At 65.5% G+C, this 57,671-nt stretch carries 49 protein-coding genes and 2 tRNA genes (1 of these 51 running past the window's edge); 27 read left to right on the forward strand and 24 right to left on the reverse strand.

Annotation, left to right across the window (positions count from 1 at the left end; all coding sequences use genetic code 11):
* Positions 1-23: 23 nt before the first annotated feature.
* On the reverse strand, positions 24-1,142 hold the full coding sequence (locus tag CH283_RS17235) for an endo-1,4-beta-xylanase (RefSeq protein WP_094640354.1): 1,119 nt from the start codon (positions 1,140-1,142) through the stop codon (positions 24-26).
* Positions 1,143-1,312: 170 nt separating this feature from the next.
* Between CH283_RS17235 and CH283_RS17240 the strand changes: the two genes are divergently transcribed.
* From CH283_RS17240 to CH283_RS17300, 13 genes are all read left to right on the forward strand, one after another.
* The gene (locus CH283_RS17240; protein WP_068049997.1) at positions 1,313-2,020 is read left to right on the forward strand and encodes a GAF domain-containing protein; all 708 of its coding nucleotides are present in this window, start codon (positions 1,313-1,315) and stop codon (positions 2,018-2,020) included.
* Positions 2,021-2,172: 152 nt separating this feature from the next.
* On the forward strand, positions 2,173-3,651 hold the full coding sequence (locus tag CH283_RS17245) for a sugar transferase (RefSeq protein WP_255183242.1): 1,479 nt from the start codon (positions 2,173-2,175) through the stop codon (positions 3,649-3,651).
* A 40-nt stretch (positions 3,652-3,691) separates the two neighbouring features.
* Positions 3,692-5,065 (forward strand): O-antigen ligase family protein, encoded by a 1,374-nt coding sequence (locus CH283_RS17250; protein WP_094640355.1) that lies wholly within the window; start codon positions 3,692-3,694, stop codon positions 5,063-5,065.
* Positions 4,975-6,027, forward strand: coding sequence for a glycosyltransferase family 4 protein (locus tag CH283_RS17255; RefSeq protein ID WP_094640356.1), 1,053 nt, complete (start codon positions 4,975-4,977; stop codon positions 6,025-6,027). The genes CH283_RS17250 and CH283_RS17255 overlap by 91 nt, the downstream gene beginning before the upstream one ends.
* Positions 6,027-7,553: a flippase gene (locus CH283_RS17260; protein ID WP_094640357.1), complete on the forward strand. Its 1,527-nt coding sequence runs from the start codon at positions 6,027-6,029 to the stop codon at positions 7,551-7,553. The genes CH283_RS17255 and CH283_RS17260 overlap by 1 nt, the downstream gene beginning before the upstream one ends.
* Before the next feature lie 240 nt (positions 7,554-7,793).
* Positions 7,794-9,059 (forward strand): hypothetical protein, encoded by a 1,266-nt coding sequence (locus CH283_RS17265; RefSeq protein ID WP_231893813.1) that lies wholly within the window; start codon positions 7,794-7,796, stop codon positions 9,057-9,059.
* Positions 9,049-10,158: a glycosyltransferase gene (locus CH283_RS17270; RefSeq protein WP_094640439.1), complete on the forward strand. Its 1,110-nt coding sequence runs from the start codon at positions 9,049-9,051 to the stop codon at positions 10,156-10,158. The genes CH283_RS17265 and CH283_RS17270 overlap by 11 nt, the downstream gene beginning before the upstream one ends.
* A complete protein-coding gene (locus CH283_RS17275; protein ID WP_255183243.1) occupies positions 10,145-11,407 on the forward strand; it encodes a hypothetical protein in 1,263 nt (420 codons plus the stop codon). Before CH283_RS17270 ends, CH283_RS17275 begins: the two co-directional genes overlap by 14 nt.
* Positions 11,408-11,427: 20 nt before the next feature.
* A complete protein-coding gene (locus CH283_RS17280) occupies positions 11,428-12,513 on the forward strand; it encodes a glycosyltransferase family 4 protein (protein ID WP_068049989.1) in 1,086 nt (361 codons plus the stop codon).
* Positions 12,514-12,673: 160 nt separating this feature from the next.
* Positions 12,674-13,204, forward strand: a complete 531-nt coding sequence (locus CH283_RS17285) for a giguanylate cyclase (protein WP_231893815.1) — start codon at positions 12,674-12,676, stop codon at positions 13,202-13,204.
* 5 nt (positions 13,205-13,209) lie between these two features.
* Entirely contained in the window at positions 13,210-14,139 is a 930-nt protein-coding gene (locus CH283_RS17290; RefSeq protein ID WP_068049985.1) for an aldo/keto reductase, read from the forward strand.
* A 193-nt stretch (positions 14,140-14,332) separates the two neighbouring features.
* Positions 14,333-14,695, forward strand: a complete 363-nt coding sequence (locus CH283_RS17295; protein WP_094640358.1) for an STAS domain-containing protein — start codon at positions 14,333-14,335, stop codon at positions 14,693-14,695.
* A 154-nt stretch (positions 14,696-14,849) separates the two neighbouring features.
* Positions 14,850-15,746: a glucose 1-dehydrogenase gene (locus CH283_RS17300; RefSeq protein WP_094640359.1), complete on the forward strand. Its 897-nt coding sequence runs from the start codon at positions 14,850-14,852 to the stop codon at positions 15,744-15,746.
* On the opposite strand, the gene CH283_RS17305 is transcribed toward CH283_RS17300, so the two are convergent.
* Complete coding sequence (locus tag CH283_RS17305; protein ID WP_094640360.1) at positions 15,739-17,358, reverse strand: MFS transporter; 1,620 nt, start codon at positions 17,356-17,358, stop codon at positions 15,739-15,741. The two genes, CH283_RS17300 and CH283_RS17305, sit on opposite strands and share 8 nt — an antisense overlap.
* Positions 17,359-17,456: 98 nt before the next feature.
* On the reverse strand, positions 17,457-18,044 hold the full coding sequence (locus CH283_RS17310) for a TetR/AcrR family transcriptional regulator (protein ID WP_255183244.1): 588 nt from the start codon (positions 18,042-18,044) through the stop codon (positions 17,457-17,459).
* A gap of 118 nt (positions 18,045-18,162) precedes the next feature.
* On the opposite strand from CH283_RS17310, the gene CH283_RS17315 reads away from it, so the two are divergent.
* From CH283_RS17315 to CH283_RS17325, 3 genes are read left to right on the forward strand one after another with little or no spacing between them, the layout of a single operon-like run.
* The gene (locus tag CH283_RS17315) at positions 18,163-19,851 is read left to right on the forward strand and encodes a nitroreductase family deazaflavin-dependent oxidoreductase (protein WP_094640441.1); all 1,689 of its coding nucleotides are present in this window, start codon (positions 18,163-18,165) and stop codon (positions 19,849-19,851) included.
* A gap of 41 nt (positions 19,852-19,892) precedes the next feature.
* Complete coding sequence (locus tag CH283_RS17320; RefSeq protein WP_255183245.1) at positions 19,893-20,843, forward strand: ABC transporter substrate-binding protein; 951 nt, start codon at positions 19,893-19,895, stop codon at positions 20,841-20,843.
* A 20-nt stretch (positions 20,844-20,863) separates the two neighbouring features.
* The gene (locus CH283_RS17325) at positions 20,864-21,352 is read left to right on the forward strand and encodes an SRPBCC domain-containing protein (RefSeq protein ID WP_094640362.1); all 489 of its coding nucleotides are present in this window, start codon (positions 20,864-20,866) and stop codon (positions 21,350-21,352) included.
* Position 21,353: 1 nt separating this feature from the next.
* On the opposite strand, the gene CH283_RS17330 is transcribed toward CH283_RS17325, so the two are convergent.
* Positions 21,354-21,635: a Rho termination factor N-terminal domain-containing protein gene (locus CH283_RS17330; protein WP_068049973.1), complete on the reverse strand. Its 282-nt coding sequence runs from the start codon at positions 21,633-21,635 to the stop codon at positions 21,354-21,356.
* Between the two features lie 116 nt (positions 21,636-21,751).
* Here CH283_RS17330 and CH283_RS17335 point away from each other — a divergent pair, with 116 nt between their 5' ends.
* A complete protein-coding gene (locus CH283_RS17335) occupies positions 21,752-22,870 on the forward strand; it encodes a hypothetical protein (protein WP_255183246.1) in 1,119 nt (372 codons plus the stop codon).
* Between the two features lie 137 nt (positions 22,871-23,007).
* A complete protein-coding gene (locus CH283_RS17340) occupies positions 23,008-23,637 on the forward strand; it encodes an enoyl-CoA hydratase/isomerase family protein (RefSeq protein ID WP_231893818.1) in 630 nt (209 codons plus the stop codon).
* Between the two features lie 9 nt (positions 23,638-23,646).
* Here CH283_RS17340 and CH283_RS17345 read toward each other — a convergent pair whose 3' ends face one another.
* The 6 genes from CH283_RS17345 to CH283_RS17365 form a co-directional block, all read right to left on the reverse strand.
* Positions 23,647-24,543 carry a universal stress protein gene (locus CH283_RS17345; protein ID WP_068049969.1) on the reverse strand — a complete coding sequence of 299 codons (897 nt, stop codon included), beginning with the start codon at positions 24,541-24,543 and terminating at the stop codon, positions 23,647-23,649.
* A 114-nt stretch (positions 24,544-24,657) separates the two neighbouring features.
* Complete coding sequence (locus CH283_RS17350; protein ID WP_068049968.1) at positions 24,658-25,686, reverse strand: LLM class flavin-dependent oxidoreductase; 1,029 nt, start codon at positions 25,684-25,686, stop codon at positions 24,658-24,660.
* Positions 25,687-25,768: 82 nt separating this feature from the next.
* On the reverse strand, positions 25,769-25,939 hold the full coding sequence (locus CH283_RS28360) for a hypothetical protein (protein WP_156516187.1): 171 nt from the start codon (positions 25,937-25,939) through the stop codon (positions 25,769-25,771).
* A gap of 340 nt (positions 25,940-26,279) precedes the next feature.
* Positions 26,280-27,461: a lipase family protein gene (locus CH283_RS17355; protein ID WP_176460291.1), complete on the reverse strand. Its 1,182-nt coding sequence runs from the start codon at positions 27,459-27,461 to the stop codon at positions 26,280-26,282.
* Positions 27,462-27,595: 134 nt separating this feature from the next.
* Positions 27,596-27,669: transfer RNA gene (locus CH283_RS17360), tRNA-Lys, on the reverse strand.
* Positions 27,670-27,761: 92 nt separating this feature from the next.
* Positions 27,762-27,983 (reverse strand): DUF3618 domain-containing protein, encoded by a 222-nt coding sequence (locus CH283_RS17365; RefSeq protein ID WP_032375974.1) that lies wholly within the window; start codon positions 27,981-27,983, stop codon positions 27,762-27,764.
* 77 nt (positions 27,984-28,060) lie between these two features.
* Here CH283_RS17365 and bcp point away from each other — a divergent pair, with 77 nt between their 5' ends.
* A complete protein-coding gene (gene bcp, locus CH283_RS17370) occupies positions 28,061-28,534 on the forward strand; it encodes a thioredoxin-dependent thiol peroxidase (RefSeq protein ID WP_094640364.1) in 474 nt (157 codons plus the stop codon).
* On the opposite strand, the gene CH283_RS17375 is transcribed toward bcp, so the two are convergent.
* Positions 28,523-29,887, reverse strand: coding sequence for a dipeptidase (locus CH283_RS17375; protein ID WP_094640365.1), 1,365 nt, complete (start codon positions 29,885-29,887; stop codon positions 28,523-28,525). The genes bcp and CH283_RS17375 overlap by 12 nt on opposite strands.
* A gap of 74 nt (positions 29,888-29,961) precedes the next feature.
* Positions 29,962-31,299 carry a hypothetical protein gene (locus tag CH283_RS17380; RefSeq protein ID WP_094640366.1) on the reverse strand — a complete coding sequence of 446 codons (1,338 nt, stop codon included), beginning with the start codon at positions 31,297-31,299 and terminating at the stop codon, positions 29,962-29,964.
* Positions 31,300-31,716: 417 nt separating this feature from the next.
* On the opposite strand from CH283_RS17380, the gene CH283_RS17385 reads away from it, so the two are divergent.
* Positions 31,717-32,358 carry a TetR/AcrR family transcriptional regulator gene (locus CH283_RS17385; protein WP_149406378.1) on the forward strand — a complete coding sequence of 214 codons (642 nt, stop codon included), beginning with the start codon at positions 31,717-31,719 and terminating at the stop codon, positions 32,356-32,358.
* A 77-nt stretch (positions 32,359-32,435) separates the two neighbouring features.
* Here the strand turns inward: CH283_RS17385 and acpS are convergent, their stop codons facing one another.
* Positions 32,436-32,828, reverse strand: coding sequence for a holo-ACP synthase AcpS (acpS, locus tag CH283_RS17390; protein ID WP_008715184.1), 393 nt, complete (start codon positions 32,826-32,828; stop codon positions 32,436-32,438).
* Positions 32,828-42,127 (reverse strand): type I polyketide synthase, encoded by a 9,300-nt coding sequence (locus CH283_RS17395; RefSeq protein WP_094640367.1) that lies wholly within the window; start codon positions 42,125-42,127, stop codon positions 32,828-32,830. The genes acpS and CH283_RS17395 overlap by 1 nt, the downstream gene beginning before the upstream one ends.
* A gap of 435 nt (positions 42,128-42,562) precedes the next feature.
* On the opposite strand from CH283_RS17395, the gene CH283_RS17400 reads away from it, so the two are divergent.
* Positions 42,563-43,294, forward strand: coding sequence for a hypothetical protein (locus CH283_RS17400; protein ID WP_094640368.1), 732 nt, complete (start codon positions 42,563-42,565; stop codon positions 43,292-43,294).
* Here the strand turns inward: CH283_RS17400 and CH283_RS17405 are convergent.
* The gene (locus CH283_RS17405; protein WP_094640443.1) at positions 43,261-44,052 is read right to left on the reverse strand and encodes a TetR/AcrR family transcriptional regulator; all 792 of its coding nucleotides are present in this window, start codon (positions 44,050-44,052) and stop codon (positions 43,261-43,263) included. The two genes, CH283_RS17400 and CH283_RS17405, sit on opposite strands and share 34 nt — an antisense overlap.
* Positions 44,053-44,160: 108 nt before the next feature.
* On the opposite strand from CH283_RS17405, the gene CH283_RS17410 reads away from it, so the two are divergent.
* From CH283_RS17410 to CH283_RS17425, 4 genes are all read left to right on the forward strand, one after another.
* Positions 44,161-44,245: transfer RNA gene (locus CH283_RS17410), tRNA-Leu, on the forward strand.
* A gap of 62 nt (positions 44,246-44,307) precedes the next feature.
* Positions 44,308-44,964, forward strand: a complete 657-nt coding sequence (locus tag CH283_RS17415) for a maleylpyruvate isomerase family mycothiol-dependent enzyme (protein ID WP_094640444.1) — start codon at positions 44,308-44,310, stop codon at positions 44,962-44,964.
* Between the two features lie 89 nt (positions 44,965-45,053).
* The gene (locus CH283_RS17420; protein ID WP_068050413.1) at positions 45,054-45,455 is read left to right on the forward strand and encodes a transcriptional regulator; all 402 of its coding nucleotides are present in this window, start codon (positions 45,054-45,056) and stop codon (positions 45,453-45,455) included.
* Positions 45,452-45,805, forward strand: coding sequence for a DUF3817 domain-containing protein (locus CH283_RS17425; RefSeq protein WP_068050412.1), 354 nt, complete (start codon positions 45,452-45,454; stop codon positions 45,803-45,805). The genes CH283_RS17420 and CH283_RS17425 overlap by 4 nt, the downstream gene beginning before the upstream one ends.
* 2 nt (positions 45,806-45,807) lie before the next feature.
* Here the strand turns inward: CH283_RS17425 and CH283_RS17430 are convergent, their stop codons facing one another.
* The 8 genes from CH283_RS17430 to clpS all read right to left on the reverse strand — a co-directional run bounded on the left by CH283_RS17430 (position 45,808) and on the right by clpS (position 51,662).
* The gene (locus CH283_RS17430) at positions 45,808-46,611 is read right to left on the reverse strand and encodes an esterase/lipase family protein (protein WP_094640445.1); all 804 of its coding nucleotides are present in this window, start codon (positions 46,609-46,611) and stop codon (positions 45,808-45,810) included.
* Between the two features lie 9 nt (positions 46,612-46,620).
* Positions 46,621-47,235: an RdgB/HAM1 family non-canonical purine NTP pyrophosphatase gene (gene rdgB / locus CH283_RS17435; RefSeq protein WP_094640369.1), complete on the reverse strand. Its 615-nt coding sequence runs from the start codon at positions 47,233-47,235 to the stop codon at positions 46,621-46,623.
* Complete coding sequence (gene rph, locus CH283_RS17440; RefSeq protein WP_068050410.1) at positions 47,228-48,013, reverse strand: ribonuclease PH; 786 nt, start codon at positions 48,011-48,013, stop codon at positions 47,228-47,230. The genes rdgB and rph overlap by 8 nt, the downstream gene beginning before the upstream one ends.
* A gap of 21 nt (positions 48,014-48,034) precedes the next feature.
* Positions 48,035-48,793: a cyclic nucleotide-degrading phosphodiesterase gene (locus CH283_RS17445; protein WP_176460292.1), complete on the reverse strand. Its 759-nt coding sequence runs from the start codon at positions 48,791-48,793 to the stop codon at positions 48,035-48,037.
* 111 nt (positions 48,794-48,904) lie between these two features.
* The gene (locus tag CH283_RS17450) at positions 48,905-49,534 is read right to left on the reverse strand and encodes a rhomboid family intramembrane serine protease (RefSeq protein WP_094640447.1); all 630 of its coding nucleotides are present in this window, start codon (positions 49,532-49,534) and stop codon (positions 48,905-48,907) included.
* 59 nt (positions 49,535-49,593) lie between these two features.
* Positions 49,594-50,679, reverse strand: a complete 1,086-nt coding sequence (locus CH283_RS17455) for a P1 family peptidase (protein WP_094640370.1) — start codon at positions 50,677-50,679, stop codon at positions 49,594-49,596.
* Positions 50,680-50,688: 9 nt separating this feature from the next.
* Positions 50,689-51,258, reverse strand: coding sequence for an oxidative stress transcriptional regulator AosR (gene aosR / locus CH283_RS17460; protein ID WP_068050408.1), 570 nt, complete (start codon positions 51,256-51,258; stop codon positions 50,689-50,691).
* A 44-nt stretch (positions 51,259-51,302) separates the two neighbouring features.
* Complete coding sequence (clpS, locus tag CH283_RS17465; protein WP_176460293.1) at positions 51,303-51,662, reverse strand: ATP-dependent Clp protease adapter ClpS; 360 nt, start codon at positions 51,660-51,662, stop codon at positions 51,303-51,305.
* Between the two features lie 58 nt (positions 51,663-51,720).
* Here clpS and CH283_RS17470 point away from each other — a divergent pair, with 58 nt between their 5' ends.
* Complete coding sequence (locus CH283_RS17470) at positions 51,721-53,070, forward strand: nicotinate phosphoribosyltransferase (RefSeq protein WP_094640371.1); 1,350 nt, start codon at positions 51,721-51,723, stop codon at positions 53,068-53,070.
* 50 nt (positions 53,071-53,120) lie between these two features.
* Positions 53,121-55,169, forward strand: a complete 2,049-nt coding sequence (locus tag CH283_RS17475; RefSeq protein WP_094640372.1) for an ATP-dependent DNA helicase — start codon at positions 53,121-53,123, stop codon at positions 55,167-55,169.
* Positions 55,170-55,176: 7 nt separating this feature from the next.
* On the opposite strand, the gene glgP is transcribed toward CH283_RS17475, so the two are convergent.
* Positions 55,177-57,671 carry the 3' portion of an alpha-glucan family phosphorylase gene (gene glgP, locus CH283_RS17480; RefSeq protein WP_094640373.1) on the reverse strand. Its footprint extends 28 nt past the window's final position, so the window shows 2,495 of its 2,523 coding nt (coding positions 29-2,523); the start codon falls outside the window, past its right edge; its stop codon occupies positions 55,177-55,179.

Consider the following 57,671-nt stretch of genomic DNA (forward strand, 5'->3'; position numbering starts at 1 on the left):
AGACGAAACGTGCCATCGGTCGATCAACGGCCGGAATGCTCCGCGGCGTAGGCGTCGACGCGTCCGTAGGCGATCTTGGGCGACCAATCTCTGTGCACCAAGCCGAAGTTCTGTTCGGTGTCGGCGGTGTCGGAACCGGCGTCCCGGAGGCTGTAGACATAGGCCGGCCCCAGCCAGTCGTTACCGAGAACCGCGTCGAGGACAATCCCGATGCTGTCCGCCTGCGTCTGCTCGCTGACACTGTTGGGATTGGTGCCGGTGGGGGCTCCGAACTCGGTGATCCAGATCTGTTTGCCGCTGTCACCGCCGGCGATCATCGTGTCGCGCATGGACCACATCTTCATGGCGGTGTTCCACGACGCCGTGCTGGGGTCGTTGGGTAGGTAGGGCCACGTGTACGGGTGAACGTTGAAGGCGTCGAAGTACTTGTTCGATCCCTGCGCGTACATCTTCGACAGGAACGTCGTACCCGCGATGTTGCCGTTCGTGTCCTCGGCGGGTGCCATCCCGCCCGCGAGCACGGTGGAATCGGCTTGCACCTGCTTGATCGCCGTATAGGTCGCCTTGATCAGCGCCGAGTACGCCGTCACGTCGGGGGCAGGCTTGAAGAACGTCACGATGTTCGGCTCGTTCCACACCTCCCATATCTCGATCCGGCTCTGGTAGCGCTGAACCACAGTCTTGGCGAACGCCGCGAAGGTGGCGGGGTTCGCAGGACGGGAGTGCGAATCGTTGACGGCGGCGGCTACTCGCGCCCACCTCGGGGTGTACGCGATGATGCCGTGCACGCACATCCCGTGGGCCACAACAGCGTCGATCACCCGGTCGGTTCGGCTCCAATCGAATCTGCCCCGGGTCGACTCGATGGCAGACCAGTCGATGTCGAGACGAACCGCGAAAGCTCCGGCGTCACGAGCGAGCGTGAGTTCCCGATCGAGATCCGCAGGAGACAGCCCACCTATGGTTGCTCCGGGTGATACTCCGATCCGGACCGCGTCCGATTGCCGCGCACATCCTGAATCTCCTGCGGGTGCTTGCTGCGTTCGCAGAGCAGATGCAGCTGCGGGTACCGCCCCGGCCGCGAACGACAACAGCATGACCATCAGTGCTGCACTCGCTCGTCGCGTCGCATTCCTTCTCATCGGCAGATGCTAGCAACGACCAGGAACGGAATATCGCGGTATCGATATTGCTCTGTTGTTTCGTGCTTTGTCTCACTCCTCGGCAGCACAAACACACCGGAAATTCGAATAGTGGAATACACCGACGCGAGCGTCGGTATGACAACCCGGCCTGTACTACTATCTGGACAATGACGACAGGATTTCCCGGTTTCGACGACCGTCTGAACGATCTGCTCGCCCGGCAGGCAGAGAAATCCGGTCTTTCCACCGACGAATTCGTTCGAGGAGCGGTGGTCGACCGACTCGTGCGGGAACTGTCCGAAGATCAGGATTCCGACGTCGGCGCATTGCTTCGTGCGCTGCAGGAGGGCTCGGAGAGAGGCGTCGGCCCAGCCGAGGTCACGCGAGTGTTCGGCACCCCGATCGACGACCCCGACAGGTTGGCCGCTGTAGCTCGAACCGGACTGATGGACACCGGATCCGACGCGGGTTACGACCGGGTCGTCAGCATGGTCGCCGATGCTCTGAGTGCCCCGTCGGCCGCATTCTCGCTTCTCGACGACAAGCGTCAGTACTTCAAGAGCGCCCTTGGACTTCCAGCGGAACTCGGTGGCGCACAGGAGGTCCCCATGGACGGGTCGATCTGCCGCTACGCGATCGATCTCGGGCAACCATTGGTGGTCGAGGACGCACGATTGAACGACATCCTCAAGGACCACCCCTCCGTTCAGAGCAACCTTCTCGTGTCCTACCTCGGAGTTCCGCTCACCGACGACGCCGGCAACTCGGTGGGCACCCTGTGCGTGTGGGATCAGCAGCCGCGACAGTGGACTACGGGTCATGTGCAGATACTGCAGGATCTGGCGTGGATAATTCGCGAGCGCGTTTTCGAATAAGTAGGCTTTTACCCGACGAAAATAAGCATTCTCGGCCTACAACCGACTTCAGGTCTTTTTCGATAAGTCGACCAGGTAGCCGCTTTCGCGCCGGTATACATTGAATGGGATATATGGGACCAACCGATCCGAACTAGCCACCGGAAGTAGCTGTGCCTGAGACACTGGATTCACCGCGCACTCGCCCGAATGCTGCCGAGGCCGACACCGTTGCAGTTGGTCGCCCCCTTGTCGATCGGCTCAGAGTCGATCCACTCAATACCGCGATCAGCGTCGCAGTGGATCTGCTCGCTGCAGCCGTCGCTCTGATCGGAGCATTGCTCTGGCACTCGGGCAGTCTCACCGACCCCGGTTGGCTCCCATGGCTGTTCCTGCCGCTGCTGATCGGAATCCTCGCCGGAAAGTCGATGTACCGACGCAGTCTCCGGCGCAACTTCCTCGACGAGATCGGTCCTGCCGAAACCGCTGTCGCGTTCGCGTCGCTCGCCCTGTTGGTCCTGATGTTTCTGGCGGACACCGACTACCGGCCCAGCGAGGTCGTGTTGCGACTGTGGTTGCTGAGCGCATTCACGATCGCAGTCGCCCGCTTGATACGTGTCGTCGTCCAGCGCACGCTGCGCATCAAGTTCGGATCGGCAGCGCCGACCATCGTGCTGGGCAACGATCCGATCGCGCATCAACTCGTCTCGCGCACAAGGCAGTTCCCCGAGTACGGTCTCGAACCCATCGGTTATGTGGGTGAGGCACCGGTCGCCGACATCCCTTCGAGCAACGAGGTGCCCCACCTACCGCACCTCGGACTTCCCCGCAATTTCGAAACGGTTGCCCGCGGGACCGGTGCCGAGGAGTTGATCGTCGCGTTCGCACCGACCGAGGATCGAGAGTTGATCGCCGCCATCAGGACTGCGCACCGCCTCGGTATGCGAGTGTGGGTGGTGCCCAGGCTATACGACGCCGTGGGCGTCAACACTCGCGTCGAGCACATCGGCGGTCTGCCGCTGATGGTGCTTCCGCACGTGAACCCCAAGGGGTGGCAATTCGCCATCAAGGGACTTCTCGATCGAGTCCTGACCGCATTCGGACTCCTGCTGCTCTCCCCCGTCTTTCTCACACTCATGCTGCTCGTACGCCTGAGCTCACCTGGCCCGATCTTCTTCAAGCAAGAGAGAATCGGCCGCGACGGATTGCCGTTCGATTGTCTGAAGTTCCGCTCCATGCGGCCTCCACGTGCGTCCGACGCCGAGTTCGAGCGAAAGGCCGGGGACGCACCCGGCGGTGTCGAAGGTGTCGACCGACGAACGCGGATCGGAAAGATCATGCGACAGACCTCGATGGACGAACTTCCACAGCTGCTCAACGTACTTCGCGGCGACATGAGTCTGGTCGGTCCGCGCCCGGAACGCCCCGAATACGTCGACCTGTTCGAGATGCAGATCCGTAGGTACGGGGAGCGGCACCGCGTCAAGGCAGGCGTGACGGGATGGGCTCAGGTGCACGGCCTCCGCGGCCAGACGTCCATCGCGGACCGCGCCGAGTGGGACAACTACTACATCGAGAACTGGTCGGTGTGGCTCGACGTCAAGATCCTGTTCCTCACCGTCCTGGCCGTGCTGAAGCGCGCCGAGGACTGATCGTGGTTTCCGCCGAACACGGCCACGTTCGGGTCACCCCGTGATCACGTACGTTGCGCTCGCTTTCGGCGCAGCGGTCGTCCTCGCGCTCGGCTGCGCGGTGGCATCGGCGATCTACCGCCGCCCGCAGCGCGGCGTGCTGTTGCTCGCAGCATTCGTTCCGCTGCACGGCCTTCTGGTTCTGGTGCCCCTGCCAGGGGTGGTGTCCGGCTGGAAGGAAGGCCTGGTTGTCTTCACGGTTCTGTGCGCGTGGTTACGCCGACCGCGACACGTCCGTGGCTCGATGCCTCGGGTCTTCATGCCGTGGTGGCCCGCCGCTGCTGTCTTCGTCGTGTTCGGCAGCGTGTCTGCGTTCGCCACCTTCGGAATCGTCGGCGTGTTCGGCATCAAGGTGACCTTCTTCTACATTCTGCTGGTGGTCGTCATGTGGCTCGCGCCGTTCGACGCCACGGACCGAGACCACCTCGTCTCCGTTCTCATGGGCATGGGCGTGTTCACGTCGGCGGTCGGTATCGCGCAACTTCTGGCCGGGCCCGCCGCACTGGTGTCGCTGGGTTACGAATACGGCACTCAGGTCCGCACATCGGGCGGGCTACTGCGCACGTTCAGTACGTTCAACCTCCCGTTCCCGTTCGGGCTGTACGTGATGTTGGCGTTGCTGGTCGGCGGTGCGGTGGCGCTGGCCGATCCGCGCCGACGGCGAAACATGTTGTTTCTGTTCGCGTCTCCGATGATGGTGGTCGCGATGTCCAGTTCGATCGTGCGAGGGGCCATCCTGGGACTCGCGGTCGGGGTCGTCTACCTGATCGCTGTGCGGTTTCGGTACCTCGCTGCGCCGCTGGCTCTGGCGGCGCTGGCCGTGGCGGTCACCGTTCCCTTCGTTCCCAGGATCACGTCGGTCTTCTTCTCGTCGAGCAGTCTGGGTCAACGCGGTGACGGCTGGGCCAACATCATCGCCAGCATCCTGGTTCATCCCGTCGGGACGGGGCTGGGATCGAGTGGGTCTGCGGCAGACCGCATTTCCACCGCCGAGGGTGTCGCATTCACGCAGTCCGGGCTCTCGACCAATTACCAACCCGACAACTACTACGTCAAGGCACTGCTCGAACTCGGACCGATCGGCCTGTGGGCGGTGGTCGCATTGCTCGTGACGTCGCTGCTGTGGTGCACGCGCCTGTCCCGAGCACTACCGGGCAACGACGGTGCGCTCGCCCTGGGCGTCGGTGCTTCCATCGTCGCAGCGATGTTCGCCAGTCTCGTCTCGACGTATTTCGAGATCTTTCCGATCGATGTCTATTTCTGGCTCTTGTTAGGAGTGGTGGGATGCGCAGCAGCGCAACACGAATCATCTTCGGGGCGCTCGCCCTCAGACCGGGAGGAAGCGGAGTACAGACCTACATTCGCGAGCTCCTGAACGAGCTCCCCCAGTGCCTACCCGCTGCCGATCTCGCCGCGACCGTCCAGCGCGACGCCGTCGGTGAGCTCCCACCCTCGGTCACGGCGTTGGAACGGCCTGTCACCAGCGGTGCCGCTCGTGCAGTGCTCGGTGCCCTCCCCGTCGGTCGTTGCGATGTAATGCACGGCCTGGACGTCGACCTGCCGTTTCTGACCAAGGCCTTCACGGTGGCCACGGTGCACGACCTGTCGGTCATTGACATGCCGTCGGCCTCCAGTCGATTTCGCGCGTTCGGCGAACAGAGACTGGTACGGCGCGCACTGCGCCGCGCAGATCTGCTCATTGCGGTCTCACAGTTCACCGCCGATCGAATCAAGGCGGTCAGCGGACGCGACGCCACGGTGGTCGGTTTGGCACCCGCAGCGTGGGCCGCTGTCCCCACCGACAGCCGGATAGATCTGGTTCGGCGCAAGTACGACTTGCCGGACCGTTTCGTGATGCAGGTCGGAACGGTGGAGCCCCGCAAGAACGTTCAGCTCGTGGCCGACGCAGCGGAGAGTCTCGGAATACCGTGTCTGCTGGCCGGGGCCGGCTCCACCGGTCCCCACGCCCCTCGCAATTCGCGGGGGCTCGGGTACGTCGATGTCGAGGATCTGCCCGGCCTCTACGCTGCCGCGACAGTCACTGCGTACGCCTCTCGGTACGAGGGCTACGGGCTTCCGCCGGTGGAGGCGATGGCGTCGGGCGGCGCGGTCGTCGCCAGTGCCGTCGGTGCCCTCCCCGACGTCGTCGGCGACGGTGCCGTTCTCGTCGAGTCCGAGAACGTGGACGACTGGGTACAGGCGATGAAACCACTCGCTTTCGACGGGGACGCGCGCGCAGCTCTTCTCGACGCGGCAGCCGTAGCCACCCGCGAGATCAGCTGGCGTAGAACGGCGGAGCTCACCGCCGACGCGTATCGAGCCGCGGGCATCGTCTGATGGCCGAGGAGCTCGCGCTCGACGGCACCGAGCAGCCACCGGACTACCGCGCCATCGCAGCGGATCCGAAAGCCGCGGCCAGAGCGACGATTGCCGTTCTGATCAGCAGAGTGATCATCGCGACGCTGGGGTGGGTGGGCAGCGTCGTCGTCGCGAGGTCCCTCGGACCGGACGAGTGGGGCCAGTTCAGCTTCGTCTTCGCGCTGCTGGGCTTGATGTCCGTCGTGACCGATCTGGGGGTCGGACGCGTCGTGCTGGCGAAATTGATGGACGACGATTCCGAGGAAATCGGTCGAACGGCGTCGGCGTTCCTGGCGCTCCGAACCGTGCTCGGTTTGGTGGGGTACGTACTGGCCGTCGCATACGTTCTGCTGCTGCAATATCCGAGCGAGGTGGTCCTCGCGACGGTGGTCGGCGGACTGGTGGTCGTGTTCGCAACCCCGGGTCACGCCCTGAGTGTGCTCTTTCAGAGCCGTCACCGCCTGGTACTCGTGGCCGTTGCCGAAAGCGCCGGGCAAGCAATCCAATTGGCGTTGACCGTGCTGGCCGCCGTGCTGGCCCCCACCCTGCTGATCTTCGTTCTCCCGGCCGTGGCCAACGAAGTGTTCAAGTTGGTGACCAAGGGTTTCGGCATCGGCAACCGTTCCATGGGCCTGCGACCGTCGCGGCACATCGACATTCGGCGCTGGGGGCCCTACCTGAAAGAGGCCGTACCACTCGCGATCGGCTTCGCCCTCACCATCGCGATGCTCAAGATCGACATGCTGATGCTCAGCCTGCTCGACACGTTCGAGGCCGTGGGACTGTATTCCATCGGCTACAAATTCTCGGACATGATCGACACCTTCGTGTTGGCGGCAGTCGCACCGATCAGCACCTTGCTCGTCGCGTCGTGGCCCCACGACGCCACCGCATTTCGCGCACGCTCGCGTTCGGCCGCACTGCTGTTCGCACTCTTCGGCGCAATGGCTGTCGCGGCGTTCGTACCGTCGGCCGAGCCGTTGATCGGGCTGCTGTACGGGGAACGGTTCGTCGACGGAGCCGACGCAGCCCGATTACTCGTCATCGGCGCGGCACTGATGTCGTTGGTGATGCTGGGAATCTTCCTGCTCGCGTCGGCCGGAATGCAGCGACACTACCCCGTGGTGGCACTGGTCGGTCTGGCCCTGAACGTCGGGTTGAACCTGTTCCTGATCCCGCGGATGTCGTACGACGGAGCCGCCATCTCCACCGTCGTGACGATCGGCACCACTCTCGTTCTGCTGTGGATCGTGATCGCGCGAAGCATGCCCATATCCGGACTGCTTCCCGTGCAATCCATTTCGGTGATACTGGTGGTCACCGCAGCCACTACGGTCGGCGGCTGGTTCCTGGTGCAACACTATCCGGGCCTGTGGCTGCTCGTCTCGGTTGCGGCAGCGTTGCTGGTCGCAATCGTGCTCTACGTGTTCGTCGCCATCGGACTCGTCGAGTCACCACTGCCGGGACCGGCCGAGAAAGGACGTCACCGTGCGCGTTCCGAATGACCATCGACACAACGGACACATCGCCCGATTCGGACCCCGCCCTGCGGAGTCGAAGTCGGGTTTCGCGAAGGTAGAAGACCGTTGCGCCCGTTCTTCGAATGTTGTTGATGTGCAGTTCCATTCACGAGCGGCACGGCAACGCGAACGGCATACGAGCCCGGCTATCATCGAGCCTGTCGGCTCCACGAATCTCCGAAGCGGTACGTCCGCTCGCATCGACGACGGAAGGGTACACGGTTGATGGCCGTCCACGATGCCGTACACCGGGGCGACGTGCCCCCACCTATCGACCTCGCGGGACACATGCGGGAACTCGGCCGGGCATTGCTGCCCGCCGTGATCGTTGCTGTGCTGGTGGGTGCGGGCGTGTTCTACCTCAGGAGCGAACTCACCGACAAGCAGTACGCCGCGTCGGTCGTGGCCGAGATCGAACCGGCCCAAAGCCTCGTTCCCGGTGACGCGTTCATCGAGCAGATGCGCGCACCGTTCGTCGAGTTGGCGACCGACCGCAGTGTGCTCGATCAGGTCCTCACACAGGTCGACTCCGGACTGAACGCTGCCGAGTTGGCGTCGAGCGTCGAACTCTCCCCCGGTACTTCACCTGCACTGCTGACCGTCACGGTGACGACCCGTTCTCCTGAGCTCGCCGCAGATCTGGCTCGCGCGATGGTGTCGACGATGGCAAGTACCAGCACTGCCAACGCGATCCGCGACTCGCGGGAGCGAACGGACGAAGCGCAGTCCGCGATCGACGCGCAACAGGCGCGAGTGGACGCTCTGCCCGCCGACGACCCGAGCCGGCCCGCATCCGTGTCGGAACTGGCCGAACTACGCACCCGCCTGAGCGAGCTGCAGGCCACTGCGGGCGGAGACCGACTGGTCGTGCTGTCGAACCCCGAACAGAGCACCACAGCGGTGTCACCGAAACCGGTCTCGGAGGCACTCGTCGCTGCGCTCGCTGCACTGATCGTTGCCGCCGAACTGATCGTGTTGCTGCGAGGACGTCTCGGACGCAAGCCCTCTCGGTCCTGGGCTCGTCGGGTGTCTCGCAAATACGGAGCGAAATTCGACCCGACAGCGGGCGACACCATGCCGCCCGCCGTGGCCGCGCGGATCGCAGCGCTCGAACGCGGCGATCGACCCGTCTCCAGGGGTGCTCGGCACGCTGCGCCCAAGGGCGACAACGTGATCGTCCTGTTGGTCGGCGAGGGCGCCGTGACGGCCTCGACTCAGGATCCGGACCGGACAGGCGAACGTCCTCGGGTCACCGAAGAATTCGGGTTGTCGGAGCAGTGGTGGCAGCACACCGACGTGGGCGACGTCGAGACCGTCGTGGTGCTGGTGTCGACACGTGGACGCGACAAGAAGGCGGCAACCGCCGCGCTTCGGCGGCTCGACGACTTCGACATTCCCGTGCACGTGGTCCTGCAGAACAAGAACTCGACCCGACGGGTGGAACAGACCGCGCAGACCATTGCGCCGGAAGGCCAACGCCATGCCAGCTGACAGAATTGCCGTCGTACACGAAAGATTCACCGAGATCGCCGGATCCGAGCACGTCATCGAACAGCTCGCGCTGCACTGGCCTGCGGCCGAGGTGTTCGCGGCGATCTCTCGGCCGGCCGGGGTTCCGTCGGGAATCGGCCGGGAGCCGCACACGACCGCCCTCAATCGTGTGTACAACGCCTTGGGCCAACGGTCGTACGCACCCGTTCTGCCGATGATGCCGCTCGCCTTTCGGCGCATGCCGCTCGACGGTTTCGATGCAGTCGTGGTGAGTCACCACGCATTCGCCACTCAAGCCGTGTTCGCCACCGACTCCCCGGTGATCGCCTACGTACACAGCCCGGCACGATGGGCCTGGGACCCCGAACTACGGGCAGGTGAAGGTGGCGGACGAGCAGGAGCAGCGATACTGACGGCACTGTCGGCCGTTGCCCGTCGATGCGAGATCGCTGCCGCCCCGAAATTGAACACAGTGGTGGCCAACTCGACTGCAGTTGCACGTCGTATCGAGGATTGGTGGGGCCGTGACGACGCAGTGGTGGTCCATCCGCCCGTCGACACCGAGGGCTTCGTTCCCGATCCGTCCGTCGAGCGGGAGAACTTCTTCCTCCTCGCCGGTCGCCTCGTTCCCTACAAGCGGCCCGACATCGCAGTCCGGGCCGCTGCCGAGGCCGACGTTCCGCTCGTGGTGGCCGGAGACGGACGAGCAATGGATGCCTGCCGGGCGCTCGCCGGTCCGAAAACGACCTTTCTGGGCCGAGTTTCACACGAGAAGCTCCTCGAGCTGCACCGAACGACGCGGGCCCTGTTGATGCCGGGAGTGGAGGACTTCGGCATCGTCCCCGTCGAATCCATGGCCTGCGGGACTCCCGTGATTGCGCTGGGCGACGGCGGTGCCATGGACTCGGTCGTACCGGGAAAGACCGGAATGCATGTGCCACCGGGGTCGGACGAGGCAGTCGTCGCCGGATTCGCCGACGCCATGCGTTCGTTCGCCCCCGGAGACTTCGACCGCAGGGAGATTCGCACGTGGGCAGAGGGTTTCTCGAGGGCCCAGTTCCGCAGTCGTATGCAGGAGGTAGTCGATGCGGTCCGCTGAACGCCGATATCGTTCGACCGCACTGGACCGAGTCTTCGCCGACACCCGGATAGTGACTGCCGTCGGTCCCGTTCGTGGCCTGGACATCGAGCGCACACGCGCAACGCTGCGCGCCGCCGAACGAGTCGCCCGGACACCTCACGTTGCGCTCGAACCGCGGTCGGATACACGACAGTGGCGCTACCGCAGCGACATCGCCGGAGACAACGTCACTGCCGGCACCGGAGCCACCGAGGATCTGGGCCGTATGCTCACCGACATACGACGGCGAGACGGTGCGAGAGGACCGCTCGAGGTGATCGTGTTCGAGGACCATCTCGCTGTCGACTACTCGCACGGAATCGGCGACGGCCAGATCGGCGTCATGATGCTGGCGGCTTTCTCCGACGACGCCGATGGAACCCTGGTTCCCGCGCTCGCGACAGGATTACCGGCCAGCGCAACGTGGAAAGCGCTGTGGCGTCACTATTCTCGAAAACCGAAGACATTGGCGGACTTCTGGAAGTTGCGCGGTCGCCATCGAGCCGAGGCCGACGGCGATTCTGCTCCACGTCGAAGAATCGAGAACTGGGAGTCCGCGAAAGTCAGCCGCGCCGGGTACATGAACCGAACCCGAGTGGACGAACTCAAGCACTGGACGGCCGAGTACATGCCGGGAGCGACCGCCGCGTCGATCTCGACAGCGCTGTGGAGCGCAGCGCTGCGGGCCGAGGGCGTCGACGTCGACGATCACATCATGGTGTTGTTCAACAGCAGGCGTTATCTCGATCCGGCGCAGCAGAGTTCGCACGGGAACTTTGCCGTCGGCATTCCGCTTCACCTCCCTTCGGGCACGACACCCGTCGGTATCACTGCGGCAATGCGCGAGGTGATCGAATCGGGATGGCCGATAGCGGTGTTGGGAATGTCGCTACTGCGCGATGCTGCGACGCGATTTCGGTCTTCCGCTCGCGCGCAGACCGATTCGGTCGTCGAGGTTCCCAAGACCTTGAGGTTGGCCGTCAGCGACCTCGGGCGACTGCGCGTCTTCGACCACCTCGATTGGGCCGACGACGGCAGGCCGCCGCAGATGGCAGCATCACTCGAGCCCGACGGCCCGGATGGCTGCACGATGCTCATTGCCGAGATTGCGGGTGGGCGGACCTACACGGCATCGTTCTGCAGCAAGATGATCGACGCCGCTGTGGTGGACGCAGCATTGCGGCGCATGTGCGACGACCCCGTCGCGCTACTCCGAGATGCTTTCTGACACAGGAACGAGGCTCGATCATGACCGCCGGATCGACTGTGTTGTTCCTTGCCCACACCGGGCAGGTTTCCGGTGCCGAAAAGGTGCTTCTGGATCTGATCGACGAGGCCGAGCGCCGCGGCTACGACACTGTGATCGCCTGTCCCTCCGGCCCCCTGACCGACCGAGTGCCCACGGCGACGCGACACATCCCCATCGGGGAGCTCGGGCTCGGTGGTGAACGAGGAGCCGCCCGAGGCGTCGCAGCGGCACGCATGTCGGCGCGTTGGGTCACCGCAGCCCGCGCGGTGCGTACCGTTGCCCGCGCGCCGGGCACCGTTACCGTCGTGAACTCACTCTTCGCGCTCCCGGTCGCACGTTTGGCCCGTCCTCCTCGCGGTGCGTCGTGGCTCGTCCACGACACCATGACCTCTGCCAAACAGCGCGTGGTGGTGCGGTTCGCACGGTCGGCCGTTCGTGTCGCAGTCTCGGTATCGGAAGCCACCGCTGTACCCCTGCGAGCGGCCGGACTCCCGGTCGTGGTGTCGCACAACGGAGTTCCATGGCCGGTTCCGCGTTTCGGCGGTGAGCTGCACGCCCCTCCTGTCGTCGGCATACTTGCCCTCCTCACGCCGTGGAAGGGCCATCGAGTTCTGCTCGACGCCGTGGCCACACTCCCCGAGATTCGTGTCGAACTCGCAGGCGGCAGCTTCCCCGGTGATCGTGACTACGTCGCAGAACTTCACGAGCGAGCATCTCGATCGGACCTCGCGGGTCGGGTCGAATTCCTCGGGCACACCGACGCGAAATCGGCGCTTCAGAGGTGGGACGTGGTCGTTTCCTCGAGCACGTCGCCGGAGGCGGGCCCGTTGTCGGTGCTCGAAGCGATGTCACACGGGCTGCCGGTGATCGGAACCGACCACGGCGGCACCCACGAGTTCCTCGCCGACGGTGCAGGGATTCTCGTCGAACCCGGCAACGTAGCAGCCCTCGCCGCAGCCATTTCCACGGTCATCGGCGATTCGAACCGACGACGCGCACTCGGGGACACTGCGAGAGACCGTGTTGCCAGCTGCCACGACATCGGCCGGACACTGCCCGAACTTCTGCACCGTCTCACCGACTGACAGACCGCCCGACCGCGCGTATTCGGTTAGGAAATCGAACGAAGCCGACCCCCGGCACAGACGGCTGTGTTTCAATCGGGGCCCGATGGGAACGATGGGGGCTGATATGACTCGCGCCGTGACGAGATCCAACGAGCATTATCAATGGTGTATCGGCGTGATGACCAGCCTCGCGTTGACCACCGCCGTCAAACGCATCGTCTCTGCTGCAGCCCTGGCCATGGCTGTGGTCGTGACCCTCGAGCTCGCATTCGGCTACGGAGCCACGACGGCGATCCCGTCGATCGTGCAGTGGACGTGCATGATCGCCGCGTACATCATGGGCGCGTTCTGGTGGTTCGGTCCATGGCCGACGCTCGGGCAGGCGTTCGCTTTCGTCGTCATCGCCAACTTCGCAATCTTCGGTGCCACCATCACGGCAGATTTCGCACCCGAGGTCACGCTCGGCAAATGCGCGTTCCTCATCCCGATCGGCATGCTGGTCGGCTTCTTCTTCGACAAGTGGCGGCTGGCCACCCACATTGCTCTCTGCCTGCTCGGCACCACGGTCGTCGCGGTCTACATCGTCGTCGAGCGCGGTGTGGATACGTTCGTGGCAGTGGTTCTGTGGGCTCCGATCGTCATCTCCTTCACCGGCTTCGCCCTGCTGCTGCAGGCAACCACCCAATCCATGCGTCTGGAGTTCGAGTAACCGACATGCGAACCTTCTCCCTCCCCCACACCGGGACCGAAGTCTCGAGCATCGTGCTGGGGTTCATGCGCATCACCGATCTGGACGACGACCGGATCAGGAGATTGGTGGCCACCGCGCTCGATGTGGGCGTGACGGTGTTCGACCACGCCGACATCTACGGCGGGTCACCGCACACGTGCGAGAAACGATTCGGCGATGCGGTGACGTTGACCCCGTCGCAACGCGAGCGCATCAGCATTCAGAGCAAGGTGGGTATTCGCGAGGGCTGGTTCGACTTCTCCAGGGATCACATCGTCACCACGGTCGAGGCGTCACTCGAAGCCCTCGGCGTCGATCACCTGGACACCCTTCTGTTGCATCGCCCGGACACCCTCGTCGAGCCGGAGGAGGTCGCAGCAGCGTTCGACCACCTGCACGCGTCGGGCAAGGTCCTCGGCTTCGGCGTCTCCAATCACACGCCCGGCCAGATCGAGTTGCTGAAAACTGCAGTGAATCAACCGATTCTGTTCGATCAAATACAGCTGAGCATCGTGCACTCGCCGTTGATCGCGGCGGGCCTGACCGCCAACATGAGCACCGAGGACCAGTCGATCGACCGCGACAACGGTCTACTGGACTACGCGAGAACGCGCGGCATCACCCTGCAGGCGTGGTCTCCGTTCCAGAGCGGGACGCCGTCCGGCGTGTTCGTGGGCGACCGCGAGAACTACCCGGATCTGAACGTGGCATTGGACGAGATCGCCGACGTCTACGGGTCGACGCCGTCGGCGGTGGCAACGGCCTGGATCACCAGGCACCCGGCCGATATCCAGGTCGTGCTCGGAACCACGAATCCCGATCGAGTCGTCGAAGCCGCCGCCGGTTCGGACCTACGCCTGACCAGGCAGGAGTGGTACCGCCTGTTCCGGACGGCAGGCCACACATTGCCCTGAACGAGGCTCAGCGGCGTCACATCTGCCGTTACCTTTTCGTTACCGACTAGCTATCGGTCCGTGATGATCAGGCCTCGGTTCGGTGACGTTGCGCTGTCAGGATTACCGCACGGCATGCACCGGAACCTGTAGCCCTCGGGTTCCACCCCGTGCACGTCGGTCGTTAGGCCATCCGAACTGAGAGGTTCGCACCGTGACTGTCACCGACCACTTCGATTCTCGCCTCGCACCCGTCGAACGCGGCAATGCTAGTTACTCCATCCGCACCGAGTTCTACTCCCCTCGCCTGACTGTCGTCCGCGCGACGGGCGATGTCGATCTGCGGGCTCGTACCGATCTGGCACAGGCGCTCGACGACGCTCTGCGCGGCGAAACGGTTGTGCTGCTGGACTTGTCTGCGGTCACCTTCATGTACTCGGGGTCTGCGTGCGTGGTCCTCGACGCTGTCGCCCGCAGCGCTGGCCGCCTCGAGGTCTTTGCTCCGACGCGGCCCGCGCGCATCGTTCTCGACGCACTGGGCGCGGCGACGATCGGGGCGGATCCGCGCGCTGCCTGACCGGTGGAGGTTTGCGGTCCGGCCGATTCGGCAAACCCGAGGAGGACAGCGACTCCGGACGGCACATGTGCCGCGAGTCGTCTCCACGGAATCGAAGCGGCTCGTTCGACTTGCCGCGTGGAGCATTTCACGCACACCGAGGCAAGGATCGACAATGTCCGACCAGTTCAGCAAATCCGACCCGACCAGCGCGTTTCCGATGCCCGATCGGGCCGAACAGAGTCGTCTCGAGCATCCCGGTCTGACCCGCGACATGGTCACCGCTCCCGATCACGGCGAGGATTCCTACCGTGGATCGGATCGCCTGCACGGCCGTAAAGCATTGATCACCGGCGGCGACTCGGGTATCGGCCGTGCCGTTGCACTGGCATTCGCGCGCGAGGGTGCCGATGTCGTCATTGCACACCTCGAATCCGAAGGTCCGGACGCGCAGACCACTGTCGACCTGATCGAGGGATCAGGCAGCGCAGGTAGAGCCATCGCCTGTGATCTCACCGACGAGTTGCAGTGCGTGCAATTGGTCGACACCGCGTCCGAGGTTCTCGGCGGGCTCGACATCGTCGTCAACAATGCCGCGTTTCAGATGGCGCAGATGGGCGGGATCGCAGACATCACCACCGAGCAGTTCGATCGCGTACTCAAGACCAACTTGTACGCCCTGTTCTGGATCTCGAAACGCGCCGCCGAAATCATGGACGCGGGTTCCACCATCATCAACACCACCTCGATCCAGGCATCGAATCCCTCTCCCGAGTTGATGGACTACGCCACCACCAAGGCTGGAATCGTGGCGTTCACCAAGGGTCTCGCCGGTGATCTCGCCGAACGCGGAATTCGCGTCAATGCCGTTGCACCCGGGCCTATTTGGACGCCGCTGATCCCGGCCACGATGCCGTCGGAGAAGTACGAGAAGTTCGGCGAGACCGTCCCGCTGGGACGACCGGGTCAACCCGCAGAGCTGGCACCGGCATATGTCTTCCTGGCATCGAACGAGTCGAGCTACATCACCGGCGAGACCATCGCGGTCACCGGCGGCACGCCGTTCAACTGATCTTGTCGCCCTCTGCGGTGTCGCGCCACGCAAGCAGCACACCGTTTCCCTCCGGTCGTCGCCACGGTAGGAACAATGCGACGGCAAGCGCACATGCCACAGCGGCACCGACGGTCACGAACGACGCGAGCTGAAAGCCCTCCAGCGAGGCCGCTTTCATCGCGTGGATCAGCTCGGCCTTCTGCGTCGCGAAGATCGGGTTGGTGGGCGCTTTCACGATTTCGATGACGCTGACGACCGTTTCGCGAGCGAACGCCTTCTGGTAAGGCTCCATGATCGCGTCGGGTATCGCGTCGATCTTCGGACTCACCTGTGAGGTGTAGATCGACGCGACGATCGATCCGAGCACGGCAACTCCGAGCGTTCCACCGACCTCTCGGGTGGTGTCGTTCACCGCGGAGCCCGCACCTGCTTCGTCGAGCGTCACCGAGGACATGATCGACTCGGTGGCAGGGCCCTGCACGATCGCCAAGCCGAGGCCCATCAGCACCATCGAGACGAGAACCGGCCCCAGATAGGGCGTTTGGACCTCCACCTGACCGGCGACGAACATCCCGATGCTCATCACCATCAGCCCGAAAACGATCACCGCCGTGGTTCCGATGCGTTGCGCAATGATGGTCGCCAGCGGCGCGCCGATGGCGATGGATACTGCGAAGGGCAGTGAGTGAACGCCGAACTGCAGTGGGGTCAGCTCCACCACACCCTGGAAGTACTGGGTGATCATGAACAGGAAGCCGAACATGCCGAAGTACGCCACGGCAATGGCCAAGGCGGGCAGTGAGAATCGTCGATTCCGGAACAGGTTCAAGTCCAGTACCGGAGACGGCGTCCGCAGCTCCCACCAGACGAACGCGACGATGGCTGCCGATCCTGCCAGGTAGGCTCCGATGCTCGTTGCAGACAACCAACCATTGTGTGGCGCTTCGATGATCGCCCAGACCAGCACGGTGATGCCGGCCAACGACAGCGCGATACCCAGGGGGTCGTACTTGCCGACGTGCTCTGCTCTGGATTCCGGTACGCAGGCCAGCGCGGCCACCAGAACGAGCAGTGCCACAGGAACATTGATCCAGAACACCGAGTGCCACGAGAAGTGCTCGAGCAGAAACCCACCGGCAGTCGGGCCGATTGCGATGGCGAACCCGGCCATCGCCGTCCAGGCCGCGATGGCCAGTGCGCGCTCCTTGGCATCGGTGAAGATGTTGATGATCAGGGCAAGGGTCGCCGGAAACACTGCGGCCGCACAGACTCCCATGGCCGCGCGCGCCGCGATCACCTGTCCCAGATCGGCGGCGACAGCGCCGCCGATCGACATCACAGCGATGCCCGCCAGTCCGAAAATCATGACCTTCTTGCGGCCGTAGCGATCGCCGAGATGACCGAACGCCAACAGCAGTCCGGCGAACGTCAGTGTGTATGCGTCGACCACCCACTGCAGGCCGCTCATATCGGCACGTAGCTGCAGTCCCATCGAAGGCAGCGCGACGTTGACGACGGTGTTGTCCAAAACGACGAGCAGCTCGGCTGCGCAGATCACGATCAGCGCGAGGTATCGCCGACGGAACTGCGGCAAGTTCACCGGTTGACTGGAGGTGGTGGGTGACGACATCGGAATCCCTTCGACTATGACGGTCGGCATAGTTCCTGAAGGGAAGTTAGCTGTAACTGATAGTTATAGCAACATCGCCCGGCTCTTTCTGGTCGACGTCAGCGGCCCGCCGAAGCCTCCAGAACCGCCTCGAGCAGGGCCGACAACTCCCCCTCGGTCCGATCCAGAGCCGTGGTCGAGCGCTGCGCCTTGGCCATGATCAGCGCACCTTCGATGGCGGCGATCGCGAATGTTGCCAACGTGTACGACCGCTCGCGAGTCAATCCGCGCTGCCACAGGGATGCCGCTATGACGTCCTCCCAGGACGAGAAGGACTCACCTGCCGCGGCCACCGCCTGCGGCGCATGCAGCCCCTCGAGCGCGGCCGGCGCGACAGGGCAGCCCGCCACGAAATCCGTGGCCAGCAGTTCGCTGCGGAATCCCTCGAGAATGGCCCGTACGGTCGCCGACGGACCGGCCGACGCCAGGCCGGCCGAGATCATCGCGCTCATGTCGGCTCCCGCAGTACGCGTCGCCTCTTCCACCAGCTGAGGCTTGCCGCGGGGAAAGTGGTGATAGATCGAGCCGCGGGGAGCGCCCGCGTGATCGATGACGTCGGCCAGCGAGGTGGCGTCGACGCCGCGTCGACGAAACAGCTGGGCAGCGCTGCGCAGCATGTCGTCCCGAGCACTGCTTCGATTCGTCATCCGAACCCCTCCCGTGGACGCCACAATGATTGACGTGACGTTCCGTTACACCTACAGTCGCTCTGTAGCTATGTTGTCCATCATAGCTGGAACCGCAGTCCCGGAACCGGAGCAACGCATGTCCCCTGACACCGATGTGATCGACCTGAGCAGCCCGCTCACCCTTGCCTGCGGGCAGATCCTGCCGAATCGCGTGATGAAGGCAGCGCTCAGCGAAGGACTGTCCACCGCCGAGCACGGCCCGGACTCCCGCCTCGAAACGCTGTACCGCCAGTGGGGCGCGGGCGGCTACGGCCTGGTGGTGACCGGCAACGTGATGGTCGATCGGTCCCATCTCGGCGAACCGGGCAATGTCGTCATCGAGGACGACCGAGACCGTGATGCGCTGGCCCGCTGGGCGAAAGCGACGTCCGACGGCGGTGCCCCCATCTGGATGCAGCTCAATCACCCCGGTCGGCAGGCCAACCCGATCGTCACTCGCACCAAGCCCGTTGCACCCTCCGCCATCGCCCCCAACATCCCGGGCATTCCGGCACCGCGGGCGTTGAGCGAGAACGAGATTCACGACATCATCGGCCGATTCGCCACCGCGGCGGCCGTGGCCGAGACGGCCGGTTTCGACGGCGTCCAGATCCACGGCGCGCACGGCTACCTGGTGTCGCAGTTCCTCTCCCCTCTGTCGAACAGGCGCGACGACGCCTGGGGCGGCGACCTCGACGGACGCATGCGGTTCGTGATCGAAGTCGTCCGCGCAATCAGAGCGGCGGTGTCGCCGAGTTTCGCGGTGGGAATCAAGCTGAACTCGGCGGACTTCCAACGCGGCGGCTTCAGCGAGGAAGAATCGCGCATCACCGTCGAGCATCTCGTTCGGGAATCGATAGATCTGATCGAAATCAGCGGTGGCAGTTACGAATCACCCGCAATGATGGGCACCGCGAGCACGCGCGATCGGGAGGCGTACTTCCTGGAGTACGCGCGGACGGTGCGCGACGCGGCCGGAACAGTGCCATTGGCGGTCACCGGCGGCTTCCGTACCCGCTCGGTCATGAGCGCGGCAGTGCAATCGGGTGAGTGCGACATGGTCGGTCTCGGCCGTCCGACTGCCCTCGCCCCGGCCGTCGCGACATCACTGGTCGACGGCACAGTGGATCGGGTCGAATCGCCGCGCGTGGCTCTGCGCGTCCCGTCGAAGTCCAGCGCGTTCAAGCAGATCAACGGCGCTCTCGATCTGCAGTGGCACACCGACCAATTGCAGCTCATCGGCGCTGGGCAACAGCCGAATTCGAGCCGTCCGGCATGGAAGACTGCGGCCACGATGCTGCAGCGCAACGGCTGGGACGCGTTCCGTAATCGTCGAGGCTCCGCTCGGGTGGACACCTCTGCTGCCGTGACGAAGTTCCGCCGCGAGCGCTTGATCGGGAAGTATGTCGCCAATCCCATCGTGAACGGATTGACGTCGCTGGGAGTGACGACCTCCCTGGTGACCGACCTCGAGACCGTAGGACGCAAGACCGGGCTCGCCCGTCGCGTGCCGGTGTCGGCGACATTCGACGATTCCGGTGCGTGGCTGGTGTCGCAGCACGGCACCAGGTCCGGTTGGGGCGCAAACATCACCGACGAGCCCAGAATCCGAATTCGCGTGGGCAACCGATGGCGCACCGGCACAGCCACATTCGTTCCCGATGACGATGTCGTCGTCAGAGCGCGGTCGTTCTCCGGCAATCCCGTCCTCGGACGCATCATCGGAGCCGGCTTCCGAGCTCTCCAGACCGATCCGATCTCGGTCCGCATCGAGTTCGACGACTGACCGGTTCTTCACTTACGACTTAGGTTTGCTTTACTTAACTAGTGAAGACTCTCCCCCTCGCGCCCGTTACCGTTGCCGCATTTGTTGCCGTATCGCTGATCACGTCGTGCAGTTCCGCTGCCGAACCGGCGGACGACGCGGCAGGCCGACCGGTCACCACACAGTTCGGGACGATCGTGGTGCCGGAACGGATCGACTCGGTGGTCGTGATCGACGGCCGACGCGATCTCGACATCGCGCTGGCCTTCGACCTCCCCATAGTCGGGATGCCGGTGGAAACCGAGGCTCCGCCGGAGATGGCCGGGCCGCTGACCGAACCGACTCGGATGCTGCTCGCCGACGGCGTGCCGGAGCTGTATCCCCGCAACACGGTCGACCTCGAGGCGGTCGCGCGAGTCGCGCCGGATCTGATCATCGGGCGCGACGAAGTGGTCGAGGAGATATACGGCCGGCTCAGCGACATCGCACCGGTGCTGCCGGTGGGGTCCACCGGCAGCGGTGTCAGCTGGCAACAGGACGTGACCACGGTGGGTGATGCACTGAACCTGCAGGACCGAGCGGCAACGATCGTGGCCGAGTACGACTCTCGCGTCGACGAGCTCATCGTGCGGCATGCCGACGCGATCGCGAACACCGCGGTTCTGCCGATCAGTACGTCCGAGGAAGGTGGAATTTCGGTGGGCAGGCAACGAGTGCCGTCCATCGTGCTCGAAGACGTGGGAGCCCGGTTCGCCTCCGCTTGGAACGACGCCGATCCCGAAATCGAGTACGGCCCCGAGAACGTCACTGCCGCATCCGACGCGGTGGCCATGATTGCCGCCATCACGTCCGAGCAGGATCTGCAGGCGATGAACGCCAACCCGCTCTGGACCGGATTGCCGGCGGTGCGCACCGACCGCATCGTCCGGACCGACAAGTTCACCAACGACGGCGGCCCGCTGACCGCGCTGTGGACCCTCGACCTGGTGGAGAAGCTCTACGCCACGAGCTGACCGCGATGCATAATCGGTCGATGGCACCGACCCCCACAGGCACGTTGCGCAGCACCGACACCGGCGTCGCTCTCGAGCTGACCAGAACCATCTCGGCTCCGCGTGAGGACGTGTGGGCACGCCTCACCGAATCGACCCGGACGGCACAGTGGTTCGGTCCATGGGAGCGGATCTCGCACAACATCATTCGCGTCACGATGGCATTCGAGGAGAATGCGCCCGCGTCGGACATGATCATCGACGCGTGTGAGCCGCCGGGCCTCCTGGCAGTGCGGTTGACCGGCGAAGTCGAATGGCCACTCGAGGTCCGTCTGACCGAGGCAGGCCCTGCGACCGTTCTCGTGCTTGCACACAGATGCACGAGCACGGACGGTCTGGGCGACATCGGACCGGGGTGGGAGTACTACCTGGACATGTTCATCGCCGCCGGAAACGGCGACCCACACCCGAGTTTCGACGATTACTACCCATCACAGCAGGAGTACTACTCATCTCTTCGCCCGCGGTGAATCAGTGCTTACGTAACGCGTCGATCAGTTCTTCCTTGTTCAGCTTGGAATAGCCTTCGAGACCCAGTTCCTTGGCTCGCTCGGTCAGTTCGTCGACCGTCCAGTCCTCGTAGGATCCGGATTCTCCACCCTTCCTACCGATCTGATCTCGCCCCTTCTTCGCGGCGGCGTTCGAGATGCGGGCGGCCTTCTCCTTCGAGTTGCCCTCCTCGCGGAGCTTGTCGTACAGGCCCTGGTCCTTCAGCTGTGGTTGGTCTTCGGTGTCGCTCTTCTTCGCCGGCATCGGAACTTCCTTTCATTGGTTCGTGTCGAAGCGCTACCCGGTCTGCACGGCGACAAACCTCGCACGACGTCGCGGATCGGGTGTGTGTTTCGAGTTCCATCGGGTAAGCGATCGGGATGCATTCGGATCGACCGCAATCGGCAAGCCGAGACACCACCGGCAACGACGACACCACCGACGCAGACGACGCGCCGCTCTCGGTGGGGGTGGTCAGCGACGACGGCTTCGCGGCGACGGTGGCGTCTGCCATTGTCGCCAAGTTGCCCGATCACGCGAGAATCGACGGGCAGCGGCGAGAGATCCGCGTGTCCCGAGCATCGGTGCCGCTCCCGCCCACCGCGACCGGAGCGGCCCCGCTGGGACAGTGGCTCGCGTCGGTGAAGGCCGACGCCGACTACGACATCGTGTTGTGTGTGTCGGAGGTTCCTCGCCGTCTCGGGTCGCGTCCGGTGATCGCCGAGACCCGTGACGGTACGACCGGCGCGCTGTACGTGCCCTCCTTCGGAACGCTGGCGGTTCGACGACGTGCCGTCGCGGCTGCACTGGCCGTGTTGCACGAGTTGATCGAAGCCGACGATTCGTCTCGACCACCGCGGAGGTACTTCAAGTCTCGCTGGGCTTCCAGTGACTCCGAGGAGGGCGACGAGGTGCTGCTGACGTCGAGCATCTTCGGTCGAATCAGGTTGGTGTCGGGGATGATTCGATGCAATCGTCCGTGGCGATTGGTTCCGACGTTGTCGAGCGCACTCGCTGCCGCGAGCGCCGCGTCCGCCTTCGGCGTGTTCTATGCCAGCATCTGGCAGATGGCAGCGTCGATGAGCCTCGGCCGACTGGCCATGATCGGGCTCACCGCAGTGATCGCCATGACCGTCTGGGTCATCTTTCCCAACGGCCTGTGGGAGAGGCGATCGTTCCGAAGTGCCACGATCGACCGCTGGATGTACAACGCAGCCACCGTCGGAACCGTTCTGACCGGCGCTCTCTGTATGTACGCGCTGTTGTTCGCCGTGGTGCTGGGCTCGGCGGCGGTCGTGATCTCACCGGAATTCCTGGCAATGCAGATCGGTCGTACCGCGACTCTGGGCGACTACTTTTCTCTAGCGTGGCTCGCTGCGTCGCTGGGCACGGTGGCCGGTGCAGTCGGGTCGTCGGTGGCAGATCGCGAGGACATTCTCGGTGCCACCTACGGTCATCGCGAGTTGATTCGTCGTCGGTCGGCCACCTCCTCGTCCTGAAAATCGCCACGTGGTTCGCGTTGTGAGCTAGAACAAGAAAAACTGGGTACGTTCGGGATATGCCATACCTGGATCGTGTTGACGGTGTATTCGTGCTCAACCTCGGCAATCGAGGTGTGGACGACAGCGAAAATCGCATGAGCCCCGACTGGGTTGCCGAGATCAATGCACTGCTCGACGAGGTGGAGTCCTCCTCCGGCCCGGCCGCCCTGGTCACGACGGCAACCGGCAAGTTCTTCTCCACCGGCGTGGATCTGTCGTGGGGTGCCGACAACCTCGATCAGATCAATCGGTTCATCGGCACCGTGCAGGAGATGCTGGTGCGCTTCCTGACGTTCCCGATGCAGACCGTCGCCGCTATGCAGGGTCACACCTACGGCGGTGCCGCGTTCTTCGTGATGGCACACGACCACCGCATCATGCGTTCCGATCGAGGCTTCCTGTGCTTCCCCGGCGTCAACATCGGTGCGACCTACAGCCCCGGAACCGTCGACATGGTGCGGGCGAGGTTGGTTCCGCACGCCTTTCACGAGGCGCTGACCACCGGACGCCGCTACGGCGGTGGCGACGCCATGGCGCTCGGTCTGGTCGACGCCGTCTCGACGCAGGAGCGTGTGCGCGACGACGCCATCGCCCGCGCAGCCGCGTTGGCCAGCACCCGCGGTGAGGTACTGGGCGAGATCAAACGCACCATGTACGCCGGTGAGGTCCGTTCCCTACTGACGCCTGTCGCAGGCGTCGACGAAATGGAATGGGTCTCGAACTAGGCGGCGTTGTCAGTGCACCACCAGAACCGGGCATTCGGAGTGATGCACCAAGTTCTGGCTCACTGATCCCAATATCGCTGCGGTGAAACGATTTCGGCCGCGGCTTCCCACTACCAACACCTGGGACGTAGCGGAGATCGACCGAAGTTCGTGTGCCGCCGAGGCACCGACGGACACGGCCCGAACCGGCACCGTCGGATACTTGTCCCGGTAGGTGTCGACGTTGGCCTGCAACCACTTTCGTTCTGCCTCACGAAGGTGCTGCCAGTCGACCGAGGGACCGTAGTCGAGTTGATCGGTTTCGTGCACCGCGCCCACGTGGACGGCGAGCAGCTCCGCACCCAGGATGCTCGCCATCTCGAACGCTGCCGACAGTGCGCGCTTCGACGGCTCGGATCCATCGACCCCCACCGCGACAGGGGCCGGTTCGGCCCCGGAGTCGTCGCGACGCTCGTGCCATACCAGCACCGGACAGGTCGCGGCGTTGACGATTGCCGTCGTCGAGTACCCGAAGACGATGTCGCGCAACGGCCCCGACTCGCACGCGCCCACGACGAGCATCGCCGCGTCCGCGGAGAGTGCCTTCGCCATACGTGCAGCCGACAGCTCGGACACCTCCGATTTCACCGTCACCTGGGGATCGACTCCGTGCACTACGTCGACGGCGCGGGCGAGTACGCCTTCACCCTCCTGCCGCAGCCGAGTCGGGAAGTCGGTGGTGTTCAGCTCGGCGGCGACGGCCGCACTCCACTCGTCCTTCGGTGCACCGTGGACGAGGTGCACCGATGTCGATGCCGCCCGAGCGAAATGCGCCGCCCATTCGGCCACCCCCTTGTCCGTGGGCGAGCCGTCGACAACGACCGCGAGCGGTCCGTCGAATGTTGTTGCTGCGATCGTGTGGTCCATCGTTCCTCCGTTGGCCGAAGACGGTTTCTACGTCGTCTCCCACGATCGCTGCCCTGGCGACGCGCCACTAGGGCATTTGGCCACCGGTGTGCCGGGTATTTCGGGTCGAGGCCGCTAGGCCCCGGCAACCAGGGGCGCCACTTCGGTGCCGAGTAGCTCGATGCCGCGCAGCAGGTCGCTGTGTGCCAGCCGCGGATTGGTCATCTGCAACGACAGTCGATCCACTCCGCCCAGTTGTTCGCTCACTCGCTGAATCTTGTCGGCCACCGTCTTCGGATCTCCCATGAAGAACGCACCGTTTGGTCCGGCGGTGGCGTCGAATTGCTGCCGACTGGGCCGCGCGAATCCGCGCTCCCGAGAGATCTTGGTGAACATCTCGTTCCAGCCGGGGTAGATGGTGTCTGCTGCGGCCGTCGTGGTCTCGGCAACGAAGCCGAACACGTGCAGTCCCACCTTCAGCTGCTCCGGCGGATGGCCCGCCTGCGCTCCGGCGCGACGGTAGAGGTCGACGAGCGGGGCGAATTGTCGTGGTTCTCCGCCGATGATGGCGATCATCAGCGGGAGCCCCAGAAGCCCTGCGCGAGCGAAGGACTCGGGCGTCCCACCGACCCCGACCCAGATCGGCAACGGTTCCTGCAGCGGACGTGGGTAGATGCCCTGACGGTTCAGCGCCGGGCGGTGCCGACCGGACCAGGTCACCTCGACGTTGTCCCGGATCTGCAGCAAGAGGTCGAGCTTCTCGGCGAACAGCGAGTCGTAATCTGCCAGGTCGAGGCCGAACAGCGGGAACGATTCGGTGAAGGATCCGCGTCCCACGACGAGATCGATCCGGCCCTTGGAGATCAGATCGAGGGTGGCGAACTCCTGGAAGACCCGGACCGGATCGTCGGCGCTCAGCACTTTGACTGCGCTGCCGAGCCGGATGTTCTCGGTCCGCGCGGCTGCTGCGGCGAGAATGATCGACGGAGCCGAGTCGTAGTACTCGCTGCGGTGGTGCTCGCCGATACCGAACGAGTAGAGCCCGACCTGATCTGCGAGGGCGATCTCTTCCAGCAGGTGACCCATTCGCTCCTCGGGAGCGATCACCCGACCGTCGGTCGGGTCGGTCACGGAAGAGACGAAACTGTCTACGCCCAGATGCATGGTGGGGCCTTTCGGTTCGGGGTGGTCGACTCCAACAGCATCGGTGAAGATTCAATTATTCCGATGGGTGTCGAGCTGGCAGCTACTCGCCCCATCGTTTCAGCTCGTCCGCCGCGTAGTACATCTGCTGTGATGCGCCGAAACGAACGAGCAACTGCTGCTTGTCCTCGTAGAACCAGACCACGGTTCCGTACATACCTGCCATGGGCCCACTCAGCGGTGTGACTCCGTCGCCCACCTCGAATCCGTACATACGTGCACCGTACCGATCGAGGGTGCCGAAATCGGACGCCCAGCGTTCGGCTTACCGGCGTCCGCGTTTGCGTGCGCGACGCTCGTCGAGCTTCCGCTTGCCGTAGCCCCACGTGACGCGGCCCAGACCCTCGAAGAGTCGGCTGGAGAGACTTCTGCGGCCACTCATACGGCGGCCCCGTTTCCGATGACGGTCATTCTCGGTCCCTTTCTCTGAAGCGGTAGAACCCTGCGAATAGCCGGTGAAATGACCCGGCACGATCGATAAGTCGAATCGGAACGGAGCAAACACACATCAGTTTGACGTGACCTACATCACGTACGACGGCTAGAGCGTCGAGCTACGCCGGTGTGACGAGTCGATCCATCCACCCGATCAGCTCGGGGTAGGCAGCGACGTTCGCGGCCGTGTGGTCGACTGCGGGCACCCAACCGGTTCCGAAGTCGAACTCCCGGACGGTGATGTCGGTGGCGCCTGCGGCGCGCCAACGCTGCACCAGGATTCGGCTCTGCTCGATCTCGACGGAGGCGTCGTGAACGCCGTGCACGATCATCACGGGTGCGACGGGCGCGGTGAACCCGATGGTGTTCTCCTGCGTCATCGGACCCAGCACGGGCCCGGTCATGAGCGTTCCCAGGGAAGAGCCGTCAGCAGTGAGATCCTCGGATCGCAACGGTCCGTAGGTGAGAGCGTCGACCGTGCAGAAATCCTGCGCCGCATCGAGGGCTGCCCGTCCGCGATCGTTGAACAGAGCCCGGATCTGTTCGGCCCGGTCGGGGTGAGCGCCGATCAGGCCCCCGATCGTGTACAGCATCGTCGCGGCGGACTCGGATCCGTCCTGGCCCTCGACGCGCAACACAGGATCGGTCGGTGCGGCACCGACGAATGCACCGACCACAGAGACGTCGGGCGCGTAGGTGGACGCGAGCTCTGCAGCAGCGGCCGACGCGACGCCGCCCGCCGAGTATCCGTAAAGCACGACAGGCGCGTCGGTCTCCCCTGCCGCAGCCCGTGCCGAGTCCAGCACGGCGCGGGCACTGGCGACCCGACCCAGAAACTCGTATTCGCCGGGGGTTCCCAGCCCCTGATAGTCCGTCGTGACCACCTGGTACCCCCGCGCCAGTAGTGGCAGCAGTGCCGGCATCGTGGTTGTCAGTCCCAGCTCCGAGGAGCCCGAGCAACGATCGGCAACCCCGTAACTGCCTGGCGCATAAGCGATCACGGGCCGGGGCCCGGGACCGGACCACGCACGCGTCGGCGTGACCAGCAGCCTCGACACAGCCACCGCACGATCGCGAGGATCGGCCGACCGGTACAGAATGCGCTCGGTGTGCGATCCCAGAACGTCGAGCTGTGGCACGGATTCTCGGCGCAGGATGGACCCGGGTGCGTATGCCCCCAGGCCTACGACGGGCTCACTGTAGAAATCGGCACCACCGGGAGCCGCCGAGGCGGGTGCGGCCGAGAGAGCGAGGCACCCGACAAGAACGGACAGGGCGAGGGTGACGAAAGGCAGTCTCATGTCGCGAGCCAGTATGCGGTCCGAAGTGCGGGTCCGCATTCTGTATTCGCGGATTTGCGACACCCATGTCTTGGTCGATGATGTACCACAAAAAATGCCCCTGCCAGCGTTTTCACTGGCAAGGGCATTCGTTGTGCGCCATCAGGGATTCGAACCCCGGACCCGCTGATTAAGAGTCAGCTGCTCTAACCAACTGAGCTAATGGCGCCGGTCCGCACCGCGTGTTCTCTGCGGTGCGGGAGAAACATTAACAGCAGATGCCGCCAGATGTGAAATCGGCTGGTCGGAGAGCCTGTCGCGTCAGTTGAAGATCCTGCGAACCACGAGAACTGCCACCACTGCGCCCACTCCGAGGAGGGTGAACTTCACTGCCGGCTCGTTGAGCTTGGCCACCACGGACTGCTTGGTGTTGGCGACGATGTTCTTGGGGCTGGCACGGACGCTCAGCTCGTCCAGGGTGCTGGCGAGCTGATTGCGAGCGGCCTCGATCTCGCGCTCGATTCGGTCGGTGTCCTTGGCCACGTGTCCTCCAACTTGTTGCAAATAGTCTCGGTCGCAGTCGAGCCTAGAGCACGGCGATATTTCGATACTCTCGTGCGGTGACCGAATACAGCAAGCTCGAGCCGGGCGACACCGCTCCGGCGTTCACCCTGCCCGATGCCGACGGCAACGACGTCTCTCTCGCCGACTACGCAGGCAAGAAGGTGATCGTGTACTTCTACCCCGCCGCGAGCACCCCGGGCTGCACCAAGCAGGCCTGCGATTTCCGAGACAGTCTCGCCGAGCTCAACGGCGAAGGCCTCGAGGTCATCGGCATCTCCCCCGACAAGCCGGCCAAGCTCGCCAAGTTCCGCGACAAGGAAGAGCTGACGTTCCCGCTGCTCTCCGACGAGGAGAAGACGACCCTGCAGGCGTGGGGCGCATTCGGGGAGAAGAAGAACTACGGCAAGGTCTACGAGGGCGTCATTCGCTCCACGTTCCTCGTCGATGAGGAAGCCAAGATCGAGGTGGCGCAGTACAACGTCCGCGCCACCGGCCACGTCGCCAAGCTCCGCCGCGATCTAGCTGTCTGACCCTGCGAGCCGCTGCAGGAACAACGCCTCGGCGACGGCCATCTTCTGGATTTCCGTCGGGTCCACGCTCTCGTTGGGAGCGTGGATCCGGCACCGAGGTTCCTCGACGCCCATCAGCACGATCTCGGCGTCCGGCAGCACCTGAGCCAACGCGTTGCACAGCGGAATCGACCCGCCCTGACCTGCCGTCCCCATGGGATGCCCGAAGGCCTCCGCCAACGCTTCGGACAGCGCCGCGTAACCCGGCCCATCGGTTCTGGCCCGAAACGGCGACCCGATGGCCTCACGCTCGACGGTGACGCGCGCATTCCATGGCGTACGCGCCTCCAGATGAGCCACCAACGCATCCTGAGCCCGCTGCGGATCCATCCCCGGCGGCACCCGCAAATTCAGCCGTGCCGACGCACGAGGCGAGATCGCCGCAGCCGACCCCACGACCGGTGGGCAGTCGATCCCCAGGATCGTCAGAGCAGGCCGCGCCCACACCGCCTCGGCCACCGAACCCGAACCCGCCAGCCCGACGCCATCGAGCACGCCGGCATCGGCACGGAACTGCTCGGCGTCGTACTCGACCCCGTCCCAGGTCTGCGTTCCGTCCAGTCCGTCGACCACGGTGTCGCCCTGCTCGTTCCGCAACGTCGAGAGCACGTACACCAACGCGGCGAGAGCATCGGGCGCAGGCCCGCCGTACATGCCCGAGTGCACCTCTCCGGCAAGGGTTTCCACATGCACCACCACGTTGGCGATACCGCGGAGCGTGGTGGTGACCGTCGGCAAACCCACCTTCGCGTTGCCGGTATCGGCGATGACCACCATGTCTGCCGAAAACAGTTCGGGGCGCTGCTCCACGAGCGCTTCCAACCCGCCGGTGCCCATCTCCTCCGAACCCTCGCAGACGATCCGCACGCCGACCTCGAGCGACTCCCCCAGCGCCCGTAGCGCCAGCAGATGCATGATCACGTTGCCCTTGCAGTCCGCCGAACCCCGCCCGTACCAACGACCGTCCCGTTCAGTCAGATCGAAAGGCTCACTGTCCCAAAGTTTTCCGTCACCCGGAGGTTGAACGTCGTAGTGCGAGTACAGCAGAACGGTGGGCGCTCCTGCCCGAGCCGGCCGTGAACCGACGACGGCCAGTGAGCCGTCGATCGTCTCGATCAGCTGGACGTCGGGAATGCCTGCGTCGACGAAGGCCCGTTGCACCCACTGCGCCGCACCGGTGCATTCCTCGGCCGGAAACTGCCGTGGATCGTGCACCGAGGTGAAGCGGACCAACTCTGACAACTCGGATTTCGCTCGGGGCATCTGCGATGCGATCGCAGATCGAACGTCGACGGGTCGCGGATCGGCGGGCATGAGTCCTCCAAACGAGAAAATGACAGACGGGCCGTAGCCAGTCTGTCATCACTCGTCTCGAGAACGATTCACCGTCAGCGGCCGGAGAACTCCTGATGAATCCACTCACCGGTCTGCTGCCAGTGCCGATCCCACGCTTCCTGCTCGAGCTGTTCGGGCGACTTGCCCGGCTCCGGAACGGGAACAGGAACGGTGAACTGCGGAGGGGCCACCGTGGTCGGTGACAGTACCGGCTGCGGGGCCGCCACAGCCTGACGCGGCGGTTCCTGCGTCGCCCACGCCTCGGTCGTCGGTGCCGGCTCGACAACTGTCGATGGGTCCATCGTCGGAGGAATCGTCTCGGGCGGCGGCGCAATCGCCGGCACCGGCGCAACCACAACAGCACCCGGATCGGACGTCGTCGGATCCACCTGCCTGGTTGCCCCCACCAGATCCGCACCGGCATCGCGTCGATCGACGACCTGCTCGGCGGTCGACTCGGAATCACCCGGCAACGTCGCAGCGACCGCGACACCTGCGGAGAGCACTCCGGCCAGCAGCACTGCGGCGAACACGAGTTTGCGCCCGGAGCCTCCCGACCGGGCCGGCTTCGTGCCGATAGCCGAGGGCGCTGCAGGCACCGGAAGCGGCACTACCACCGTGTCGAGATCCGTATCCTTCGCTACCTCGACGGTCTCCTCGGGCTCGGAGTCGGCAATGTCGGCGTCGAACTGGTCGGCCTGGTCGACTGCCCCGACCTCGGTGTCGGCGGCCCCGTCCGGCTCCGAATCATCGGTCGCCGCCTGCGCGGTGGCAACCGCAGCCGGCTCGTCCTGGTGTGCCAGCAGCGCAGCTCCTCGCGCCGCGACCTGGTCCGCGTCACCGACGCGCACCACGGGTACACCGAGTCCGAGAGACAGGATGTCCACCAGGTCTCGATTGCTCGAAGAATCGCCGAAGAGGGCCACGAACTCTGGCTTCTTTCCGGACTGATCCACCACTTCCCACGCCAGTGGGATGGTGCTGCCGATGCGCTCGGGCGACATCGAGTCCAGCGCAGCGGTCTTGGCCGGGGTGATGGAGGCGTGCGCTGCGTCGGCGAGAGAGATGGAGACGCCCGTGTCGCCCATGTAGTAGAGAAGGACGGTGTTCGCGTCGGCGAATTCCTTCGACGTCGCGAGCCAGCCGAGGAATGCCTCGGACGCGGACGACAGCACTGCGGGTTCGTCGCCCAAGGCGGCTGCGAACTCGGCGCGCTCGTCCTCGGTTCGGTACACCACGCCTACTACGTCCACCTGTGTGTCGAGTGTCGCCGCCTCGGCGCGCATCGTCTCGATCGCCTTGGGCAGAACCGAGGCCGCGTCGGGGTCGAGCGGGGTCGTACGGTCGGCGAGTACCTCGCCTGAGGTGGGCTCGACAAGAATTGCCTGCATCGAGCCAGATTCGATCGCTATACCAATAGTTGCCATGGCAGTCTCCCTGTGCTCAGGGTGGAGGCACCCGACCATGAACGTCATCCAGCGGATCCGAACGACGATCACCCTGCACGGAATTTGATTCTGTTACCTGAACCATACCTGTTGACGGTTAAATTGGTCCGAATCGGCCTTGGAGTTTGTCACAGTATGGGGAACCAGCATTTGTCGTCGACCCCAGGTTTCTTCCATACCTCCAGCTGAAACACGCGTGTCCGACCCCGAAACCGGAACCGGTGGGAGTGACCTACCGGACCGTTGTGGATAACGAACACCCGCGCCGGATAGCCTGACCGGGTGGAATCCTCTGCTCGTGCCCAGTCCTCGCGCCGTCTCGACGCCGCGCTCGAGTCGACGGCACAGACACAGGAACTGATGCCACGACGACGACCCACCCAGGAACGCAGCCAACGGAAGTTCGACGCACTGCTGCAGGCCTCACGCGAGTTGCTCAGCGATGTGGGTTTCGAGTCGTTCACCTGCGAGGAAGTCGCGTCACGCGCCGAACTGCCGATCGGCACGCTGTACCAGTTCTTCGCCAACAAGTACGTCATCGTCTGCGAGCTCAACCGCCAGGACCTCGTGGGGGTCCAACAGGAACTCGCCGAGTTCGACGGCGAGGTCCCGTCCCTGGACTGGGTGCGGTTCCTGAACAACTTCGTCGACCACATGGCCGGCATGTGGATGACCGATCCGTCGCGCCGTGAAGTGTGGCTCGCCATGCAATCGACACCGTCGACGCGCGCAACCGGGGTGATTCACGAGCGGGAGTTCGCCGAGCAGGTCTCGCGCATGCTCGGACCGCTCACTCCGCGCACGCCACGGCATCGCCGCAACCTCATGGCTCAGGTGTTGGTGCACATCGTCTACTCGATGCTCAACTTCTCCGTGCAGGACGGCCAGAGCCACGAGGACGCCGTCGCCGAGCTCAAACGCATCATGATGGCGTATCTGCTCGTCGCCGAGAAGGAGAGCAGGCGTTCCGGCGGCTCGACGAACGAGAGCGAACCAGCCTGAGCAACCCGAGCCCGCACAGACGAAAGGCCCGCCCGATCACCTGGATCGGACGGGCCTGACTCGTTCTCGGAGCGAGTTCACTCCTCCAGAATCGCCACCGCGGCGGCGATGTCGCCGTCATGTGTCAGCGACAGATGAATCTTCACCGTCGGCAGGAACTCCTGTGCCATCCCGTGCAACTTGATCGACGGCCGACCCCACGCATCGTTGACGACCTCGATCAACGGATACGGGTTGTCGCCGATCTGCGGCGGACGCGCGAATCGCGATGTCGCCCATGCCTTCAGCACCGCTTCCTTGGCGGCCCACCGAGCCGCGTAGTGGCGGGTCGGGTCGGAACTCTTCGTTGCTGCATGACGCCGCTCGCCCGCGGTGAAGCTGTCGCGGATCATCGTCGTGCCGACCTTCTCCATCTGCTCGGCGAAGTCGGACACCGTCACCAGGTCGAAACCCACTCCCAGGATCGCCATCAGATGGCACCCGGCAGACCGGAGGAGTAGACATCGTCCGCGCCGAGGCGAGCGGACTCGTTGAGCAACACGTTTGCCTCCAGTTCGCGTGACGCCTTGGCCGGCGTCCCGTCATGTCCGAGCCGTCGATCGTCCGGCCGCTCGTAGAGGGAGTCTCCTCCCACCATCGCGGAGATCAGCCTGCGCTGACCGGCGATGCGACGCTCGTTCGCCTTCGCGATGTACTGCGCACGTCGGTCCGCCGGAACGGCCTCGAGGAACGCCTGCGGGTGCACCAGAGCGATGAGTCCGGACACGTGGCCGAATCCGAGCGAGGTGAGCAGACCTGCCTTGAGCGGCACCGAGTCACCGAAGCGCAGCGGCTCCCGTGCCCACACCAGATGCTCGAAGCCGGTCATCTTGTCGTCGACGCAGTCGAGGCTGCGGTTCGGCGGAATGACACCGTTGGCCAGCACCTGGCACAGGCCGATCAGCTGCCAGGCAGCCGCTCCACCCTTCGAGTGTCCGGTGAGGCTCTTCTGCGAGACGACGAACAGCGGAGCGCCGTCCGAACGGCCGATGGCCTTGGCGAGGCGAGTGTGCAGTTCCGCCTCGTTCGGATCGTTGGCTGCGGTGGAGGTGTCGTGCTTGGAGATCACGGCCACGTCGTCTGCACTGACGCCCAGTGCGTTCAGCGAAAGCGCGAGCGCCGAATCCTTGCCGCCGCGACCGGCACTGAGCGCGCCGAGCCCCGGAGCCGGGATGGACGTGTGCACTCCGTCGCCGTACGACTGTGCGTAGGCCACCACTCCGAGGACCGGCAGGCCCATCTCGAGTGCCAGGTCTCCGCGAGCGAGCAGAATCGTTCCGCCGCCGTGGGATTCGACGAATCCACCGCGCCTGCGGTCGTTGGCCCGCGAGAACCGTCGATCGCTGATGCCCTTGGCGGTCATCGCTGCCGAGTCCGCGGTGGCCGACATGTCGCCGAAGCCGATGATGCCCTCGGTGCTCAGGTCGTCGAAGCCGCCGGCGACCACGAGTTGCGCCTTGCCCAGCTTGATCTTGTCGACGCCTTCTTCGACGGAGACCGCCGCGGTGGCACAGGCGGCGACAGGGTGAACCATCGCGCCGTAGCTACCGATGTACGACTGAACCACGTGCGCAGCAACGACGTTCGGCAGAGCTTCCTGCAGGATGTCGTTCGCACGAGCGTCGCCGAGCAAGGTGTCGATGTACAGCGAGCGCATCGATTCCATGCCGCCCATGCCGGTGCCCTGTGTGTTGGCGACCAACGTGGGGTGCACCCAGCGCATCAGTTCCGACGGGTTGAAGCCCGAGGAGATGAACGCGTCGACCGTGGTGACGATGTTCCACAGGGCGACTCGGTCGACCGAGCTGGCCATGTCGGGCGAGATGCCCCACTTGGTGGGATCGAATCCGGTGGGAATCTGTCCACCCACGGTGCGGGTGAGCTTCATCTTGCGCGGAACGCGAATCTCGGTGCCCGCCTTGCGGGTGACCTGCCAGTCGCTCGAATCCGGAACCGGGGTGATGAGCGTGTGCTCGGGGTCCGCTGCTGCGAACGACCGGGCGTCGATCTCGGTTCCGACCACGAACGTGAGGTCGTTGTCGAGGAAGATGGAGGTCATCAGCGGAGCCGTGTTGCCGACCATCGCGCCGTCGTCGCCGTAGGTACGGATACCGCACTTCTCGACCACGATGTCGTGGTACTTGTCGGCGATGTCCTCCTCCGGCACCAGGTCACCGGACTCGATGTCGTACCAACCCGGCTTGGGATCGTTCTCCCAGGCGATGAGGCCGGTGTTCCATGCGAGTTCGAGAACGCCTGCGGCAGAGAGCTGCTCGTCGACCTCCATCTCGAAGCGGGTACGCGCCGAACCGTACGGTCCGAGCTCGCCCGCGCCGACGATGACGACCAGGTCCTTCGGGTCGACGTCCAGTGTCGGCCAGGCCGGAGCCGTGGTCGACGTGGACAGCCGCGGCGGTGCGGGCAGCGCCGCGATGACCGAGTTGTCCACTGCCTCTTCGGTCTTCTCGGCAGCGGCCGCAGCCGCGTCCCGAGCGAGATCGACGAGGTTGAGCTTGGTGTTGGCCAAGCCGCCCGTGAGATCGACGACGATCGGCTCCTGCGCAGCCTGACGGCGAGCGGTAGGTGTGCACAGTTCGAGCAGTTCGGTCGCCATCTCGTCGGTGGACCAGGTGCGAACGCCTTCGGCCTCGACGGCCTCGACGATGGGATCGTTGCCACCCATCAGACCGGTGCCGCGCACCCACCCGATGTGAGCGTGGGCGATGGACACCCGCTCGGCCCAGTTCTTCTCCGAGCCCCACTTGGCGACGACTGCGTCGAGTGCGGCCTTCGATTCGCCGTAGGCACCGTCTCCACCGAACATTCCGCGGTTCGGCGATCCCGGCAGCACCACGTGCAGGTGAGTGTCGATGTCGGTGTCGTAACCGACCTTCGACAGTCCGGTGATCAAACGCTCGACCGACCAGAGCAGCACTCGCATTTCCATCTCGGCGCGAGCTCCGGCGTCGGACATCTCGCCCATGACCCGCGGCGCTGCGAACGGGAACAGCATCGTCGGAGTCGTGGCGGCCTTGACGAGAGTCTTTGCGCCACCGGCAGTGTCGATGTAGTCGCTACCGATCCACTCGATGAGAGCATCGACGTCGGTGTACGACGCGATGTTGGCCGGAACCACCCAGAGCGACGCTCCGCTCCGTGCGCTGTCGCGGTAGAGGCTGCGGTAGAAGCCGAGTCGCTCGTCGTCGAGCCTGGAGGTGGTGACGAAGACCGTCGCTCCCCCGGCCAGCAGCTTGGCCGTCACCGCAGCTGCGATGGAGCCCTTGCTGCCGCCGGTGACCACTGCGACCTCGTCGGCCCATGGGCCCTTGTCCTCGGATACGACCGCGATGTCCGCGATGCGTCCGAAGGTTTCGGCCAGCACTGCCTTGTTCTCGTAGTCGGCCTTGGCCTTCCACCACTGTGCCTGAGCTGCAACGGCATTGCCGGCACCGGCGAAGGACTCGACGGCGACGTCGCCTGCAGTACCGAGCCACAACCGGGCCAGGTCCTCACGGGCGGTGGCCCACCGGTCGTCGATCAGGACGGCGCGCTTGGCGTCGAACGCCGGGGCGACGAGGCGAGGCCAGTCGGATCCCAACTCGGCCGAGACCAGCTCGACCAGAGCAGCGTCGGGATCCTCGGCCAGCAGTGCGTTGGGCGCATCGGCCAGTCCGAGCTGTTCGAGCACCAACCGGGCTGCGGAGGCGAGGACGCCGTCGCGGCCGGTGATGTGCTCGGTGAATTCACCGAGAGCAGCAGCGTCGACGGTTCCGCCGGCTCCGCCGCCTGCCTGCGGCATCGAGACTGCAACGCCGCGGCGTGCGGCCACCGCGGCCACTGCCGCGTCGATGACGTTGTCGACTGCGTTGCCGTCGGCGAGAGCGCCGTCGGCCAGGCCACCGAGCGCGCCACCACGAACCGAGGCACCGTCACGGGTACCGAGAGCGACCTCGGCGGTGACGTGGTGCGCCCAGCCGTCGCCCAGTTCCCAGGTCTTCTTGACGCGATCGGCGATCGAGGCCGGGCGCCGACCCGAGGGGCCGAAGACCTTGCGGAGATGGTCGTTGATGGAGTCGCTGAGCACCGGACCGAACGGCTTGTACGTACGAGCCAGCTTGTTCACCGTGCCCGAGAGCGCACCCATGTCGGCATCGGCTGCACCGTCGATGGCACCGAGCGAGAGCTCGGAACCGAGGTCGACGAGCAGCTGATTACGACGCGAGGACACACCGTCACACAGAGCCTCGATGGTGTCGGCAGGCCCGATCTGATCGAGCTGCAGCTTGGTCCACAGACCGATGAGGATCTTGGTTGCATCGGCGGCGACGAACGCGATGTCGTCCGGACGAGGTCCGCCCGACGGTGCTGATGCCGGAGCGGGTGCTGCGGCCGGAGCTGCAGCTGCCGCCGGAGCAGCGGCCTCCACGGGTGTCGACTCTTCCTCGTCGGCCGGAGCCGGATCGGTGTCGGTGCCGTAGATGATCGCAGCCTCGCGCTCGAGGTTCAGAACCTCGACCGGGTGGCCGAAGCGGCCCGGCAGCTTGAGGGTCTGCGACGCGAGGTTGGCCACGGTCGGGGTTGCCCCCAGGCCGATCTCGACGAAGCGCTCGACGCCCATGCCGCCGTCGGACTCGTCTGCGAACAGCAGGTCCTGGGTTTCGATCCAGCGCACCGGGCTGGCGAACTGCCATGCCAGCAGCTCGGTCAGGATCACCCGGCACAGAGCGCTCGGCCGTGCTGCCCACGAATCGAACTCTGCGAGAACGGTGTTCAGCGGCTCGGACGGAACCAGATCGGCGATCTCCTGAACGAACTCGCGCTCGAGCGAGAACGGCTTGGGCACCAGGTTGGGGATGTAGCGCCCCACCAGGATCGCCGGATCGATCTGCTCGGGGAGCAGCGTCTCGAGGCGGTTGCGGAAATCGTCGACTCCGCCGCGCAGCACCGTGGAGTGGAACGGCACGTCGATGCCGGGAACCATGATGTAGGCGGCCTTGCCACCGAACTCCGCTCGGCGGATCGCGATCTTCTTCTCCAGCTCGCCGAGACCGGCAACCGTGCCTGCGATGGCGTACTGCGAACCGCGCAGGTTGAGGTTGACGATCTCGAGGAACTCACCGGATTCTTCTGCGACACCGGCGACGAAGCCCTGCACGTCCTGATCGGCCAAGCCGATCTGCGACGGGCGGATAGCTGCCATGCGGTAGTCACTGCGGCCGCTGGCATCACGCGGAACCAGCGCGTGCATGGCCGAACCACGCTGGAAGACGACCTCGAGGACGGCTTCGAGCGGGAGCACACCGGCAACGGCTGCGAGAGCGTTGTACTCACCGACCGAGTGGCCCGCGAGAATCGAGTTCTCCACGAACGCACCGGATTCACGCAGTTCGGCAACCTGCGCGACGCCGAGAACAGCCATCGCAACCTGGGTGAACTGCGTCAGGTGCAGCACACCGTCGGGGTGCTTGTGGGTGACGCCGCGCGCCTTGAGCGACGTCGGATTGTCGCGCACCACAGCGAGAATGGAGAAGCCCAGTGCGCTGCGGGTGTGCTTGTCGGCACGCTCCCACACCTCACGTGCGGCCTTCGAGCGAGACCGAGCGTCCAGGCCCATGCCCGCCCGCTGGATGCCCTGGCCCGGGAACGCGTAGACGGTCTTCGGCGGCGCGGTGCGAGCGGTGGCGACCATGACCAGTTCGCCTGCGACACGGCAGGAAACCTCGATCAGTTCGGCACCCTGGTCGAATCCGGTGCGGTCGACGCGAACATCGATCTCCGCTCCGGGTCGAACCATGCCGAGGAAGCGCGCGGTCCATGCGGTGAGGCGACGCGGCGGAGTCTTGGTGTCCGAGTGGTCGACTGCGGTCACCGTCTGCTGTGCGGCAGCAGAGAGCCACATGCCGTGCACGATCGGGCTGCCGAGGCCGGCGAGCAGCGCCGCGGCGTCCGAGGTGTGGATGGGGTTGTGATCGCCCGAGACCTGAGCGAACGCGGCCATGTTGCGCGGGGCCACGATGGTGGCCTGACGGCGGCGACGACGCGGGGTGTCCTTGGCGTCGGCGCTCACCGAGCCGCCGGCGCGGGCCGGATCGACGAGTTCGCCCTTGCCGGTGCGTCCGCGAATGGCGAAGCGCTCCACGAGAGTTGCGACGGCGGGAGCGTCGAGCCCCTCGCCGAGCATGGCACCGATCTCGACGGTGACCTCGACGACGCGGCCGAGGTCGGTGTCGAGCACCTCTCCTGCCGCAGCCTTGACCACGAGAATCGAGGTGTCGGTGGGCAATTCGCCGACCAGGTTGACGCTGTGGTCGAGGTGCACCAGGTCGAGCATGCCTTCGATGACGTCGATGCCCTCGGCGTTGCGGGTGGCACCCAGGACGGCGAAGACGGCGGGCCAGCAGGCACCGACCAGAACGTCGGGAACGGCCTTGCCGCTGACGGTCAGCGAGTCCGGCAGGCCGGAGCCGGTGACGCCTGCGTGATCGGCGATCAGATCGGGGATCCATGCGATGTTCAGCCGGGCGGCGCCGCCCTTGACGGCCGGAAGGTCCTGGCCTGCAGCAACTCCGAGCAGAGCCGACATGGCCTGCTGTGCGTCCTGCGCGGTGACGACGGGAGCGCCGCCGTCGATCGTGGAGGCCGGAACCGTCAGGCGGATACGTACTTCCTTGCCCGGGGCGAGCGGAACCAGCAGCTCCACGTGCTCGGAATCGAGCACGGTCAGCGTCGAGCCGGTCTGCGGGTGCGCCGCGACCGTCTCGGACTCCACGGTCCAGTCGGCCGGATCACCCAGGCGTGCAACGGGGTTCTGCGTCATCCGCGAGGCCCAGGTGACGTCGGGAGCAGCCAGCACGATGCCGAGCAGTCCGGGTGCGATCTCGGCGTGGCGACGGCTCGCGATGGCCGTGGGCTCGACGCCCTCGGCGAGAAGCTGATCCGCGGTGGCCTTCTCGAAGCGATCGAGCAGCTCGCCCACGGGCTCGTCGACGCGAGTGATGCCCGCGACGGCGACGGTACCGGGGATGATGCAGACCTGATCGGCCGAGTAGCGAGCGTCGTGTGCCTGCCACAGCGAGTCACTGCGCCACCAGCGGCGCACGTCGCCGTCGACGACGGGGACGAAGTTGACCGGCTTGCCGGGCATGCGGCACAGCGAGGTGAAGAAGGTGATGTCGGCCGGGTGCAGAACCACGTCGGCGGCGTCCGGGAACTGTGCGAGCAGCGACTTCAGAGCTGCACGCGGGCGTTCGAGAACCTCGGCATCGGCGAACAAGGTGGGGATGGGTCCGCGATCGACGGGGTGCAGCCGAGCCTCGGCGCGCTGCAGCATCTCCAGGAAGCGGGTACGCCAGGTGACGTCGAGCCACACCGACTCGCGTGCCTCGGACACGGCATCGGTGAACTCGCCGCCGCAATCGAAGTCGCTGCGCGAGTCGGTCCCGATGGCCAGATCGAGGTAGCGAACGAGCCACTGCTGGTACGTCATCTCGGCGACGTCGCCGAAGAAGGGCTTGGCGGTGCCGTCGAGTGCGGCGATGATCTCGTCGCGACGCTCGGCCACGGCGTCGGCGTTGCCTGCGACCTCGTCGAGCAGTCGGCCGCACCGCGATGCCGCATTATCGATCTCGTGGATGTCGGCACCGAGCTGGCTACGGCCCGAGGCCATTCCGCCGTTCGCGGTACCGGCACCGACCCAGTCGGGGGTTCCGGGTGTGTCGACCAGAAGCTGCTTGACCTCGGGAGCCGTCGTGGCCTCCAGGGTTGCCATCGCGGCAGTACCGACGAGGATGCCGTCGAGCGGCATCTTCGGGTAGCCGTGCACAGCCGACCAGGTTCCGGTGAGGTACTCCGCTGCCCGCTCGGGTGTGCCGATGCCGCCGCCGACACAGACGACGAGGTTGGGCCGTGACCGCAGCTCCGCGTAGGTGGTCAGCAGCAGGTCGTCGAGGTCCTCCCACGAGTGGTGTCCGCCTGCGCGGCCACCCTCGATGTGGACGTTGACCTGGTACGAGGGAACCTCGTTGGCGATACGGATGACGGCGCGAATCTGCGCGACGGTGCCGGGCTTGAACGAGACGTAGCTGATGCCTGCCTCGGACAGCTCTTCGATGAGGGCCACTGCCTCTTCGAGTTCCGGGATGCCTGCGGTGACGACGACGCCGTCGATGGCCGCACCCGCCGCGCGAGCGCGCTGCACGATGCGGCGTCCGCCGAGCTGCAGCTTCCACAGGTACGGATCGAGGAAGAGCGAGTTGAACTGGATTGCGCGGCCGGGCTCGAGAAGCGTGGAGAGCTCGGCGACACGATCGGTGAAGATGTCCTCGGTGACCTGGCCGCCACCGGCGAGCTCGGCCCAGTGGCCTGCATTGGCAGCTGCGGCAACGATTTTGGCGTCGACCGTCGTCGGCGTCATGCCGGCGAGCAGGATCGGCGAACGTCCGGTCATCTTGGTGAACGAGGTCTCGACCACGACGCGGCCGTCGGGCAACGTGACCGGAGTGGGGGCGTAGGCGGACCATGCGGGCTGGACCTCGGGAGCAGCTCCCGGAGTGAGCAGGTTGCGGTGGCCACCGCGCGAGGACGCGGCGATGATGCCAACGCCCTGTCCACGCAACGCCGGGGTGGTCATGCGGGTGAGCAGGTCGCCCGGACCGAGATCGAGAATCCAGTCGGCACCGGCGTCGACGACACCGTCGATGGCGTCGACCCAATCCACGGAGTCGACGAGGATCTTCTGTGCGAGCTCGCGTGCGAGGTCGACGTCGAGCCCACAACGCTGCGCCCAGGCGCTGACGAGTTCGACGGCATCTGCCAGGGCGGGGTGATGGAAGCCGATCTCGACGGGAAGCTGCTCGAAGACCGGGGCGAACACGGCACCGCCACGCTTCTTGGCGTCGCGGTCACGCTCTTCCTCGGCAGCGATCTGCTCGCACTTCTCCTGCACGCGAGCCAGCTGGGCCGGCGGCCCGGAGAGTACGACGCGACGACGGCCGTTGCGGATGGCGAGAGCTGCAGATCGCTCCGGCGCTCCGTCGATCGCGAGTTCGGCGATGATCGCCTGCAGTCGTGCGGGTTCGACGTTGGCAACCGAGACCATCGGCGCGCGGTCTCCGGCACCGATGATGCCGCGGCGGCGGCCGACGAGACCTGCCGCTGCACCCACGAGCTGGGCGACAGCCAGGAAGTTCGCATCCTGTGCGCCATCGGCTGCGACGGACTCGGCGGCGATGAGACCCTGCGAGTGTCCGACGACCTTGACGGGCGGGGTCTGGGCCGGATCGAGCCCCTGCAACTTCAACGCACGCAGTGCTGCGACCTGGGTGAGAAACACTCCGGGAAGCGAGACGGCAGCGGAGGTCAGCGCTGCCTCGGACGGTCCGTACGAGCCGACGGTGTCGTCGTCGGCGAGGTCCTGTTCGAGCATCCAGCCGATCGGGTCGAAGCCGACCGATCGCACGACCAGCAGCTCGTCTGCCACGGGCGCGAGAGTGACTGCTGCCTCGTTGACGAGATCGGTCAGTTCGGGTTCGAGCGCGGAGTCGCGAGCCAGTTCCTCGAGGGAGCTGAGCCATGGTGCGCCCTGGCCGCCGAAGGCCAACGCGTACGGCTCGCCCGCGGCGAAACGATCTGCCAGAGTCCGAGAGCCGCCATTGCTTCTAGGGGATTTGTCTGCGTTGCCGGTGCTTCGCGAGCCTCGTCCGTGTGATGGTGTGCTCTCGTTGATCGTCAAGGCTGAAGATTCCTCTCGTGGACGCCTCGGGGGTCGGGGCGTTCGCTGTGATGACTGCCCCATGGCGTCGTGGGCTACAGGGTCGAAGCGGTGAGCCGGTCTTCGTCGACAGGTCTCCTCCGCGCTGCTCAAGGTTGACACAAAATCATGAGGAAATCCTCAGGTTTGCTCGGACGTCCGAGTGCTACCAGCGAGTACGTCACTCGAAGTGGCTTTACCTTTTGTTTACCCGACTCGTCGGTAACCCGTATCCACGCTGGCGAGAGCGTCGAGCGGAACACCAGAACATGAGGAAAGCCTCGCATTTTTCGTTATCTTTTCGTGATGTGATCTCGAGCACAGACGAGCAGCTCCCAACCTTGTCGGTGCGGTCCTCTACCTTGTGCGAACGAGCCGCTCGCCGGGAGAGCGGTCGACGAAATCCGGGGGGAATTCATGTATTCATCGGTAACGGATATCTGCACCGAGGACGAGCTCGACGCGATGCTTCTGCATATCGAATCGCATGCGCCGCAATCCCGTTCGCCACACTGGACACCGGGGTGGCGGGGCGAGAGCGAGGTGGCGTTGCTGGATGCGATCTTCTCGGCGCGCGCTCCCTACGGCGGCCCTTCGAGCGGGGTCCGTGCGGTCGTCCAGCGATGGCGATCGCATCGCGGCGATAACCGACTCGACGACTTGACAACCCTCGCCGAACTGACCAACAGTCCGGATCTACTCGTGGAGATTCTCTCCAACCGTCAACTGGTTCCGGGAAACAGTCGAACCAAGGGTGCTGCCGCTGCCGTGGCTGCTCGGACGTTGATCTCGGTGGGCCTGAGTCGTTCGAGCGACTTCGTGCAGCACACCGAGGACCAATTCGAGGCGTTCTGCGCAATTCCCGGGCTCGGCGAGACCACCTGGGAGTGCATGCTCATGCATCTGGGAGTGCGCACCGACAAGGCGACCGAACATCTGAACTCGTTCGTCGCCGACGCGCTCGAACCGCTCCACCAGAACCTGTCCGTCGGCCTTGCCGAGGACCGCGCGTCCGTGATCCTTGCAACGACGGCGGAGGCACTGAGCACCGAACTCGCCTCACTCGAGCACGCAATCTGGCGATATCAACACAAGTTACGCAGGCCGAAGAAGCGTCACTCCGAGGCGGCACTTCGACCGACGGGCTGACTTCGCGAGATCATCGCCTCCACACCGTCGAGAATGCACTCCAACCCGAACCGGTAGGCGTGCACGGGGTCGCTGGCGGCGTCGTACGACGTCGCCGCGGCCGTCCCGACCCGAGACGACACCGGAAAGCGCTCGCGGTCCATCACCCGTTCGAGGATCGGCGCGGTAGCCGCCCACCACTGGGCGTCGGACATGCCCGACTGCTCCTTGACACGGGTCACGCCGGCCAGGGCTCGCGCGGTACCGGAGACGTGAGTGAGAACCAGAGTGAGAACGGAGTCGATCTCGACGTCGCCCAGGCCGATGCCTTCGAGAGGGCGCAACTCGGCCTCGTACTTGTCGTTGGTGTGCGGACCGAGCACGGGCCGTGCCCCCTCCGCCTCGAGAAGCCACGAATGTTGTTGATACAGAGACCAATTGCGCTCGGCAACGAAGCGCATCGCTGGACGCCATCCGCCGGCGACGGAGGCCGGCTCGTCGACGTGCGAGTAGAGACCCGCAAGCGCTCGATCGATCATCAGATCGGCCAGCTCTTCCCGGCCCGGCACATGTGTGTACAGCGACATCGCGCCGACACCGAGATGCTGTGCCACGTTCCGCATCGACACCGACTCCAGACCGGTCGCATCGGCCAGTTCGATGGCGGCATCGACGATCGCATCCACGCTCAGTCCGGTCCGACTCGGCTTGGCACCGACTCGCCACAGAAGCCCGAGTATCCGGGCCGGGTCGAAGGGGACGTCCTTTTTCGATGCCACTCGGCGAGTGTAGCGACACCGTACGGTGTACACCGCATGACGTGGGCACACAGTCGAGCAGACCGCGGCACTGACAACAACCATCCGGGTTGTAGACTTCACCGGCACGCGCGAGTGGCGGAATTGGCAGACGCGCTGGATTTAGGTTCCAGTGTCTCAGGACGTGGGGGTTCAAGTCCCCCCTCGCGCACCACGGTCGTTCGGCCCGGCTTTTCTCGAGACTTCTGCAAGTTCCGACGTGTGAAGGCGGTTCGAATGCCCGAGGAATCGAACGACACGATCTTCGCCGAGATCGCAGACGAGAGACGTTCTCTCGCAAGAACTCTCGAGACTCTCACCCCCGAACAATGGGGCGCCCAATCGCTGTGCGAGGCCTGGACCGTCCGAGACGTCGCCGCCCATCTGGTGGTGCCACTGATCGTCCCGCTCTGGCAGTTCGGACTCGTCATGGTGCGCACCCGAGGCAACTTCGACCGAGCCAATCAACTGATGACCACGCGCGTTCGTCGCGAGCACGAAGACGAATTGCCCGCCTTGCTCACCGCCCACGCCGACAAGAAATTCACCCCGCCTGGCCACGGTCCGCTGGCCCCCTTGTCCGACGTCATCGTGCACGGATTGGACCTGTGCACGCCGCTGGGAATCGAACACCACGTCCCCGACCACCGCATGATCACGATGCTCGACTTCCTGGTGCCCGCGAGCGGTGCCGCACCGTTCAAGGGCCCCGAGCTTCGACTGCAGTGGCGCGCGACCGATCTCGACTGGAGCCGCGGCGAGGGCCCGGTCATCGAAGGATCGGCCGGCACCCTGGCACTGGTTCTGACCGGACGCAGCAGCGCCCTGGCGGACGTGACCGGGCCCGGTGCCGAGCAACTCGCCCAGGCACGGGCCAACCGTCGTCGGGCGTGAGCCGAACTCGAACCGTCCATGGTGAGAATCACCGCCGGGCCGCAGCACGCGACTACCTGCAGTAGTAGTACCTCCGGTACCGTCGAGGGGTGACTTCATCCCGCCCGAACCGTCGGCCAGCACTGATCGCGCTGGTCATCGTGTCCGCGGCGGTGTGTCTGGGCCTCGGCTGGTGGCAGTGGGAGCGCTTCGAGGCAGTGGGCGGAAACGGCCAAAACCTCGGATATGCCTTTCAATGGCCTCTGTTCGCAGTGTTCGTGATCTACGCCTACCGCAAGTTCGTCCGCCTCGAAGACGAGGACCCGGACGAGGCGGCAGCAGCGCGACCCGACGGACCCACAGAGGTGCCCCTCGACCTGCTCCCCAAGCGCAGCGCGCCTGCGGCGGACGCCCGAGACCTCGACGATCCCGAGGCTCGGCAACTACTCGAATACAACAGCTACCTCGCGGAGCTGAACGAATCCCGCGGGACCGACAGGAGCACCACGTGAGTTCGGCACCGGAGAAGACGCAGGCGTCTGCGAACAAGACACAGAAGATCGCGTCCGCGTTGCTGCGCTACCGCGTTCTGGCGTACGCCACGGGAATCTGGCTGCTCGTTCTCGTGACCGAGATGGTCGCCAAGTACATATTCAAGGTCGAGAACGTGCCCAATTGGATTGCCGTCGTGCACGGTTGGGTCTACCTCGTGTATCTCGTGCTGACCGTCGATCTGGCGATCAAGGTACGGTGGCCTGCTGCCCGCACGATCGGCACACTGCTCGCCGGGACCATCCCGTTCCTGTCGTTCTACGTCGAGCACAAGCGCACCAAGCAGGTCAAAGCCGATTTCGGCGTCTGACCTCAGCAGTTGATCGGCTGTGCGTTCTCCGGATCCAGTGCGTTCTGCACCAGCCGCTGAGCAAGCGGATCGTACGAGATTCCGGTGTGCTCGACGGTGTTGGCCGGGCACACGTCCTGCAGCACCACATTCGTGTTTCCTGCGCCGCTGAGCAGCGAGGCAGTGTACGGAACGACGATCTGGTCGTAACGGGTGACGATCGTCGTGTATTCGATGCCCGAGACGGTGTCGCTGCCCTCGTTCAGTCGCTCGAGCAAGTCGTCCTGCACCGGCGGGCCCGCCGTCGGGTAGTTCGGCGGAGACAAAGCCACGATGCGCGCCACCGTTCGGTCTCCACCGAGGAAGCGGGCGTAGTAGCGCGGCACCGTGCCACCCTTCGAGTGGCCGACGATCGACACCTTCTGCGCACCTGTTGCCTCGAGCACGGAATCGACGAACGTCGACAGTTCCGCGGCACTCTCCGGGATGGGCTCGAGCGCACCGAACGCCCGAACCGGGCCGGTGTTGCCGTAGTCGATCGCGAACACGCAGTATCCGGCTTCGGCCAGCTTCGGCGACAGCGATGCCCAGTTGTCGTAGGAGTTCTCCAGGAAGCCGTGCACCAGCACCACCGGCTCCGGGTGTTGCGCGCTCGGAACACACGAGAAGTCGTTCGAGCCCGGAGGAGTCACGCCCGGGTGCGCGATCGAGTACGCGAACGCCTCGGCGAAGGAGCCCGCGGCCGGTGCCGCGGAGGCCGGGGCAACTGCCAGGCACAGCGCAGCGGCGGCGAACACAACCGACGTCCGCGTCAGAACGGTTCGCATCGCCACGAGCTACCGCCCCGTCAGTTCTTCGAGCGCCGGAACGAGCTTTCGCAGTGCGTTACCGCGATGTGAGGCGGCGTCCTTCTCGTCCGGGCTCAGTTGCGCGGCACTGCGGCCGTCGCCCTCGGGCACGAAAATGGGGTCGTAGCCGAAGCCGTTCTCCCCCACCGGCTCTCGGCCCACTACTCCGCGCCATTCACCGCGGACCACGGTCTCGGTGCCGCCGGGAATCACCAGCGCACACGCCGAGACGAATGCGGCTCCGCGACGCTCGTCGGGGGTGTCACTCAACTGCGCCAGAACCAGTGCGGTGTTGGCCTCGTCCTGCCCGTGTGTACCGGACCAGCGAGCCGAGAGCACCCCTGGCATCGCGTTCAGGGCATCGATTTCTATTCCGGAATCGTCTGCCACACAAGGTAATCCGGTGGCCGCAGCTCCGTCACGCGCCTTGGCGAGTGCATTATCCTCGAAAGTCGCTCCGGTCTCGGGTGCCTCCGGGAACGGCGGCACCTCGTCGAGGCCGACCAGCTCGATCCCGGCCACTCCGGCGGCGTCGAGCACCCGCCGGAGTTCACGCAATTTCTTCGCGTTTCGGCTCGCTACCAGCAGCTCGGTGTCAGCCACCGAACTTCTTCTTCGATTCCGCGGCCGCAGGCTCGGGCAGATCGCCGGGGTACGGCAACGCCAGTGCTTCCTTCTGCACCTCGAACAACTTCTCGATGCCGACGAATGCGGAGTCGAGCAGCTTGTCGAGTGTGGTTCGAGGGAAGGTCGCACCCTCTCCGGTTCCCTGGATCTCCACCAGCGTGCCGGTGTCGGTGGCGACGACGTTCATGTCGACCTCGGCGCGCGAATCTTCCTCGTAAGGCAGATCGAGGCGCACTCGGCCGTCGACGACGCCGACACTGACGGCGGCGATCATGCACGAGATGGGCTGCGGATCGGCGAGGCGTCCCGCTGCTCGCAGGTAGGTGACGGCGTCGTTGAGAGCCACGAACGCTCCGGTGACAGCTGCAGTTCTGGTTCCGCCGTCGGCCTGCAGTACGTCGCAGTCGAGGGCGATGGTGTTCTCGCCGATGGCGGCCAAATCGATGCAGGCACGCAGTGAACGCCCGACCAAGCGGGAAATTTCCTGGGTACGCCCGCCGACCTTGCCCTTGACGGACTCACGGCCGTTGCGAGTGTGCGTCGCGGCCGGGAGCATCGCGTACTCGGCGGTGAGCCAACCGAGGCCGGATCCCTTCCGCCAGCGCGGCACGCCCTCCTCGACGCTGGCCGTGCACATCACCCTGGTGTTGCCGAACTCGACCAGCACCGACCCTGCCGGGTGGCTGGTGAAGCCGCGGGTGATCTTGATGTTGCGGAGCTCGTCGTCCGCCCTGCCGTCTTCTCGTCTGGACACGACTCGAAGCCTAGCGCGTCCTCAGACGGTGAAGACGTCCCCTGGGAGAACGGCATGCACCGGTCCACTGAACTCCGCTTTGGCCTCGGCGATGACGTCCTCGCGGGACGTCCACGGCGGAATATGGGTGAGCAGCAGCTCCCCCACCCCGGCCTCACGAGCGATGCGGCCGGCCTCGGTTCCGGACAGGTGCACGCCCTCGGGCCGTTCCGGACTGTCGGTCCACGACGCCTCGCACAGGAACATGTCGGCCCCGTGCGCCAGGTCCTGGACTGCCTGACACATTCCGGTGTCTCCGCTGTAGGCGAAAGTGCGGCCTTCCGCCGTGGTGACGCGCATGCCGTACGACTCGGGGGGATGGAACACCTGCCGAGCGAGGATCGACAGCTTGCCGAACTCCACTGTGCGTCCGTCCACCCAGCGACGCAGGTCGATGATGTCGGACATGTCGTCGATCTGCCCGCCGCACTCGGCCGAGGCGACTCCGAGCCGGAACGCCGTGTCCTTGGGTCCGTAGACGATCGCTCGTCCCTCCGGCGGGCTGGGATGGTAGCGACGCCACACCAGTAGTCCGGGAACGTCGAGGCAGTGATCGGCGTGCAGATGCGAGAGCAGAACGCTCACATCTCCCGGATCGGCGTAGCGCTGCAACGCCCCGAGGATGCCGGGACCGAAGTCGAGGACGACCGGCGCGGTCTCCTCTTCTTCCAACAAGTAGCCCGACGCGGGTGAATCGGGTCCGGACACACTGCCCGAACATCCCAGGACGGTAATTCGCATGAAAGCCATGCTGCCACGCCGAGCGCATCACTCGAAACGTTCGGGCAGTATTCACAGCGCGAGTCGGCGAAATTCACCGCCGAACTCAGGTGTGTCCGGAGTTACCTCGAACTACGAGGTGGGCCGATCGAGCGATTTCGCGCGCGCCCTCTCGGCTCGCGCGTCGGCGGACAGCAGTCGAGCGGCAACCACTCCGCCTACCGCGCCGAACAGATGCCCCTGCCAGGAGACGTTGGGCTCGCTCGGCAGCACGCCCCACAGTGCGCTGCCGTACAGCACGAACACCACGACTCCGATCGCCAGTTGACCGAGCTTGCGGGTGAAGAAGCCACGCACCAACAGGTATGCGATGAAACCGAAGATCAGGATCGACGCGCCGATCGTGTTCGTGTAGGAACCGGCGGTCAGCCAGGTACCGAACCCGCCGACCACCCAGATGATCCCGGTGGCAGCCAGACCACGCGTCAAACCGGAGAGCAACACCAGAAATCCGAGTACGACGATCGGCACGGTGTTCGCGATCAGATGCTGCCAGTCGTCGTGCAGCACGGGCGCGAACAGAATGCCCCACAAACCCTCGACCGATCGGGCCTGTATCCCGTTGCGTTCGAGCCTCGAACCGCTGGCCACATCGATGAACTCGATGACCCACAGCAACACGGTGAATGCTCCCACCAGAATGGCGGCCTGCATCCAGACCGGCCGCGCACGCTCGGCGGGACGGTTACTGATATCGCTCATGATCGCCTCCGGAACAGTTCCCTCCACGGTACCGGGCAGAGGTATCGCGCGAGCTGAGCTCAAGCTCCCGATCCACCGAACGCGGACGTGAAGATCTGGCGGTACGTGGGGATGCCGGCCACCGAGGTGGCGTCGAGCAGGGCCCGGGCGATGGCTCGCTCGACGACGATCGCCGCGGCCTCGGTGACCGCGGCCAGTACCGGGAGTTCCGCGGAGAACGCGGCGGGCACCGAGGACTCCGCGGTGACGGGTCTGGTGCCGGTCGACACTGCGAAGATCGTGTCGCCGTCGAGCGGCGAGTGTGCCGGTCGCACGGCCCGCGCCAACCCGTCGTGACCGGCGACGGCAATCCGCTTGCACGACGCGGACGACAACGCAGCATCGGTGGCGACGACACCGATCGTGGTGTTGAGCGCAGTGCCCTTCGGCTCGAGGGCGAGCGCGGACCACAGCTGGTTCACGTCGGGCTTGCGCATCCCGAACGCCGCGGGCCCGAGCGTGCCGACGCCCCACAGCAGGCCGGTACGCGGGTCGAACACCGCGCCCACCGGATTGGCGACCATCAGCGCCGCGACGGTGACCCCGTCCGCCGGACCGCCTTCGATCACCGTGCTCGCGGTACCGACACCGCCCTTGAGAACTCCGGCGCGGGCACCGACACCGGCCCCGACCGATCCCGTCGCGAAATCGGTTGCCGCTGCGGCCGCGGCGAGATAGCCGAATTCCGCCGTCGGCCGAGAAGCCCAGTCGCCGACCGGAAGATCGAAGATGACCGCGGCGGGGACGATCGGTACGACGTGATCGGGACTGCCCATCGGGATGCCCTGACCGTGCTCTTCGAGCCACCGCATGACACCGTCGGCCGCGGCGAGCCCGTAGGCACTGCCCGCGGTCAACAGGATCGCGTTGACGTGCTGCACGGAGTGGCTCGGATCGAGCAGATCGGTCTCGCGAGTCCCCGGCCCGCCGCCGCGAACATCGACGGCCGCCGTCGCACCACCCAGCGCACGCACGACGGTGCAGCCGGTGGCCGAACCGGAGCCCATCGCGGCGTCGTCGTCGAGTTCGTGATGATGACCGACCAGCAGACCGGCCACGTCGGTCAGGGAGTCCCGCGGTCCGGGAGTCTGGAATGCAGCGGTCACGCGTGCGTCCTAGGGGATGAGGACCTGTACGAGTGAATCCTGCATCCAGGTCAGCCAGTGGTAGACGTCGAGATGTGGAGCGCGAGGATCACCCTCGTCGAGAACGTCGGGTGTGTCCGCGCTGATCCCCAGCGTCGTGCCGAGCGCCAGCCTCACGTCGTTGAGGCCGGTCAGCCAAGCATCCGCTTGCTCCTGGGTCAGCACGATCTTGCCACCGGACTCGGGAAGCGTGGCCAGGATCATCGATCCGGCAGCCAACTTCTCGTCGATGATCTCGGGCTCGTGCAGTCCGCGCAGGGCACCGTTGAGGTCGGTCGGATCCTCCTCGTCGCGGCCGGGGTCGGCGCGGTGGAAGTCCGGCAACAGCCGCGCCAGTGCGGCATCCTCGGGCGGGCTGTTGTGCCCGGTGCGCAGACCGGTCAGCGCTGCGAGTTCGTCGGTGGGCGCAGCGGCGGAACGGTCGCGCAGCAATCCGAGAACCGAGCCGACAAGCGAACGGAGTACGGCGGCCTCACGAGCGTCGATCTCGGACTTGATCTTGACCCCGGACAGCGAATTCCGTCTCGTCCACGTGCGCACTGTTGCTGATGTCCTTCTCTGCCGAAGAGGTGATGAGCGGTTGACTACTTGTCCTGCTGCATGGTGGCCCACAGACCCGCCGCGTGCAGCCGTCGAACATCGTTCTCCATCGCGTCGCGCTCGCCGCTCGACACCACGGCCTTGCCTTCGGAGTGCACCTGCATCATCAGCTCGGTCGCCTTGGCCTTGCTGTAGCCGAAGAGCTTCTGGAAGACGTAGGTGACGTAGTGCATCAGGTTGACCGGGTCGTCCCACACGATGGTGACCCAGGGGGTGTCGTGAGATTCGTCGGCCGCAACGGCCTCGGTCTGGGCCGGGACCGCTTGCGGTGACGCAGCAACGACCTCACGTGCCGAGAGGCCGTCCACGGGCAGAAGCGAGCCGTCCACCGTCAACCAAGGCATGCCCAACAGGGTACGGCGTATCGGGCCAGCGTCCCACGCTCGCCCCTTCGCTCGTAGTGTGGGCGAGGTGAGCAACGACGCGACCACAGATCACGCGAATCACAGCGACGGTGCCAGCACCGCGCTGCTGACCGATCAGTACGAATACACGATGCTCTCGGCCGCCCTGGCCAGCGGCTACGCCGATCGCATCTGCAGCTTCGAGGTCTTCGCGCGCAGGTTGCCCGGTGGCCGTCGATACGGAGTTCTGGCCGGCACCGGACGCATTCTCGACGCGATCGCGCGCTTCCGATTCGGGCCGGACGAGTTGCGGATCGTCGCCGAATTCCTCGACGCCGACACCGTCGAGTGGTTACGCAACTACCGGTTCACCGGCGACATCGACGGCTATCGAGAGGGAGAGCTGTACTTCCCCGGCTCACCTGTTCTGACCGTCCGCGGCACCTTCGCCGAGTGCGTGGTCCTCGAGACCGTTGTGCTCTCGATCCTCAATCACGACAGCGCCATCGCGTCCGCTGCAGCGCGGATGGTGGCGGCCGCGAAGTCCCGTCCGATCATCGAGATGGGGTCGCGTCGAACCCACGAGGAAGCCGCTGTCGCCGCATCACGCGCGGCATATCTCGCCGGATTCACCGCGACGTCCAATCTCGAAGCCGTTCGCCGGCACGGTGTTCCCGGAGCAGGCACCTCGGCCCACGCCTTCACCCTGCTGCACACCACAGCCGACGGCCCGGACGAACGGTCCGCATTCGCGGCTCAGGTGCGCGCGCTCGGTGTGGGCACCACACTGCTCGTCGATACCTACGACATCACCCAGGGCGTTGCCAACGCCATCGAGGTGGCCGGGCCCGAACTCGGCGGTGTGCGCATCGACTCCGGCGACCTCGGTGTGCTCGCCCGGCAGGTGCGCGACCAACTCGACGCCCTGGGTGCGCCGAAAACCAAGATCGTCGTCTCGGGTGACCTCGACGAATACGCCATCGCGGCATTGCGAGCCGAGCCGGTCGACTCCTACGGCGTCGGCACGTCGCTGGTCACCGGATCCGGTGCCCCGACGGCCGGCATGGTCTACAAACTCGTCACCGTCGACGGCATTCCCGTCGCCAAGCGCAGCAGTCACAAGGAGTCGCGCGGTGGCACCAAGGCGGCGCTGCGTACCGCGCGCCGCACCGGCACCGCAGTCGAGGAGATCGTGTACCCGTTCGACGCTCCCCCGACCGTCGACGACGATCTGACGGCGGAGACGTTGACCACGCCGTTGGTTCGCGGCGGAGAACGAGTCGCCGACCTACCGACGCTCGCCGACGGCCGCGACCTGCTCGCCAGGCGCCTCGTCAGCCTCCCGTGGGAGGGCCTGAAGCTGTCCCAGGGCGAGCCGGCGATACCCACCCGGTTCGTCGAGTGGTGAGAGCGGTGTCGGTACCGAACCGGGTGGGCGATCGGCAGTAGTCTGCTTCGGTGCCGTCGAAGACCGAGTTGCCAACCGTTCCCGCTCTCCTGCAGGTCGCGGTGCACTCGCTCGGCGGCAAGGAACGCAGCAATCAGCTGACGATGGCCTCGGCGGTGGCGCACTCCATCGACACCGGCGAACATCTGGCGGTGCAGGCGGGCACCGGAACCGGTAAGTCCCTCGCCTACCTCGTCCCGAGCATCAGGCACGCGGTGGAATCGGGCAAGACCGTCGTCGTCTCCACGGCCACCATCGCGCTGCAGCGGCAGCTGGTCGACCGCGATCTCCCCCGCCTGTCCGACGCCCTGACCGAGGCCGTCGGCCGTCGCCCCAAGTTCGCAATCCTCAAGGGCCGCAACAACTATCTGTGCATGAACAAGATCCACACCGGTGCAGCGCAAGAGGCACCGGATGCGGAACTGTTCGACCCGTTCGCGGTCTCGCGGATGGGACGCGAGGTGGTACGGCTGACCAAGTGGTCGTCCGAGACCGAAACCGGCGACCGCGACGACGTCGTGCCCGGAGTCAGCGATCAGGCCTGGCGCCAGGTCAGCGTCACCGCGCGTGAATGTCTGGGCAAATCCCGCTGCCCCGTCGGCGAGGACTGCTTCGCCGAGCGCGCCCGCACCGAGGCCGCCCAGGTCGACGTCGTCGTGACCAACCACGCCCTGCTCGCGATCGACGCGATCACCGGAATCCAGATCCTGCCCGAGCACGACGTCGTGGTCGTCGACGAGGCCCACGAATTGGTCGACCGGGTGACCGGCGTGGCCACCGAGGAACTGTCGGCCGCGACCGTCACCGCCGCGGCGCGTCGTAGCGCGAAGCTCATCGAGGAGGAGACGGTCGACCAGCTCGAGGGAGCTGCCGAGAACTGGGCCGCGATTCTGGACGAGCTGCCCCCGAGCCGGTGGCAGTCCCTACCCGACGGCGTCGGCCCCGCGCTCGCGTCCATTCGCGACGCGGCCTGGGCGGTACGCACCGCGATCGGCCCCAACAAGCAGGGCATGGCCACCAGTGACCCCGAGGCCGCCGCGGCTCGCAGCGCCGCGCTCGTGGCGGTCGACGAGGTCCACGACAGCGCGGTCCGTGTTCTCACGGCATTCGACGAACCCGATCCGGCCAAACGCAAGGACGTCGTCTGGCATGCCGTCGACGATTTCCGCGGCAACGTCAAACGCACCGTCCGCATTGCACCGCTGTCGGTGGGCGGGCTGCTGCGAGCGCGCCTGTTCGCCGAGTCCACCGTGGTCCTCACCTCCGCGACCTTGACCGTGGGCGGATCGTTCGACGGGTTGGCTGTCAACTGGGGCCTGCCTGCGGAGAAGCCGTCGCGCAGTGACACCGCGATGGCGTCGGGTGTGGAACCGCCGTCCGACACCGGGTCGATCAGGTGGAATTCGCTCGACGTCGGGTCGCCGTTCGACCACGCTCGGGCAGGGATCATGTACATCGCCAAGCATCTGTCGCCGCCCGGACGCGACGGCCTCTCCAGGTCCTACCTCGACGAGATCGAGTCGCTGGTCAGCGCCGCCGGTGGCCGCACACTCGGACTCTTCTCGTCCATGCGCGCCGCCAAGGCCGCCGCCGAGGAGATGCGGGAGCGCCTCGACACGCCGATCCTGTGCCAGGGCGACGACTCCACCGGTGCCCTGGTGCAGAAGTTCGCCGACGACGAGGCCACCTCCCTGTTCGGGACACTGTCACTGTGGCAGGGCGTCGACGTCCCGGGCCCGTCGCTGAGCCTGGTGATCCTGGACCGCATTCCGTTCCCGCGGCCCGACGATCCGCTGCTGGTGGCCAGGCAGCAGGCCGTCGAATCACGTGGCGGCAACGGCTTTCTCGCGGTCGCTGCCAACCATGCAGCCCTGCTGCTGGCGCAGGGCGTCGGTCGACTGCTCCGTAGCGTCGACGACAAAGGTGTTGTCGCCGTTCTCGATTCGCGCCTCGCGACCGCCCGCTACGGCGGCTACCTACGTGCCTCGCTGCCGCCGTTCTGGGAGACCTCGGACCCGGAGGTGGTCCGCAAGGCCCTCACCCGCCTGGCCGGAAAGTAGCTGCCCCTCAGGCAGTCGCCACCAAACCGAGCTCGGCATCCGAGGCCAGACCGCGGTGATGAGGAAGCACCCGCACCGTGTATCCCACCGTGCCGCTGTGCGGTAGCCGCGTCTCGCCCGCGTACACGTGCTCGCCGCCATCGGTTCCCACGTGCGTCATGGCCGTCGTGCGAATGTCGGTGAGGTTCTCGTCCTCGTCGACGCGTCCCACGACCGCCTGCACCACGACGTCCGAGGCGTCCAGTCCACCGAGATCGACGTTCGCGCGCAGCGAGAGCTCCGCACCGATCACCGGTGTGTCCGGCAGACCTTCACTGTCGACGCGGGTGACTTTCACTGCGCCCCATGCCTGTTCGACGCGCCGGCGGTACGACGCGACGTCCGTGGCACCGCGGTGGTTCTCCGCCGAGGCCGCGCGGGCGGATTCGGCTGCGGGCGCGTAGTAGCCCAGCGTGTAGTCCTGAACCATTCTCGACGCCAGCACTTTCGGGCCCAGCTGCTCGAGGGTGTGCCGCACCATTTCGATCCAGCGGCTCGGCACGCCGTCGTCCCCGCGGTCGTAGAACTTCGGCAGCACTGCCTGTTCGAGCAGCTCGTAGAGCGCAGCGGCCTCCAGATCGTCACGGCGATTGTCGTCGGTGACGCCGTCGGCCGTCGGGATGGCCCAGCCGTTCTCCCCGTCGTACATCTCGTCCCACCACCCGTCGCGAATCGACAGGTTCAAGCCGCCGTTGAGCGCGGACTTCATGCCCGAGGTACCGCACGCTTCGAGCGGGCGCAGCGGATTGTTCAGCCACACATCGCATCCCCAGTACAGGAATCGAGCCATGGACATGTCGTAGTCGGGCAGGAACACGATGCGGTGCCGTACGTCGGCCTGATCGGCGAACCTGACGATCTGCTGGATGAGCGCCTTTCCTCCGTCGTCGGCGGGGTGCGATTTGCCCGCGACCACCAGCTGGACCGGGCGAACCGGGTCCAGCAACATGGCGCGCAGTCGCTCGGGTTCGCGCAGCATGAGCGTCAGCCGCTTGTACGTCGGTACCCGTCGAGCAAACCCGACGGTGAGTACGTTGGGATCGAAAACGTTTGCTGTCCAACTGATCTCGGCCTCGGTGGAGCCACGTTCGAGCGCCGAGCGCCGCACCCGACGCCGCACCTCGTCCACCAGTTGCGCGCGAAGGGTGTTGCGCGTGGACCACACGCGGTCCGAGGACAGCTCCCCCTCCAGCGACCATTCCCGGGCAGACCACGTCGGAGCGTGAACGCCGTTGGTGACCGATCCGATCGGCACCTCGGAGGCGTCGAATCCCCGCCACAGGTCGTTGAACATCTCGCGGCTGACGATTCCGTGCAGCTTCGACACCCCGTTGGCGCGTTGGCCCAGGCGCAGCCCCATGTGCGCCATGTTGAACACCGAGGCGTCGCTCTCGCCGCCGAGGGCGAGGATTCGGTCCATCGGCAGACCCGGCAGCAGCGCCGACTCTGCGCCCCCGTCCGCACTTCCGAAGTAGTGCCGCACCAGATCGGCCGGAAACCGGTCGATTCCGGCGGGGACAGGGGTGTGAGTGGTGAAGACGGTGCCGGCTCGCACCGCAGCCAGTGCCGCGTCGAAGTCCAGGGTTCCCGAGGTGACGAGTTCGCGGATGCGTTCGACGCCCAGGAAGCCGGCATGGCCCTCGTTCATGTGGAACACCTCGGGATCGGGCAGTCCGTACGCACGGGTGTAGGCCCGGATCGCTCGAACTCCGCCGATACCGGCGAGTATCTCCTGCTTGATGCGGTGATCCTGGTCGCCGCCGTACAACCGGTCGGTGACTCCTCTGAGCTCGGGGTCGTTGTCGGCGATGTCGGAATCGAGCAGCAGCAGCGGGACGCGTCCCACCTGGGCGATCCACACCCGCGCTCGCAGAACCCGAGATCCGGGCATGGACACGTGGATCAGCACCGGAGAGTCGCCGTCGTCGGTGAGCAACCGCAGCGGCAGACCGTGCGGGTCGAGGGACGGATAGCGTTCGGCCTGCCAACCGTCGGCCGTCAGCGACTGCCGAAAGTATCCCGAGCGGTAGAGCAACCCGACACCGATCAACGGCAACCCCAGGTCGGAGGCCGCCTTGAGGTGGTCACCGGCCAGGATGCCGAGCCCGCCCGAGTAGTTCGGCAGCACCTCGGTGACGCCGAACTCCATCGAGAAATACCCGATGCCCGACGGCAGAGCACGTCCCTGGGCCAGCTCGTTCTGGTACCAGAGCGGACGGGCGAGGTAGTCGTGCAGATCCGCCTCGGCGGCGTCCAGCTCGGCCATAAAGCGCTCGTCGGCCGCGAGTTCCTCGAGACGCGCCGGTGCGACGGCTCCCAGTACGGCCACGGGATCGCGCTCGAGTTCGGTCCACAACAGCGGATCGATGTGCTCGAACAGATCCTGCGTCGACGAGTGCCACGACCACCTGAGGTTTGTCGAGAGCTCGGCGAGGGCATTCAAGCGGGCGGGAAGATGGGCTC

Source organism: Rhodococcus sp. 05-2254-2, assembly GCF_002259095.1.
GTDB lineage: Bacteria > Actinomycetota > Actinomycetes > Mycobacteriales > Mycobacteriaceae > Rhodococcoides.

Coding starts and splice junctions, on each gene's coding strand:
- CH283_RS17235 (WP_094640354.1), bottom strand. CDS start 1,142: ATGAGAAGGAATGCGACGCGACGAGCGAGTGCAGCACTGATGGTCATG.
- CH283_RS17240 (WP_068049997.1), top strand. CDS start 1,313: ATGACGACAGGATTTCCCGGTTTCGACGACCGTCTGAACGATCTGCTC.
- CH283_RS17255 (WP_094640356.1), top strand. CDS start 4,975: ATGCGCAGCAGCGCAACACGAATCATCTTCGGGGCGCTCGCCCTCAGA.
- CH283_RS17260 (WP_094640357.1), top strand. CDS start 6,027: ATGGCCGAGGAGCTCGCGCTCGACGGCACCGAGCAGCCACCGGACTAC.
- CH283_RS17265 (WP_231893813.1), top strand. CDS start 7,794: ATGGCCGTCCACGATGCCGTACACCGGGGCGACGTGCCCCCACCTATC.
- CH283_RS17270 (WP_094640439.1), top strand. CDS start 9,049: ATGCCAGCTGACAGAATTGCCGTCGTACACGAAAGATTCACCGAGATC.
- CH283_RS17275 (WP_255183243.1), top strand. CDS start 10,145: ATGCGGTCCGCTGAACGCCGATATCGTTCGACCGCACTGGACCGAGTC.
- CH283_RS17280 (WP_068049989.1), top strand. CDS start 11,428: ATGACCGCCGGATCGACTGTGTTGTTCCTTGCCCACACCGGGCAGGTT.
- CH283_RS17285 (WP_231893815.1), top strand. CDS start 12,674: ATGACCAGCCTCGCGTTGACCACCGCCGTCAAACGCATCGTCTCTGCT.
- CH283_RS17290 (WP_068049985.1), top strand. CDS start 13,210: ATGCGAACCTTCTCCCTCCCCCACACCGGGACCGAAGTCTCGAGCATC.
- CH283_RS17300 (WP_094640359.1), top strand. CDS start 14,850: ATGTCCGACCAGTTCAGCAAATCCGACCCGACCAGCGCGTTTCCGATG.
- CH283_RS17305 (WP_094640360.1), bottom strand. CDS start 17,358: ATGTCGTCACCCACCACCTCCAGTCAACCGGTGAACTTGCCGCAGTTC.
- CH283_RS17310 (WP_255183244.1), bottom strand. CDS start 18,044: ATGACGAATCGAAGCAGTGCTCGGGACGACATGCTGCGCAGCGCTGCC.
- CH283_RS17315 (WP_094640441.1), top strand. CDS start 18,163: ATGTCCCCTGACACCGATGTGATCGACCTGAGCAGCCCGCTCACCCTT.
- CH283_RS17325 (WP_094640362.1), top strand. CDS start 20,864: ATGGCACCGACCCCCACAGGCACGTTGCGCAGCACCGACACCGGCGTC.
- CH283_RS17330 (WP_068049973.1), bottom strand. CDS start 21,635: ATGCCGGCGAAGAAGAGCGACACCGAAGACCAACCACAGCTGAAGGAC.
- CH283_RS17335 (WP_255183246.1), top strand. CDS start 21,752: ATGCATTCGGATCGACCGCAATCGGCAAGCCGAGACACCACCGGCAAC.
- CH283_RS17340 (WP_231893818.1), top strand. CDS start 23,008: ATGAGCCCCGACTGGGTTGCCGAGATCAATGCACTGCTCGACGAGGTG.
- CH283_RS17345 (WP_068049969.1), bottom strand. CDS start 24,543: ATGGACCACACGATCGCAGCAACAACATTCGACGGACCGCTCGCGGTC.
- CH283_RS17350 (WP_068049968.1), bottom strand. CDS start 25,686: ATGCATCTGGGCGTAGACAGTTTCGTCTCTTCCGTGACCGACCCGACC.
- CH283_RS28360 (WP_156516187.1), bottom strand. CDS start 25,939: ATGTACGGATTCGAGGTGGGCGACGGAGTCACACCGCTGAGTGGGCCC.
- CH283_RS17355 (WP_176460291.1), bottom strand. CDS start 27,461: ATGAGACTGCCTTTCGTCACCCTCGCCCTGTCCGTTCTTGTCGGGTGC.
- CH283_RS17375 (WP_094640365.1), bottom strand. CDS start 29,887: ATGCCCGCCGATCCGCGACCCGTCGACGTTCGATCTGCGATCGCATCG.
- CH283_RS17380 (WP_094640366.1), bottom strand. CDS start 31,299: ATGCAGGCAATTCTTGTCGAGCCCACCTCAGGCGAGGTACTCGCCGAC.
- CH283_RS17385 (WP_149406378.1), top strand. CDS start 31,717: ATGCCACGACGACGACCCACCCAGGAACGCAGCCAACGGAAGTTCGAC.
- acpS (WP_008715184.1), bottom strand. CDS start 32,828: ATGGCGATCCTGGGAGTGGGTTTCGACCTGGTGACGGTGTCCGACTTC.
- CH283_RS17400 (WP_094640368.1), top strand. CDS start 42,563: ATGTATTCATCGGTAACGGATATCTGCACCGAGGACGAGCTCGACGCG.
- CH283_RS17415 (WP_094640444.1), top strand. CDS start 44,308: ATGCCCGAGGAATCGAACGACACGATCTTCGCCGAGATCGCAGACGAG.
- CH283_RS17430 (WP_094640445.1), bottom strand. CDS start 46,611: ATGCGAACCGTTCTGACGCGGACGTCGGTTGTGTTCGCCGCCGCTGCG.
- CH283_RS17445 (WP_176460292.1), bottom strand. CDS start 48,793: ATGCGAATTACCGTCCTGGGATGTTCGGGCAGTGTGTCCGGACCCGAT.
- CH283_RS17450 (WP_094640447.1), bottom strand. CDS start 49,534: ATGAGCGATATCAGTAACCGTCCCGCCGAGCGTGCGCGGCCGGTCTGG.
- clpS (WP_176460293.1), bottom strand. CDS start 51,662: ATGCCTTGGTTGACGGTGGACGGCTCGCTTCTGCCCGTGGACGGCCTC.